The 57671-nt window shown below is 63.8% G+C and carries 51 protein-coding genes (1 of these 51 running past the window's edge); 29 read left to right on the top strand and 22 right to left on the bottom strand.

Going from position 1 to position 57671, the window contains the following annotated elements; translation table 11 throughout:
- From iscR to ACODS5_RS07540, 19 genes are all read left to right on the top strand, one after another.
- Positions 1 to 99, top strand: the final stretch of a protein-coding gene (gene iscR, locus ACODS5_RS07630; RefSeq protein WP_042111731.1) for a Fe-S cluster assembly transcriptional regulator IscR. The gene continues 393 nt to the left of window position 1, outside the view; only the last 99 of its 492 coding nucleotides appear in the window; its start codon lies beyond the left edge, outside the window; the stop codon is at positions 97 to 99.
- 42 nt (positions 100 to 141) lie between these two features.
- Positions 142 to 1356: an IscS subfamily cysteine desulfurase gene (locus tag ACODS5_RS07625; protein ID WP_134689989.1), complete on the top strand. Its 1215-nt coding sequence runs from the start codon at positions 142 to 144 to the stop codon at positions 1354 to 1356.
- Between the two features lie 46 nt (positions 1357 to 1402).
- Complete coding sequence (gene iscU, locus ACODS5_RS07620; RefSeq protein ID WP_010452756.1) at positions 1403 to 1789, top strand: Fe-S cluster assembly scaffold IscU; 387 nt, start codon at positions 1403 to 1405, stop codon at positions 1787 to 1789.
- 34 nt (positions 1790 to 1823) lie between these two features.
- On the top strand, positions 1824 to 2147 hold the full coding sequence (gene iscA / locus ACODS5_RS07615; RefSeq protein WP_023630636.1) for an iron-sulfur cluster assembly protein IscA: 324 nt from the start codon (positions 1824 to 1826) through the stop codon (positions 2145 to 2147).
- A gap of 8 nt (positions 2148 to 2155) precedes the next feature.
- Positions 2156 to 2677 (top strand): co-chaperone HscB, encoded by a 522-nt coding sequence (gene hscB, locus ACODS5_RS07610; protein ID WP_134689988.1) that lies wholly within the window; start codon positions 2156 to 2158, stop codon positions 2675 to 2677.
- Positions 2678 to 2720: 43 nt separating this feature from the next.
- Positions 2721 to 4583 (top strand): Fe-S protein assembly chaperone HscA, encoded by a 1863-nt coding sequence (gene hscA, locus ACODS5_RS07605; RefSeq protein ID WP_134689987.1) that lies wholly within the window; start codon positions 2721 to 2723, stop codon positions 4581 to 4583.
- Between the two features lie 3 nt (positions 4584 to 4586).
- Complete coding sequence (gene fdx / locus ACODS5_RS07600; RefSeq protein ID WP_134689986.1) at positions 4587 to 4928, top strand: ISC system 2Fe-2S type ferredoxin; 342 nt, start codon at positions 4587 to 4589, stop codon at positions 4926 to 4928.
- Between the two features lie 10 nt (positions 4929 to 4938).
- A complete protein-coding gene (gene iscX, locus ACODS5_RS07595; protein ID WP_003257859.1) occupies positions 4939 to 5139 on the top strand; it encodes a Fe-S cluster assembly protein IscX in 201 nt (66 codons plus the stop codon).
- Between the two features lie 90 nt (positions 5140 to 5229).
- Positions 5230 to 5655, top strand: coding sequence for a nucleoside-diphosphate kinase (gene ndk, locus ACODS5_RS07590; protein WP_023630072.1), 426 nt, complete (start codon positions 5230 to 5232; stop codon positions 5653 to 5655).
- Positions 5656 to 5683: 28 nt separating this feature from the next.
- Complete coding sequence (gene rlmN / locus ACODS5_RS07585; protein WP_134689985.1) at positions 5684 to 6826, top strand: dual-specificity RNA methyltransferase RlmN; 1143 nt, start codon at positions 5684 to 5686, stop codon at positions 6824 to 6826.
- A gap of 13 nt (positions 6827 to 6839) precedes the next feature.
- Positions 6840 to 7601, top strand: coding sequence for a type IV pilus biogenesis/stability protein PilW (gene pilW / locus ACODS5_RS07580; protein ID WP_489108326.1), 762 nt, complete (start codon positions 6840 to 6842; stop codon positions 7599 to 7601).
- Positions 7598 to 8620, top strand: coding sequence for a RodZ domain-containing protein (locus tag ACODS5_RS07575; RefSeq protein ID WP_489108325.1), 1023 nt, complete (start codon positions 7598 to 7600; stop codon positions 8618 to 8620). The genes pilW and ACODS5_RS07575 overlap by 4 nt, the downstream gene beginning before the upstream one ends.
- A 3-nt stretch (positions 8621 to 8623) precedes the next feature.
- Positions 8624 to 9733, top strand: a complete 1110-nt coding sequence (ispG, locus tag ACODS5_RS07570) for a flavodoxin-dependent (E)-4-hydroxy-3-methylbut-2-enyl-diphosphate synthase (protein WP_134689982.1) — start codon at positions 8624 to 8626, stop codon at positions 9731 to 9733.
- A 22-nt stretch (positions 9734 to 9755) separates the two neighbouring features.
- Complete coding sequence (gene hisS / locus ACODS5_RS07565; protein WP_134689981.1) at positions 9756 to 11045, top strand: histidine--tRNA ligase; 1290 nt, start codon at positions 9756 to 9758, stop codon at positions 11043 to 11045.
- Positions 11046 to 11084: 39 nt separating this feature from the next.
- Positions 11085 to 11726, top strand: a complete 642-nt coding sequence (locus tag ACODS5_RS07560; RefSeq protein WP_134689980.1) for a tetratricopeptide repeat protein — start codon at positions 11085 to 11087, stop codon at positions 11724 to 11726.
- The gene (gene bamB, locus ACODS5_RS07555; protein ID WP_134689979.1) at positions 11701 to 12870 is read left to right on the top strand and encodes an outer membrane protein assembly factor BamB; all 1170 of its coding nucleotides are present in this window, start codon (positions 11701 to 11703) and stop codon (positions 12868 to 12870) included. Before ACODS5_RS07560 ends, bamB begins: the two co-directional genes overlap by 26 nt.
- Before the next feature lie 116 nt (positions 12871 to 12986).
- The gene (gene der, locus ACODS5_RS07550; protein ID WP_134689978.1) at positions 12987 to 14450 is read left to right on the top strand and encodes a ribosome biogenesis GTPase Der; all 1464 of its coding nucleotides are present in this window, start codon (positions 12987 to 12989) and stop codon (positions 14448 to 14450) included.
- 142 nt (positions 14451 to 14592) lie between these two features.
- Positions 14593 to 15741, top strand: a complete 1149-nt coding sequence (locus tag ACODS5_RS07545; protein ID WP_489108324.1) for a pyridoxal phosphate-dependent aminotransferase — start codon at positions 14593 to 14595, stop codon at positions 15739 to 15741.
- On the top strand, positions 15729 to 16520 hold the full coding sequence (locus ACODS5_RS07540) for an amidohydrolase (protein ID WP_134689976.1): 792 nt from the start codon (positions 15729 to 15731) through the stop codon (positions 16518 to 16520). The genes ACODS5_RS07545 and ACODS5_RS07540 overlap by 13 nt, the downstream gene beginning before the upstream one ends.
- A gap of 160 nt (positions 16521 to 16680) precedes the next feature.
- On the opposite strand, the gene ACODS5_RS07535 is transcribed toward ACODS5_RS07540, so the two are convergent.
- Positions 16681 to 19236, bottom strand: coding sequence for a PepSY domain-containing protein (locus ACODS5_RS07535; protein WP_489108323.1), 2556 nt, complete (start codon positions 19234 to 19236; stop codon positions 16681 to 16683).
- Positions 19237 to 19338: 102 nt separating this feature from the next.
- Positions 19339 to 21576, bottom strand: a complete 2238-nt coding sequence (locus tag ACODS5_RS07530; RefSeq protein ID WP_134689974.1) for a TonB-dependent receptor — start codon at positions 21574 to 21576, stop codon at positions 19339 to 19341.
- 225 nt (positions 21577 to 21801) lie between these two features.
- On the opposite strand from ACODS5_RS07530, the gene ACODS5_RS07525 reads away from it, so the two are divergent.
- Both ACODS5_RS07525 and ACODS5_RS07520 read left to right on the top strand, forming a co-directional pair.
- Positions 21802 to 22482 carry a Fe2+-dependent dioxygenase gene (locus ACODS5_RS07525; RefSeq protein ID WP_489108322.1) on the top strand — a complete coding sequence of 227 codons (681 nt, stop codon included), beginning with the start codon at positions 21802 to 21804 and terminating at the stop codon, positions 22480 to 22482.
- A 3-nt stretch (positions 22483 to 22485) separates the two neighbouring features.
- Entirely contained in the window at positions 22486 to 23244 is a 759-nt protein-coding gene (locus ACODS5_RS07520) for a tetratricopeptide repeat protein (RefSeq protein ID WP_489108321.1), read from the top strand.
- Positions 23245 to 23405: 161 nt separating this feature from the next.
- Here ACODS5_RS07520 and ACODS5_RS07515 read toward each other — a convergent pair whose 3' ends face one another.
- A complete protein-coding gene (locus ACODS5_RS07515) occupies positions 23406 to 24569 on the bottom strand; it encodes a type III PLP-dependent enzyme (protein WP_025337787.1) in 1164 nt (387 codons plus the stop codon).
- 639 nt (positions 24570 to 25208) lie between these two features.
- On the opposite strand from ACODS5_RS07515, the gene ACODS5_RS07510 reads away from it, so the two are divergent.
- The 3 genes from ACODS5_RS07510 (at position 25209) to ACODS5_RS07500 (ending at position 29203) form a co-directional block, all read left to right on the top strand.
- Positions 25209 to 25697 carry a sigma-70 family RNA polymerase sigma factor gene (locus tag ACODS5_RS07510; RefSeq protein WP_134689971.1) on the top strand — a complete coding sequence of 163 codons (489 nt, stop codon included), beginning with the start codon at positions 25209 to 25211 and terminating at the stop codon, positions 25695 to 25697.
- Between the two features lie 17 nt (positions 25698 to 25714).
- Entirely contained in the window at positions 25715 to 26677 is a 963-nt protein-coding gene (locus ACODS5_RS07505; protein ID WP_134689970.1) for a FecR family protein, read from the top strand.
- A gap of 108 nt (positions 26678 to 26785) precedes the next feature.
- A complete protein-coding gene (locus tag ACODS5_RS07500; protein WP_489108320.1) occupies positions 26786 to 29203 on the top strand; it encodes a TonB-dependent siderophore receptor in 2418 nt (805 codons plus the stop codon).
- 115 nt (positions 29204 to 29318) lie between these two features.
- Here the strand turns inward: ACODS5_RS07500 and ACODS5_RS07495 are convergent, their stop codons facing one another.
- The 4 genes from ACODS5_RS07495 to ACODS5_RS07480 are packed head-to-tail and all read right to left on the bottom strand — an operon-like array spanning position 29319 to position 32761.
- Positions 29319 to 30476, bottom strand: coding sequence for an osmoprotectant ABC transporter ATP-binding protein OsmV (locus ACODS5_RS07495; RefSeq protein WP_134689968.1), 1158 nt, complete (start codon positions 30474 to 30476; stop codon positions 29319 to 29321).
- Positions 30473 to 31126, bottom strand: coding sequence for an ABC transporter permease (locus ACODS5_RS07490; protein ID WP_489108319.1), 654 nt, complete (start codon positions 31124 to 31126; stop codon positions 30473 to 30475). Before ACODS5_RS07490 ends, ACODS5_RS07495 begins: the two co-directional genes overlap by 4 nt.
- Positions 31123 to 32034 (bottom strand): glycine betaine ABC transporter substrate-binding protein, encoded by a 912-nt coding sequence (locus ACODS5_RS07485; protein WP_489108318.1) that lies wholly within the window; start codon positions 32032 to 32034, stop codon positions 31123 to 31125. The genes ACODS5_RS07490 and ACODS5_RS07485 overlap by 4 nt, the downstream gene beginning before the upstream one ends.
- Before the next feature lie 13 nt (positions 32035 to 32047).
- Positions 32048 to 32761, bottom strand: coding sequence for an ABC transporter permease (locus ACODS5_RS07480; protein ID WP_489108317.1), 714 nt, complete (start codon positions 32759 to 32761; stop codon positions 32048 to 32050).
- Positions 32762 to 33242: 481 nt separating this feature from the next.
- Between ACODS5_RS07480 and ACODS5_RS07475 the strand changes: the two genes are divergently transcribed.
- A complete protein-coding gene (locus ACODS5_RS07475; RefSeq protein ID WP_134689964.1) occupies positions 33243 to 34826 on the top strand; it encodes a peptide chain release factor 3 in 1584 nt (527 codons plus the stop codon).
- A 158-nt stretch (positions 34827 to 34984) separates the two neighbouring features.
- On the opposite strand, the gene ACODS5_RS07470 is transcribed toward ACODS5_RS07475, so the two are convergent.
- From ACODS5_RS07470 to ACODS5_RS07410, 13 genes are all read right to left on the bottom strand, one after another.
- Entirely contained in the window at positions 34985 to 36064 is a 1080-nt protein-coding gene (locus tag ACODS5_RS07470) for a polyamine ABC transporter substrate-binding protein (RefSeq protein WP_489108316.1), read from the bottom strand.
- A gap of 52 nt (positions 36065 to 36116) precedes the next feature.
- Positions 36117 to 36458, bottom strand: coding sequence for a cupin domain-containing protein (locus ACODS5_RS07465; RefSeq protein ID WP_134689962.1), 342 nt, complete (start codon positions 36456 to 36458; stop codon positions 36117 to 36119).
- A 33-nt stretch (positions 36459 to 36491) separates the two neighbouring features.
- On the bottom strand, positions 36492 to 37898 hold the full coding sequence (locus ACODS5_RS07460) for an NAD(P)/FAD-dependent oxidoreductase (RefSeq protein ID WP_489108315.1): 1407 nt from the start codon (positions 37896 to 37898) through the stop codon (positions 36492 to 36494).
- Between the two features lie 64 nt (positions 37899 to 37962).
- Positions 37963 to 38772 carry an AraC family transcriptional regulator gene (locus ACODS5_RS07455; protein WP_134689960.1) on the bottom strand — a complete coding sequence of 270 codons (810 nt, stop codon included), beginning with the start codon at positions 38770 to 38772 and terminating at the stop codon, positions 37963 to 37965.
- Between the two features lie 352 nt (positions 38773 to 39124).
- Positions 39125 to 40093 carry a peptide ABC transporter ATP-binding protein gene (locus ACODS5_RS07450; protein ID WP_134689959.1) on the bottom strand — a complete coding sequence of 323 codons (969 nt, stop codon included), beginning with the start codon at positions 40091 to 40093 and terminating at the stop codon, positions 39125 to 39127.
- Entirely contained in the window at positions 40093 to 41061 is a 969-nt protein-coding gene (locus ACODS5_RS07445) for an ABC transporter ATP-binding protein (RefSeq protein WP_134689958.1), read from the bottom strand. Before ACODS5_RS07445 ends, ACODS5_RS07450 begins: the two co-directional genes overlap by 1 nt.
- A gap of 10 nt (positions 41062 to 41071) precedes the next feature.
- A complete protein-coding gene (locus ACODS5_RS07440; RefSeq protein ID WP_134689957.1) occupies positions 41072 to 41998 on the bottom strand; it encodes an ABC transporter permease subunit in 927 nt (308 codons plus the stop codon).
- 10 nt (positions 41999 to 42008) lie between these two features.
- Positions 42009 to 43019, bottom strand: coding sequence for an ABC transporter permease subunit (locus tag ACODS5_RS07435; RefSeq protein WP_134689956.1), 1011 nt, complete (start codon positions 43017 to 43019; stop codon positions 42009 to 42011).
- Positions 43020 to 43098: 79 nt separating this feature from the next.
- Positions 43099 to 44694, bottom strand: coding sequence for an ABC transporter substrate-binding protein (locus tag ACODS5_RS07430; protein WP_134689955.1), 1596 nt, complete (start codon positions 44692 to 44694; stop codon positions 43099 to 43101).
- A 72-nt stretch (positions 44695 to 44766) separates the two neighbouring features.
- Positions 44767 to 46149 (bottom strand): OprD family porin, encoded by a 1383-nt coding sequence (locus ACODS5_RS07425; protein WP_134689954.1) that lies wholly within the window; start codon positions 46147 to 46149, stop codon positions 44767 to 44769.
- A 158-nt stretch (positions 46150 to 46307) separates the two neighbouring features.
- Positions 46308 to 47900 carry an ABC transporter substrate-binding protein gene (locus ACODS5_RS07420; RefSeq protein WP_134689953.1) on the bottom strand — a complete coding sequence of 531 codons (1593 nt, stop codon included), beginning with the start codon at positions 47898 to 47900 and terminating at the stop codon, positions 46308 to 46310.
- A gap of 219 nt (positions 47901 to 48119) precedes the next feature.
- Positions 48120 to 49745 carry an ABC transporter substrate-binding protein gene (locus tag ACODS5_RS07415; protein ID WP_489108314.1) on the bottom strand — a complete coding sequence of 542 codons (1626 nt, stop codon included), beginning with the start codon at positions 49743 to 49745 and terminating at the stop codon, positions 48120 to 48122.
- 312 nt (positions 49746 to 50057) lie between these two features.
- A complete protein-coding gene (locus tag ACODS5_RS07410; RefSeq protein WP_134689951.1) occupies positions 50058 to 50780 on the bottom strand; it encodes an SIMPL domain-containing protein in 723 nt (240 codons plus the stop codon).
- 196 nt (positions 50781 to 50976) lie between these two features.
- On the opposite strand from ACODS5_RS07410, the gene ACODS5_RS07405 reads away from it, so the two are divergent.
- Positions 50977 to 52236: an ATP-binding protein gene (locus tag ACODS5_RS07405; RefSeq protein ID WP_134689950.1), complete on the top strand. Its 1260-nt coding sequence runs from the start codon at positions 50977 to 50979 to the stop codon at positions 52234 to 52236.
- A complete protein-coding gene (locus ACODS5_RS07400) occupies positions 52233 to 52793 on the top strand; it encodes a response regulator transcription factor (RefSeq protein ID WP_023632665.1) in 561 nt (186 codons plus the stop codon). Before ACODS5_RS07405 ends, ACODS5_RS07400 begins: the two co-directional genes overlap by 4 nt.
- A 238-nt stretch (positions 52794 to 53031) precedes the next feature.
- Here ACODS5_RS07400 and ACODS5_RS07395 read toward each other — a convergent pair whose 3' ends face one another.
- Both ACODS5_RS07395 and ACODS5_RS07390 read right to left on the bottom strand, forming a co-directional pair.
- Positions 53032 to 53220, bottom strand: a complete 189-nt coding sequence (locus ACODS5_RS07395) for a hypothetical protein (RefSeq protein ID WP_134689949.1) — start codon at positions 53218 to 53220, stop codon at positions 53032 to 53034.
- 14 nt (positions 53221 to 53234) lie between these two features.
- A complete protein-coding gene (locus ACODS5_RS07390) occupies positions 53235 to 54869 on the bottom strand; it encodes a phospholipase (protein WP_489108313.1) in 1635 nt (544 codons plus the stop codon).
- 190 nt (positions 54870 to 55059) lie between these two features.
- Between ACODS5_RS07390 and ACODS5_RS07385 the strand changes: the two genes are divergently transcribed.
- Together ACODS5_RS07385 and ACODS5_RS07380 are read left to right on the top strand one after the other, a co-directional pair.
- Positions 55060 to 56001: an AEC family transporter gene (locus tag ACODS5_RS07385; protein ID WP_134689947.1), complete on the top strand. Its 942-nt coding sequence runs from the start codon at positions 55060 to 55062 to the stop codon at positions 55999 to 56001.
- 51 nt (positions 56002 to 56052) lie between these two features.
- Positions 56053 to 57408 carry an amino acid permease gene (locus tag ACODS5_RS07380; protein ID WP_253091629.1) on the top strand — a complete coding sequence of 452 codons (1356 nt, stop codon included), beginning with the start codon at positions 56053 to 56055 and terminating at the stop codon, positions 57406 to 57408.
- The last annotated feature ends 263 nt before the right edge of the window (positions 57409 to 57671 follow it).

Below are 57671 nucleotides of genomic sequence, written 5' to 3'. Positions count from 1 at the left end.
CGCCGCGAGGTGCAGGAAGTCGCCCAGCGTCAGGACCTGCGCCGCGTCGCAGGCCGTAGCGCCCAGCTGGACAAGATTGAGACGTCCGCCGTCGACTGATAGCAGCGACGAGCGACGCCACCGCCTGATAGGAGATACTCAATGAAGTTGCCGATCTACCTCGATTACTCCGCGACCACCCCGGTCGACCCGCGCGTTGCCCAGAAAATGGCCGAGTGCCTGCTGGTCGACGGGAACTTCGGTAACCCGGCCTCGCGTTCCCACGTGTTTGGCTGGAAAGCCGAGGAAGCGGTGGAAAACGGCCGCCGCCAAGTGGCCGAGCTGATCAACGCCGACCCGCGCGAGATCGTCTGGACCAGTGGTGCCACCGAGTCCGACAACCTCGCCCTGAAAGGCGTGGCGCACTTCTATCAGACCAAGGGCAAGCACATCATCACCTCCAAGATCGAGCACAAGGCGGTCCTGGATACCGCTCGCCAGCTCGAGCGTGAAGGGTTCGAAGTGACCTACCTGGAGCCGGGCGAAGACGGCATCGTCACCCCGGCCATGGTCGAGGCCGTCCTGCGTGACGACACCATCCTGGTCTCGCTGATGCACGTGAACAACGAAGTCGGCTCGATCAACGACATCGCCGCCATCGGTGAGCTGACCCGCTCGCGCGGCGTGCTGTTCCATGTCGACGCCGCCCAGTCGGCCGGCAAGGTCGAGATCGACGTGCAAAAGCTCAAGGTCGACCTGATGTCGTTCTCGGCGCACAAGGTCTACGGCCCCAAAGGCATCGGCGCGCTGTACGTCAGCCGCAAGCCGCGTGTACGCCTGGAAGCCATCATTCACGGCGGTGGCCATGAGCGCGGCATGCGTTCGGGCACCCTGCCGACCCACCAGATCGTCGGCATGGGCGAAGCCTTCGCCATCGCCAAGCAGGAAATGGCCGCGGAAAACGTGCGCATCAAGGCCCTGAGCGACCGCTTCTTCAAGCAGGTCTCCGACCTCGAGGAGCTGTACGTCAACGGCAGCCAGACCCAGCGCGTGCCGCACAACCTGAACCTGAGCTTCAACTACGTCGAAGGCGAGTCGCTGCTGATGTCGCTCAAGGACATCGCCGTTTCGTCCGGTTCGGCCTGCACCTCCGCTTCGCTCGAGCCGTCCTACGTCCTGCGCGCCCTGGGCCGCAACGACGAACTGGCGCACAGCTCGATCCGCTTCTCCTTCGGCCGCTTCACCACCGAGGAAGAAGTCGACTACGCCGCGCAGGAAGTCTGCAAGGCAGTCAACAAGCTGCGCGAACTCTCGCCGCTGTGGGACATGTACAAAGACGGCGTCGACATCTCCAAGATCGAGTGGGCCGCCCACTAAGCAGTCGCCGGCAAGAGCGGCTCCCTGATGAGGAAGGAATTGCACCATGGCATACAGTGAAAAGGTCATCGACCACTACGAAAACCCACGCAACGTCGGCAAGATGAACGCCGAGGACCCGGATGTCGGGACCGGCATGGTCGGCGCTCCGGCGTGTGGCGACGTGATGCGTCTGCAGATCAAGGTCAACGAGCAAGGCATCATCGAAGACGCCAAGTTCAAGACCTACGGCTGCGGTTCGGCCATCGCCTCCAGCTCCCTGGCCACCGAGTGGATGAAGGGCAAGACCCTGGACGAAGCCGAGACCATCAAGAACACCCAGCTGGCCGAAGAACTGGCGTTGCCGCCGGTCAAGATCCACTGCTCGGTACTCGCCGAAGATGCCATCAAGGCAGCCGTGCGCGATTACAAGCAGAAGAAAGGCTTGGTCTGAGTCGACTGACGCAAGGTAGAGGTAAGGAGTTCCGATGGCTATCAGCATGACAGAAGCCGCCGCCAACCACATTCGCCGCTCCCTCGACGGGCGTGGCAAGGGTGAGGGTATTCGCCTGGGCGTGCGCACCACCGGCTGCTCGGGCCTGGCCTACGTGCTGGAGTTCGTCGACGAGCTGGCCGCAGAGGACCAGGTGTTCGAGAACCACGGCGTGAAGGTCATCATCGACCCGAAAAGCCTGGTGTACCTCGATGGCACCGAGCTGGACTTCGTCAAGGAAGGGTTGAACGAAGGCTTCAAGTTCAACAACCCCAACGTGCGCGGTGAGTGTGGCTGCGGCGAAAGCTTCAACGTCTGAGGCTGGCTGTGGGTACTCTTTGTCATTTCGCCCTGTTTGACCTGCAGCCGGGCTTCCGCCTGGACCTCGACCAACTGGCCACGCGTTATCGCGAGCTGGCCCGCGAGGTCCATCCGGACCGCTTCGCCGATGCTTCCGAGCGCGAGCAACGCCTCGCCCTGGAAAAATCCGCGGCCCTCAACGACGCCTACCAGACCTTGCGCAGTGCGCCACGTCGGGCCCGCTACCTGCTGGCCATCGGTGGCCACGAAGTGCCCCAGGAAGTCACCGTGCACGATCCGGACTTCCTGCTGCAGCAGATGCAGTGGCGCGAAGAGCTCGAAGAGCTGCAGGACGAAGCCGACCTCGACGGCGTGGGGGTGTTCAAGAAGCGCCTCAAGGCCGCCCAGGACAAGCTCAACGAGGATTTCGCCGCCTGCTGGGACGTGGCTGCCGAGCGCGACCAGGCCGAGCGCCTGATGCGCCGCATGCAGTTCCTCGACAAGCTCGCCCAAGAAGTGCGCCAACTCGAAGAGCGCCTCGACGATTAACCCCGGCGTCGCCCGTGATGACGCCTAAGGTACTCAGATAAGCATGGCCCTACTGCAGATCGCCGAACCCGGTCAGAGCCCCCAGCCGCACCAGCGCCGCCTGGCGGTGGGTATCGACCTGGGCACCACCAATTCTCTCGTCGCCGCCGTGCGCAGCGGGCGCAGCGAACCGCTGCCCGATGCCCAGGGGCAGTTGATCCTGCCGTCGGCGGTGCGCTACCTCGAAGGCCGCAACGAAGTCGGCCAGGCCGCCCGCGACGCCGCCTCCAGCGACCCGCTGAACACCATCCTGTCGGTCAAGCGCCTGATGGGGCGTGGCCTGGCGGACGTCAAGCAACTGGGTGAGCAACTGCCGTACCGTTTCGTCGGTGGTGAATCGCACATGCCGTTCATCGACACCGTGCAGGGGCCGAAGAGCCCGGTGGAGGTATCCGCCGATATCCTCAAGGTGCTGCGCCAACGCGCCGAGGCCACCCTCGGTGGCGAGTTGGTCGGTGCCGTGATCACCGTGCCGGCCTATTTCGACGATGCCCAGCGCCAAGCCACCAAGGACGCTGCGCGCCTGGCCGGCCTGAACGTGCTGCGCCTGCTCAACGAGCCAACCGCGGCGGCCGTGGCCTATGGCCTGGACCAGAACGCCGAAGGCCTGGTGGCGATCTACGACCTGGGTGGCGGTACCTTCGATATTTCCATCCTGCGCCTGACCGGCGGTGTGTTCGAGGTGCTGGCCACCGGCGGCGATACCGCCCTGGGTGGTGATGACTTCGACCATGCCATTGCCGGCTGGATCATCGAGCAGGCCGGGTTGTCCTCGGACCTTGATCCGGCTACCCAGCGCCAGTTGCTGCAGGCCGCCTGCGCCGCCAAGGAAGCCCTGACCGATGCCGATGTGGTCGTCGTCAGCCATGGTGCCTGGCAGGGCGAGCTGAGCCGCGCAGCCTTCGAAGCGATGATCGAGCCTCTGCTGGCCCGCAGCCTCAAGGCCTGCCGCCGCGCGGTGCGCGACAGCGGCGTCGAGCTCGAAGAGGTCGGCGCGGTGGTGATGGTCGGTGGTTCGACCCGCGTGCCGCGTGTGCGCGAAGCGGTCGGCACGCTGTTCGGCCGCACCCCGTTGACCTCGATCGACCCAGACCAGGTGGTGGCCATCGGCGCCGCCATCCAGGCCGACACCCTGGCCGGCAACCGCCGCGAAGGGGGCGAATTGCTGCTGCTCGACGTCATCCCGCTGTCCCTGGGCCTTGAGACCATGGGCGGGCTGATGGAGAAGGTGATCCCGCGCAACACCACCATTCCGGTGGCTCGCGCCCAGGAGTTCACCACCTACAAGGATGGCCAGTCGGCCATGATGATCCACGTGCTGCAGGGCGAGCGCGAGTTGATCAGCGACTGCCGCTCGCTGGCGCGCTTCGAGCTGCGCGGCATTCCGGCGATGGTCGCCGGCGCGGCGAAGATCCGTGTCACCTTCCAGGTCGACGCCGACGGCCTGCTCAGCGTGGCCGCTCGCGAACTGGCCTCGGGGGTCGAGTCGAGCATCCAGGTCAAGCCGTCCTATGGCCTGACCGACGGCGAGATCGCGCGCATGCTCAAGGACTCCTTCGAGCACGCAGGTTCCGACAAGCAGGCCCGCCAGTTGCGCGAGCACCAGGTCGATGCCGAGCGTCTGCTCGAAGCGGTGCAGGGCGCCCTCGATGCCGACGGTGAGCGCCTGCTCAGCAGCGACGAACGCGAGGCCATTGCCTTCCAGATGCAAGAATTGCGTGATTTGCTCACCGGCACCGATGGCGCCGCCATCGAGCAGCAGACCAAGCGTCTGTCGCAGGTGACCGATGCATTTGCCGCCCGTCGCCTTGATTCGACGGTCAAAGCCGCACTGGCCGGGCGCAACCTGAATGAGATCGAGGAGTAACCGATGCCCCAGGTGATTTTCCTGCCGCACGAAAAGTTCTGCCCGGATGGGCTGGTGGTTGAAGTGGAGCCGGGCACCAATATCCTGGAGCTGGCCCACGAGCATCACATCGAGATGGAAAGCGCCTGTGGCGGTGTGTGCGCCTGCACCACCTGCCATTGCATCGTGCGCGAAGGCTTCGACTCGCTCGAGGAAGCCGACGAGCTCGAGGAAGACATGCTCGACAAGGCCTGGGGCCTGGAAGCGCAATCGCGCCTGGCCTGCCAGGTGATCGTCGGCGACGAGGACCTCACCATCGAGATCCCCAAGTATTCGCTCAATCACGCCGCCGAAGCGCCGCACTGAGGGTTGCCCCATGAGCCTGAAATGGATTGATGTACTTGAGATCGCTATACAGCTTGCGGAAAGCAAGCCTGAGGTCGATCCTCGTTACGTGAATTTCGTCGATCTGCACCGCTGGGTACTGGCCTTGCCAGAGTTCAGCGACGATCCGTCACGCGGCGGTGAGAAAGTGCTCGAGGCCATCCAGGCGGCCTGGATCGAAGAAGCCGACTAAGCGTGACGCTGCAGGTTAGGCAATCCCCTGGAACCCGCGTATAATTCGCGGGTTTAATTTTTCGCAACACTCAATATTCTGGAGTTTTCCATGGCTGTTCAACGTACTTTCTCCATCATCAAGCCTGACGCCGTTGCCAAGAACGTCATCGGCGAGATCACCACTCGCTTCGAGAAAGCCGGCCTGCGCGTCGTCGCTTCGAAAATGAAGCAGCTGTCCAAAGCCGAGGCCGAAGGTTTCTACGCCGAGCACAAAGAGCGCGGCTTCTTCGGTGACCTGGTTGCCTTCATGACTTCGGGCCCTGTCGTTGTACAGGTTCTGGAAGGCGAGAACGCCATTCTGGCCAACCGCGAGCTGATGGGCGCCACCAACCCTAAAGAAGCTGCTGCCGGCACCATCCGTGCTGACTTCGCCGAGTCGATCGACGCCAACGCCGTTCACGGTTCGGACTCCGAAGCCGCCGCTGCTCGCGAAATCGCTTACTTCTTCGCTGCTACCGAGGTAACCACTCGCTAAGCGAAAGCTTACGGGTGAGGGTGAATCCATGACGACATCGACTGACAAGATCAACCTGCTGGGGCTGACCCTGGCGGAAATGGAACAGTTCTTCGACTCAATCGGGGAGAAGCGTTTCCGTGCCGGTCAGGTGATGAAATGGATTCACCATTTTGGCGTCGATGATTTCGCCGCCATGACCAATGTCGGCAAGGTCTTGCGCGAAAAGCTCGAGGCCGTTGCCGAGATTCGTGGTCCGGAGGTGGTCAGTGAAGACATTTCCGCCGACGGTACCCGCAAGTGGGTGGTCCGCGTTGCCTCCGGCAGCTGCGTCGAGACCGTCTACATCCCCACCGACGATCGCGGCACCCTGTGCGTGTCGTCGCAAGCCGGCTGCGCCCTGGACTGCAGTTTCTGCTCCACCGGCAAGCAAGGCTTCAACAGCAACCTCACCGCCGCCGAAGTGATCGGCCAGGTGTGGCTTGCCAACAAATCCTTCGGGACCGTCCCGGCCAAGATCGACCGCGCGATTACCAACGTGGTCATGATGGGCATGGGCGAGCCCCTGCTGAATTTCGACAATGTCATCGCCGCCATGAAGATCATGATGGAAGATCTGGGCTATGGCATTTCCAAGCGTCGCGTGACCCTGTCCACCTCGGGCGTGGTACCGATGATCGACGAGCTGGCCAAGCACATCGACGTGTCGCTGGCCCTGTCGCTGCACGCCCCGAACGACGAACTGCGCAACAAGTTGGTACCGATCAACAAGAAGTACCCGCTGAAGATGCTGCTGGACTCGTGCATGGGCTACATGTCCACCCTGGGTGGCAAGCGTGTGCTGACCATCGAGTACACCCTGCTCAAGGACATCAACGACCAGCCAGAGCACGCGGCGCAAATGATCGAACTGCTGCGCGACGTGCCGTGCAAGATCAACCTGATCCCGTTCAACCCGTTCCCGCACTCGGGCTACGAGCGGCCGAGCAACAACGCCATTCGGCGTTTCCAGGACCTGCTGCACCACGGCGGTTTCAACGTCACCACCCGCACCACCCGCGGTGACGACATCGATGCCGCCTGTGGGCAGCTGGTGGGCCAGGTCAACGACCGCACCCGTCGCAGCGAGCGCTACATCGCCGTGCGCCAGCTGGCCGCCGACGAGCCGCAAGACAGCGCCGCGCGCCCCTGACGAGCACCTGCCCATGACCTTGCGCGCCGCGCTGTCGATCCTGACGCTTTCGCTGCTGGCCGGCTGCGTGTCCGGTGGCGCGGGCGATCCCCTGGCCAGCCGCCAGGGGCGCGAGGATGCGGGCAGGGCCTATGTGCAGCTGGGCCTGGGGTATTTGCAACAAGGTTTGACCGAACAGGCCAAGGCGCCACTGGGCAAGGCCCTGGCCCTCGATAGCCGAGATGCCGATGCCCACGCCGCCCTGGCGCTGGTGTTCCAGGCCGAAGGCGAACCGGCATTGGCTGACCAGCACTTTGCCAAGGCGCTGGCGACCCAGCCGAATGACACACGAATCCGTAACAATTACGGCAGTTTCCTATATGCTCAGGGCCGTTTCGGCGAAGCCCAGGCGAACTTTCGCCAGGCCGCCGCCGATACCCTGTATCCTGAGCGGTCCCGGGTGTACGAGAACCTGGGGCTGACCGCCCTGAAGCTGGGGCAGGCAGCGCAAGCGCGCGGCTATCTGGAAAAAGCCCTTCGGCTCAATCAGCGGCAACCGAAGGCTTTGCTCGAAATGGCTGAGTTGTCCTACGAAAACAGGCATTATGTGCCGGCCCGGGACTACTACGATCGATTCAGCCAACTGAGCGACCAGAGCGCCCGCAGCCTGCTGCTGGGCAGCCGCCTGGCCCGTGCCCTTGACGAACAGGGCGACGCGGCCCGGCTGGGCCGGCAACTACAACGACTTTATCCCGGTACGCCGGAATATCAGCAATACCTGTCGGAGCAACGATGAAAGCCGCGCACACCGAAGTAGCAGCAGCGACTGGCCAGAACCCCGGTGACGTCTTGCGCCAGGCCCGCGAAAAGCGGGACTGGAGCCAGGCCGAGGTCGCTCGAAAGCTCAACCTCACGGTATCTTCGCTGAACAACCTGGAAAACGGCGCCTTCGACAAGCTGCCGGGGCACACCTTCGCCCGTGGCTACATTCGCGCCTACGCCAAGCTGATGGACATGGACCAGGCGCCGCTGGTCGAGGCTTTCGACCAGATCACCGGGAGCCACGCCAAGGGCAGCGAAGTGCATGCGCTGGGCCGTATCGAAGAGCCGGTGCGCCTGTCCCACAACATCCTGCGGGTGGTCAGCCTGCTGCTGCTGGTGGCCGTGGTCGGTGGTGGTTTCTTCTGGTGGCAGGACCAGAGCAGCCAGCGTGGCAAGGACCTGGCCAAGATTGCCCTGGAGCACGTAGAGGTCGAGAGCGCCGACGGCACCACCCAGATCCACCCGCTGGACGAGCCGGAAGACCAGGCCGTGAGCGAGGGCCAGCAAGCCGAGGGCCAGGCCCTGCCGCTGGAGCCCGCCATCCCTGAAGCGGCACCTGCCGAGGCTGCGCAAGCCCCGGCGGCACCCGCCAGCACTACCGCGCCGGTCGCTCCTGTGGCGCCGAGCGCGCCGCTCGCCAGTGCCCCGGCCCAGGCTGTCGCCAGCACGCCGGCGGCTCCGGTCGTGCCCGTGGTGCCCGCTGCCCCCGTGGCCGCGGCGCCGGTCAGCGAGGCCACCCCGGCCGCCGCCGGCAGCGCTAATGTACACATCCAGTTCACCGCCGATTGCTGGACCCAGGTCACCGACGGCAACGGCAAGGTGCTGTTCAGCGCCATCAAGCGCAAGGGCGACAGCCTGGAACTGACCGGCAAGCCACCGTTCGCGGTGCGCCTGGGCTTCGCCCGCGGCGCCCAGGTGAGCTACAACGGCCAGGCGGTCGATGTCGCCCCGTTCACCAGTGGCGAAACCGCTCGCCTGAAGTTGGGACAGTAAGTCATGCACGGCGAATCTCCGATCAAACGTCGCGAATCCCGCAAAATCTGGGTCGGCAATGTGCCGGTGGGTGGCGATGCCCCCATCGCGGTGCAGAGCATGACCAACACCGACACCAACGACGTGGCCGCCACCGTGGCGCAGATCCAGCGCCTGGTCGATGCCGGCGTGGACATCGTCCGCGTGTCGGTGCCGGACATGGACGCCGCCGAGGCGTTCGGCCGTATCAAGCAGTTGGTCAGCGTGCCACTGGTCGCCGACATTCACTTCGACTACAAGATCGCCCTGCGCGTGGCTGAGCTGGGCGTCGACTGCCTGCGCATCAACCCGGGCAACATCGGCCGCGAAGACCGCGTGCGCGCGGTGGTCGATGCCGCTCGCGACCGTGGTATCCCGATTCGTATCGGGGTCAATGCCGGCTCCCTGGAAAAGGACCTGCAGAAGAAGTACGGCGAGCCGACCCCGGCCGCGCTGGTCGAGTCGGCGCTGCGCCATGTCGAGCACCTTGATCGCCTCGACTTCCAGGACTTCAAGGTCAGCGTCAAGGCCTCCGACGTGTTCATGGCCGTCGAGGCCTACCGCCTGCTGGCCAAGCAGATCATCCAGCCGCTGCACCTGGGGATCACCGAAGCCGGTGGCCTGCGCTCGGGGACGGTGAAATCCGCCGTTGGCCTCGGTATGCTGCTGGCCGAAGGCATCGGCGACACCATTCGCATTTCGCTGGCGGCCGACCCGGTCGAGGAAGTGAAGGTCGGCTACGACATCCTCAAGTCGCTGCACCTGCGTTCGCGTGGCATCAACTTCATCGCCTGCCCGAGCTGCTCGCGGCAGAACTTCGATGTGGTCAAGACCATGAACGAGCTGGAAGGGCGCCTGGAAGACCTGCTGGTGCCGCTGGACGTGGCGGTGATCGGCTGCGTGGTCAACGGCCCGGGCGAAGCCAAGGAGTCGCACGTGGGCCTGACCGGTGGCACGCCGAACCTGGTGTACATCGATGGCAAACCGTCGCAGAAGCTGAACAACGACAACCTGGTCGATGAGCTGGAAAAGCTCATCCGCCAGAAAGCGGCCGAGAAGGCCGAGGCCGACGCGGCGCTGATCGCCCGCGGCTGACACAGATTCGTAAGGACTATTCGTGAGCAAATCGCTGCAAGCCATTCGTGGCATGAACGACATCCTGCCCGACCAGTCGCCGCTGTGGCGCTACTTCGAGGGCACCGTGGCCGGCCTGCTGGACAGCTACGGCTACAGCCAGATCCGCACGCCGATCGTCGAGTTCACCGAGCTGTTCAAGCGCTCCATCGGTGAAGTCACCGACATCGTCGAAAAAGAGATGTACACCTTCGAGGACCGCAACGGCGATTCGTTGACCCTGCGCCCCGAGGGCACCGCCGCCTGTGTGCGCGCCGTGCTCGAGCATGGCATCACCGGCAACGGCCAGGTGCAGAAGCTCTGGTACATCGGCCAGATGTTCCGCCACGAGCGCCCGCAGAAAGGCCGCTACCGCCAGTTCCACCAGATCGGCGTGGAGGTGTTCAACCTCGACGGCCCGGACGTCGATGCCGAGCTGATCATGCTGACCTGGCGCCTGTGGGGCCTGCTCGGCATCCAGGATGCCGTCGAGTTGCAGCTCAACAGCCTGGGCACCAGTGAAGCCCGCGCGCGCTATCGCGACGCGCTGGTCGACTACCTCAGCGCCCGCCTCGAGCAGTTGGACGAAGACAGCCAGCGCCGCCTGAAGAGCAACCCGCTGCGCATCCTCGACAGCAAGGATGCGAACACCCAGGCGGTGCTGGTCGGCGCGCCTAAGCTGGAAGACTACCTGGACGAAGAATCCCGCGTGCACTTCGAGGGCCTCAAGGCCCGTCTCGACGCCGCCGGCATTCCGTTCGTGATCAACACCAAGCTGGTGCGCGGCCTGGACTACTACAGCAAGACCGTGTTCGAGTGGGTCACCGACAAGCTCGGCGCCCAAGGCACCGTCTGCGCCGGCGGCCGCTACGACGGCCTGGTCGAGCAGATGGGCGGCAAGCCGACCCCGGGCGTTGGCTTCGCCATGGGCATCGAGCGCCTGATCCTGCTGCTGGAGACCCTGGGCAAGGTGCCCGAGTCGCTCAGCCGTACCCTCGATGTCTACCTGTGCGCCTTCGGCGAGCCGGCTGAGCTGGCAGGCCTGCGCCTGAGCGAAAGCCTGCGCGACCGCCTGCCGGGCCTGCGCCTGGCGGTCAACGCTGGTGGTGGCAGCTTCAAGAGCCAGTTCAAGAAAGCCGACAAGAGCGGCGCCTTGTTCGCCCTTATCCTGGGTGACGACGAACTGGCCAAGCAAGAGATCGGCCTCAAGCCCCTGCGTGGCCAGGGCGAACAACAGAACATTGCCTGGGATGCTCTGGCAGAGCACCTGGAAACCGCGATCGCGCAAGCGTAACGCGGTTCAACAAGCGAATAGGCGAAAAGGAGTATTGGGGTGTCGAGTACCGATGATGATGATCTGGCAGGGATCAAGGACTGGTGGAACCGCAACGGCAAGCCGCTGCTGACCGGTGCCTTGCTGGCCGGCGTGGTGGTGATGGGCTGGCAGACCTGGCACAAGTACCAGGCCAACCAGTCGCAAGGTGCCTCGGCGCTGTACCAGGCTCTGCTGGAAACCTCGCTGACCCCTGACGGCAAGCCGGATGCGACCAAGGTCGCCGAGCTGTCGAGCAAGCTCAAGAGCGAGTTCGGCGGCAGCGCCTATGCCCAGTACGGCAGCCTGTTCGTGGCCAAGGTCGCGGTCGAGAGCGGCAAGCTGGACGATGCTGCCAGCGAGCTCAAGGGCGTGATGGAAAAACCGGCCGATGCCACCCTGGGCGAGATCGCCCGCCAGCGTCTGGCCCGCGTGCTCGCGGCCCAGGACAAGGCCGAGGATGCGCTCAAGCTGCTCGACGGTGATACCGACAAGGCCTTCCAGGCCAGCCGTGAAGAACTCAAGGGCGACCTGCTGGTACAGCTGGGTCGTGCCGACGATGCGCACAGCGCCTACGAGAAAGCCAAGGCCGCGCTGTCCGACGACGCCGCGATCGGTGGCCTGCAACTGAAGCTGGATGACCTGGCCAAAGGGGACGCCTGAAGTGAAGGGTTGGAAAACAGCAGCTGTGCTCACCCTCGCCGTACTGGCCGCGGGTTGCAGCAGCAACAGCAAGAAGGAACTGCCCCCGGCCGAGCTGACCAAGTTCACCGAGGAAGTGGTGCTCAAGAAGCAGTGGAGCCGTTCGATCGGTGATGGCCAGGGCGAAACCTACAACACCCTGGTACCGGCCATCGAGAACGAGCGCATCTACGCTGCCGACGTCACCGGCAAGGTGTTCGCCCTCAACCGTGTCAACGGCGACGTGGTGTGGAAGCAGGACCTGGAGCTGCCGGTATCCGGCGCGGTCGGTGTCGGCTACGGCCTGGTCATGCTCGGCACCCTCAAGGGTGAAGTGGTTGCCCTGGACGCCAGCACCGGTGAGGAACGTTGGCGTTCCCGCGTCACCAGCGAAGTGCTGGCACCGCCGGCCAACAACGGCGACGTGGTGGTGGTACAGACCCAGGACGACCGCCTGATCGGCCTGGACGCCGCCACTGGCGATCGTCGCTGGATCTACGAGAGCAGCCCGGCGGTATTGACCCTGCGTGGTACCGGTGCCCCGGTGGTGACCAACCGCCTGGCCATCGCCGGCCTGTCCACTGGCAAGGTGGTGGCGGTGGACATCAGCAACGGCGTGCCGGTATGGGAAAGCCGCGTGGCGATTCCGCAGGGCCGTTCCGAGCTGGACCGCGTGGTGGACATCGACGGCGGCCTGCTGCTGTCCGGTGGCACCCTGTACGTCAGCACTTATCAAGGCCGCGTCGCCGGTCTGGATCTGGACAGCGGCCGGGTACTCTGGCAGCGCGATGCCAGCAGCTATGTCGGCGTCGCCCAGGGCTTCGGCAACGTCTACGTGAGCCTGGCTTCGGGCACCGTCGAGGGTGTCGATGAACGTTCCTCCAGCGCATTGTGGAGCAACGACAGCATGGCCCGTCGTCAGCTGTCGGCGCCGGAAGTGTTCTCCAGCTACGTGGCGGTGGGTGACTTCGAGGGTTACCTGCACCTGCTCAGCCAGGTCGATGGCCGCTTCGTCGGCCGTGAGCGTATCGACAGCGATGGCCTGCGCGCCCGGCCCCTGGTGGTCGGCGACACCATCTACGTCTTCGGCAACAGCGGCAAGCTCGAGGCACTGACCATCCGCTGAAGCTAAGCTTGGGGCTCTGACCGGCCCCGGGCTGCGGCGCACGATGCGCCCCCGAATACCGGCCGCTGCCTTGCAGCGGCCTTTGCATTTTCAAGAATTCAAGAGTGGAGAGCCGCATGGTTCCCGTAATCGCCCTGGTGGGCCGGCCGAACGTCGGCAAATCCACCATGTTCAACCGCCTGACCAAGACCCGCGATGCCATCGTCGGCGACCTGTCGGGCCTGACCCGTGACCGCCAGTACGGCGATGCCAGCTGGCAGGGTCGTTCCTACATCCTGATCGACACCGGCGGTATCACCGGTGACGAAGTGGGCATGGACGAGAAGATGGCCGAGCAGTCGCTGATGGCCATCGAGGAAGCCGACTACGTGCTGTTCCTGGTCGATGCCCGCGCTGGCATGACCGCGGCTGACCAGATGATCGCCGACCATCTGCGCAAGCGGAACAAGGAAGCGGTGCTGGTCGCCAACAAGATCGACAACATCGACCCCGACATCGCCCGCGCCGAGTTCTCGCCGCTGGGCATGGGCAACGCCATCCCGGTGGCCGGTTCCCAGGGCCGTGGCATCAACGCCCTGATGGAGTCGTTGCTCGGCCACATTCCCCGTGATCCCGAGGAAGAAGCCCTCGACGAGGACGTCGCCGAAGGCGAGGAAGCCACGCGTATCCCTGGCCCGAGCGAAAAGGATGGCATCAAGATTGCCATCATCGGTCGCCCCAACGTCGGCAAGTCGACCCTGGTCAACCGCATGCTCGGCGAAGAGCGCGTGGTGGTGTACGACCAGCCGGGCACCACCCGCGACAGTATCTACATCCCGTTCGAGCGTGATGGCGAGAAGTACACCTTCATCGACACCGCCGGCGTGCGCAAGCGCGGCAAGATCCACGAGGAAGTCGAGAAGTTCTCGGTGGTCAAGACGCTGCAGGCGATCAAGGACGCCAACGTGGTGATCTTCGTCATGGACGCCCGCGAGGGCGTGGTCGACCATGACCTCAACCTGCTGGGCTTTGCCCTGGACGCCGGCCGCGCCGTGGTCATCGCCCTGAACAAGTGGGATGGCATGGAGTCGGGCGAGCGCGACTACGTGAAGACCGAGCTGGAGCGCCGGCTGTTCTTCGTCGACTTCGCCGACATCCACTTCATTTCTGCGCTACACGGCACCGGTGTGGGCCACCTGTACAAATCGGTGCAGGCCGCGTTCAAGTCGGCGGTCACCCGCTGGCCGACCAGCCGCCTGACGCAGATTCTCGAAGACGCCATCAGCGTGCACCAGCCGCCGTTGGTCAACGGTCGCCGGATCAAGCTGCGCTATGCCCACCTCGGTGGCGCCAACCCGCCGCTGATCGTGATCCACGGCAACCAGACCGACAAGATCCCCAACTCCTACTCGCGTTACCTGGAGAACACCTACCGCCGGGTGCTCAAGTTGGTCGGCACGCCGATCCGCATCGAGTACAAGGGCGGTGACAACCCGTACGAGGGCAAGAAGAACACCCTCACCGATCGCCAGGTCAACAAGAAGCGCCGCTTGATGTCGCACCACAAGAAGGCCGAGAAGAAGCGCCGCGACAAGCGCTGACCTTCATCGTGGGAGCGGGCAAGCCCGCTCCCACGTTGCTTTCCATGGCTTGACCCTATTGTTTCAACCTTTTTCCTGACTGCTCGATCCGCTATGCTCGGATTCCACCCCGTGCCGGACCAACCCCAGGAAAGAGGGCTCCATGATCCGCAGCAAACTGCCGAACGTCGGCACGACCATCTTCACCACCATGTCGCAACTGGCCATGCAAACCGGTGCGCTGAACCTTTCCCAGGGCTTCCCTGACTTCAATGGCCCCCAGGCCCTGCTCGATGCTGTTGGCCGTCATGTGGCCGCCGGGCACAACCAGTATTCGCCCATGACCGGCTTGCCGGCCCTGCGCCAGCAGGTGGCGGCGAAGATCGCCCGGTTGTATGGCGCGCAGGTGGACGCCGATCAGGAAGTGACCATCACCCCAGGTGCCACCGAGGCGATCTTCTGCGCCATCCAGGCGGTGATCCACCCCGGCGACGAGGTGATCGTCTTCGACCCCAGCTACGACAGCTACGAACCCTCGGTAGAGCTGGCCGGTGGGCGCTGCGTGCATGTACCGCTGCGCGACGGCAGCTTCAGCATCGACTGGCAGCGTTTCAGCGATGCGCTGAGCCCGCGCACGCGCATGGTCATCCTCAACTCGCCGCACAACCCCAGCGGCGCGCTGATCAGCCGCGACGACCTGGACCAGCTGGCGATGCTGATCGCCGACCGTGACATCTACCTGGTCAGCGACGAAGTGTACGAACACCTGGTCTACGACGGCGTGCGCCATGCCAGTGTGCTCGCCCACGCGCAGCTCTACGCACGGGCTTTCGTCATCAGCTCGTTCGGCAAGACCTACCACGTTACCGGCTGGAAGACCGGCTACGTGGTCGCCCCGCCGGCCCTGACCGCAGAACTGCGCAAGGTGCACCAGTACGTCAATTTCTGCGGTGTCACGCCGTTGCAGTGCGCCCTGGCCGACTTCATGGCTGAACACCCCGAGCACATCGATGAGCTGCCAGGCTTCTACCAGGCCAAGCGCGACTTGTTCTGCGACTTGCTGCAAGGCTCGCGTTTCACCTTCACCCGCACCCCGGGTACCTATTTCCAACTGGTCGACTATTCACAGATCCGCCCCGACCTCAACGATGTCGACATGGCCCTGTGGCTGACCCGAGAGCACGGCGTGGCCAGCATCCCGGTGTCGGTGTTCTACCAGCAACCCATCCCCGAGCAACGCCTGGTGCGCCTGTGCTTTGCCAAACGTGAGGAGACGCTGCGACAGGCGGCGGAACGACTATGCGCGATCTGAGCGAACTAGCGAACCTGAAAATCGCCCTGGTGCAGACCACCCTGGCCTGGCACGACCGCGAAGCGAACTACGCGCACTTCGAGGAAATGATCGGGCAGGCCGGCGAGGTTGACCTGGTGATCCTGCCGGAGATGTTCACCACCGGTTTTTCGATGGAGTCCGAGCGGCTCGCCGAGCCGGAGAACGGCCCCACCTACAAGTGGCTCAAGGCCCAGGCGAAAAAGGCCAACGCGGTGATTACCGGTAGCGTGATCATCCAGGCCGCCGATGGCAGCCACCGCAACCGCCTGTTGTGGGCACGCCCGGACGGCGAGGTCCTGCACTACGACAAGCGCCATCTGTTCCGCATGGCCGGCGAACACAAGCACTACACCCCAGGCGAGCGCCAGGTGCAGTTCGAGCTCAAGGGCTGGCGTATCCGTCCGCTGATCTGCTACGACCTGCGTTTCCCGGTGTGGAGCCGCGATGCCCAGGACACCGACCTGCTGCTGTATACCGCCAACTGGCCGGCGGCACGGCGTCTGCACTGGAACCGCCTGTTGCCGGCGCGCGGAATCGAGAACCTGTGCTTCGTGGCGGCGGTGAACCGGGTGGGCACCGATGGCAAGGGCTTCGCCTATTCAGGCGACAGCCAGGTGCTCGACTTCCAGGGCGAGAGCCTGTTGAGCGCGGGCGAGGCCGACGGTGTGTTCACCGTGGTGCTGCGCGCGGCGGAGCTGGCGGCGTACCGCGCGCGCTTCCCGGCCAACCTGGATGCCGATACCTTCGAGCTGCATTGAAGAGGTGATCGCCGTGGGTGCCAGCACCGCAGCGCATTTTGGGTAGGAGCCGGCTTGCCGGCGAACACCGGCGTAGCCGGTGCCAAGCACCGCGGTGTTTGCTTCGCCAGCAAGGCTGGCTCCTACAGTTCACGCTACGAGGGGATACCGCGCGATGTGCTCAATACACATCCCGCCGATACCGCCCATCCTCGATCAACTGCTGCACGACCGCGTCACCGAGGATCCCCTGCAACGCCGCATCCACCCCTGCGGCCATCCCTTGCAGGCTGCCGCAGACGTACACGCACGCGCCAGCGTCGATCCAGCGCTTGAGCTCGGCGGCCTGCTGCAACAGCACATCCTGCACATACACCTTCTCGGCCTGGTCGCGCGAGAACGCCAGGTCCAGCCGTTGCAGGTCGCCGCTTTGCACCCAGCCCTGCAGCTCCTTGCCGCACAGCAGGTCATACGCCCTGTTGCGTTCGCCGAACAGCAGCCAGTTGCCTTGCTCGCCCCCGGCAATACGGGCTTTGAGCAGGCTGCGCAGGCCGGCCAGGCCGGTGCCGTTGCCGATCAACACCATGGGCGCCGAATCGGCGGGCAGGTGGAAACTGCTGTTGCGCCGCAGGCGTGCGCTGACCGTGCCATCCAGCGGCAGGTACTCGGTCAGCCAGCCGGAGCCCAGGCCCAGGTTGCCATCGGCGTGACGCTCCTGGCGCACGATCAGCTCCAGCACGCCATCGCTGGCGAAGGAGGCAATCGAGTATTCACGGGCACTCAGCGGGACCAGGGCATCGACCAGGGCCTGGGCATGCAGGCCGATCAGGTGTTCGCGGCTGACCGGCAACTGACGGCTGGCCAGGGCCTGCGCCAGGGTTTCCTGCAGGCCGTCGAGTTGCACCGGGCTGCATGGATCAAGGCCCAGGCCGGCCAGGAAGGCATCGACGCGGGGCTGGCCGTTGCGTGGCAGGATTTCGATCAGGTCACCGGCATCCCACGCGCAGGGTGTTTCGGCTTGCAGGCCCAGCAGGTAGACCGCTGCGCCCTGACTGCCAGGGTTGAGCAGGTCACGGCTTGCCAGGCGCCAGTTGCCGAAGCTCGGCGGTTGCCAGGCGGCGACCGGGCGGGCGCCGGTCAGTTGCGCCAGTTCTTGTTGCCACAGTTGCAGCGCGGCGGGGTCGGCGTTGTCCACCTCCACCGGGCTGAAGGCGCTGCTGGCGCCACGTTCGCCGAGCCAGGCCTGGAGCCGGCGGGCGAAGCCGCAGAAGTGCGGGTACTGGCGGTCGCCCAGGGCCAGCAGGGCGTAGTTCAGGTGCTCCAGCGCCCAGGGTTGGCCCAGCACCTTGCGTTCAAAGCCACGGGCGCTGTCCGGCGCTTCGCCGTCGCCGAAGGTGCTGACCACGAACAAGGCGCGCTTGGCCTGGCGCAACTCGGGCTCGCCCAGTTCGGCCAGCGGGCGCACCTGGACCGGCACGCCTGCGGCCTGCAACTGGCCGGCGCTCTGCCAGGCCAGTTGCTCGGCCAGCCCGCTCTGGCTGGCGAAGCCGATCAGCCAGCTGTCGCCAGTGCTGGCCGTGCTACCCACCGCGCCGCGGGCGGCACGGACCTGGCGTTTCTTGCGGCGGCGGTCGAGGTACAGCAGCCAGCCGGTGACGAAGAACAACGGCATGGTCAGGCTGGCCAGGGTGACGATGATGCGCCCCGGCAGGCCGAAGTAGCTGCCCACGTGCAGGGCGTAGACACTCTGCAGCAGTTGGGCCTTGAACGATTTGTCGGCATAGCGCTCGTGGCGCTTGATCAGGCCGGTGGCCGGATCAAGGGTGAGGGTGTTGAAGGCCCGCTCATGCTCGGCGCCTTGCAGCAGGTAGAACAGGGTCGCCGGTTGGCCGCCAACCGGCGGCAGGCGCAGGTTATAGCTGGCAAGGTTCGGGCCGGCGGCCTCCTTGAGGTTGGCCCAGATGACGTCGTAGTCGACCACCAGCGGTGGCGCGTTCTTGTCCGCCTTGGGTGGGCCATGGCGTCCACCGCGGCCTTCACCGCGTTTCTGCGCGCCCGCAGCCGGTTTGTCGGCCAGCAGTGTATTCAAGCCCTCGCGGTACCACTCGTAGGACCAGAACAGCCCGGTCAAGGCGAACAGCAGGTAGAACAGCAGGCACCAGGTGCCGAATACCGCATGCAGGTCCCAGTTGAACGCGCGGCCTTTCTTGGCCCAGTCCAGGGTCAGCCAGGCGCGCCAGTTCAAGGCCTTGCGCGGCCAGCGCAGGTACAGGCCGGACAGGCAGAAGAAAATCAGCATCAGGGTGCAGGCGCCGGTGATCTGCCGGCCGCTGTCACCCATCGCCAGGAAGCGGTGCAGGTTGAGCATGAGGTTGAAGAAACCCAGCCCGGCGACTTCACCCTTGAGCTCGCCGGTGTAGGGATCGGCATAGCGCAGTTGGCCACGACGCTCGCCAGGCGCGGGCATGAAGAAGACCCGTGCGGCATTGCCTTCGCGGGTATCGACCCAGAGCATCGACACCTTGTCACCCTCGGCGGCCTCGACCCGGCGCACCAGTTCGGCCGGTGGCAGCACGCCTTCCTGGCTCACCTGGACCTTGAGCACTTCGGTGTTGAACGCGCGCAGCAGTTCTTCCTGGAACGACCAGATGGCCCCGGTGATGCCCATCAGCGCGAGCACCAGGCCGGCGCTGATGCCAAAGAACCAGTGCACTTGGAACAGCGTCTTCTTCACCACATCGATTACCTTGTCTGGCCGCCAACTACCGCGCGGCGTGCATTATGCCTTGATATGCGAAAGCCCCGTTCATGGGAATGAACGGGGCTTTTTGTCACACCATCAGAAGTGGAAGTTGGCGCTCATGAGTGCTGTACGACCCGCTGCGACGTGTGCGTAGTGGGTGGAAAACACTTGGTCGAAGTAGCGTTTGTCCGTGAGGTTCTGCAGGTTCAATTGCAGATCGACGTTCTTGGTCAGGCGATAGGTCGCCATTGCGTCATAACGCCAGTAGGACGGTACTTCGACAGAGTTGGCCTCATCTCCGAAGCGTGAGTCGACGAAGGTGGCGCCGGCCCCGACTGTCAGTTGCGGAACGATGTCGTATGTCGACCAGAAGGTGAAGTTGTTCCGCGGCGTGCTCGGCATATGGTTGCCTTCGTTTGCAGCGGTGGTGGTCTTGACGATCTCGCTTTCCATGTAGGTGTAGCCACCATAGACCTTCCATTTGCTGGTCAGATTACCGGCATAGGTCAGTTCCAAGCCTTGGACGCGTTGTTCTCCGTCGAGTACCTGATAGGTGGCATTGTCTGGGTCGGTTACCCGAGCGTTGGTCTTGTCGGTACGGAACAGCGCTGCTGTCAGCGAGAGGTTCTCATCGAAGAAGTCCCACTTGGTGCCGATCTCATAGTTGCGGTTGCGTTCTGGATCGAGGTTGCTGTTGTTGGCCGCGAGCTCTAAGCCGCCATTGCCGCTGGTTTCACCCGATGGGTTGCTGGAAGTCGACCAGGCTGCGTAGATGCTGCCATTGGGCAGTGGTTTGTAGACCACGCCCAGTTGGTAGTTCCACAGGTGCGCATTGTTCTCGCGAGAAAAATCACCCGCCACCGACCCACGTCCACCGGTGCTGTAACCGCTGGATTTGGTCTGGTAATCGTCATAGCGCAGTCCAAGGTTCAGCGACCACTGCTCATTGAATGTCAGCGTATCGAACACGTAAGCGGCGCTAGTCTTGGTGTCGGTGTCCGTATAGGCCGGGCTGTCGGTGATGGTGCCAGACCAACCGTCCTTTGGAGACGGATCGTACAGGCTGGTGCAATCACCTGAACCGAGCAGGGCAGGGTTGCAGGTTGTGCCTGTACCGGCACTGGAGGTGATTACATAGCCACGGTTGTGTGTGTCGCTGTAGGTGAACTCCAGGCCTGTAACCAAGCTGTGTTCGATGAATCCGGTGTTGAACTTGGCACTGAGGTCGGTCTGGTTGACCCAGCCCTTGGAGGTGGAGTTACGGTTCTTGGTGGACCGATAGACGGTGCCATTGGCAACGTTGCCCTTGCTGTCATCAGGGTTGGTAACGATGTAGTCGAGTGTCGAGCGCGACATCCGGAAGCTATTGGACAACGTCAAGTTTTCGTTCAGATCGTGCTCGATCCGGATGGTCCCGCTGTCGTTGCTGGTCTTGCGGTAGTCGCGGCTGTTGAGCCCGTAGAAATTGTCACGGTCGACATGGGCGGGCTTGTCCACGTTGTATTTGCTGCGCGTGGCGCTGCGCGTCAGGGGGATACCGTAGTCCGGCATATCGTCGGTCTTGAGGTGGTAGTAGCCTACAGTCACGCGGGTATCGGTACCCAGGCCAAAGGCGAAAGACGGGGCAACACCCCAACGGCTTACATCGACGCCATCGCGACCCGCGACGTTGGCTTCGTGCTTCATCAGGTTCAAGCGAAATGCCGAACTGTCGGTCAGTTGCTTGTTCAGATCCAGCGTGGTGCGCTTGGTTTGATCGCTACCCCAGGTGAACCCACCGTTATAAGCATCACCCAGCTTTGCTGTTTTGGTGACCAGGTTCAGGCTACCACCTGTGGAGCCCGCGCCAGTGAAGGCCGAGCCAGGACCTTTACTGACCTCGACCGATTCCACGTTGAAGATTTCCCGGCTTTGCGAGGCCACGTCTCGCATGCCGTCGACGAAAACGTCGCTCTCGGCGTTGAAGCCACGGATGATCGGGCGGTCGCCGGCTGGGTTGCCGCCTTCGCCAGCGCCGAAGGTGATGCCTGGCGTCGTACGCAGCGCATCTACCAAGGTCGTTGCGCCGGTATCACGAATCACTTGTTGCGGAATGACGGTGACACTCTTTGGGGTTTCGCGCAGAGGTGCCGTGTACTTTTTCGAACTGGCGGTGTCGGCTTTGTAGCTGGTAGCGTCCTGCGTCGCGTTCACACTGGTCGCATCCAGCGAAATGACGGCATCTTTGGCTTGTTCGGCGACGGCGACCTGGGCCGCAGCAGCAGTGGTGATGGCGACGCCAATGGCGGAAACGAGCAGGCGTGGTGAACTCACAGCGGTTGGCACGTGACGCATGGTGATGGACCTTCCCCAAGGTATGAAGGCCGCGGATGATAATGTAAGCGAATGTAAGGAACAATTGAGAAGCGTTACCATTCGCTATAAATTTACATTCTTTACAATTTCACCTTACGGTTTTTACGGGGTCATACGTCGTGGATCAATGCCGGGGGCTTGTCCTACGTAAAAGGTAATCAATATCATTGCGCCTTTACTCCTCGCCCATCAGGTGCCGTTGCCATGCTGCTTCATATTCCCGGGCTGTTCGATGCCGACGAAATCTTGCGTATCCGCCAGGCCCTGGAGCAGGCCGACTGGGCCGATGGCAAGGTCACCGCGGGCTATCAGTCGGCCAAGGCCAAGCACAACCTGCAACTGCCCGAGGGTCATGCACTGGCCAAGGAGATCGGTGGTGCGTTGATCGACCGCCTGTGGCGCAACCCGCTGTTCATGTCGGCGGCGCTGCCGCACAAGGTGTTCCCGCCGTTGATCAATTGCTACCGCGAGGGCGGCAGCTTCGATTTTCATATCGACAATGCCCTGCGCCAGCCCAAGGGCAGTGCCGAGCGGGTGCGCACCGACCTGTCCTCGACGCTGTTCCTGAGCGATCCGCACAGCTACGACGGCGGCGAACTGGTGATCCAGGACACCTATGGCGTGCGCGAGGTCAAGCTAGCCGCCGGCGACTTGGTGCTGTACCCCGGCACCAGCCTGCACAAGGTCAACCCGGTGACCCGGGGGGCGCGCTATGCCGCATTCTTCTGGACCCAGAGCCTGATCCGCGAGGACAGCCAGCGCACCTTGCTGTTCGAGATGGACAATGCCATTCGCCAGCTCGGCGCCGATGTGCCCGAGCACCCCTCGCTGCTGCAACTGACCGGCACCTACCACAACCTGCTGCGCCGCTGGGCCGAGGTCTGAATCGTGTCTTATCAATTGCGCCGTGAAGAGGTGGTGGACGCGGCCGGGCTGCGGGCAATGCTCGAGCACAGCCCGGGCCAGGCGGCCCAGGCGATCCTCGCCGCTGCCGGGCAGGGGGTGCTCGAGGCCCAGTTGTTGCTCGGGCAGATCCTGCTGGATGGGCAAGGTATCGAAGCCGATGAAGTGGTCGCCCGGCGCTGGTTTGGCATCGCCGCCCAGGGTGGCAGCGCCATGGCCCACAACATGCTCGGGCGTTGCCTGGAGCACGGCTGGGGCGGCGAGGTGAACCTGGCGCAGGCGGCTATTCATTACGCCCACGCGGCGGATGCCGGGCTGGACTGGGGCATGTACAACCTGGGCAACCTGCTGGCCACCGGGCGTGGCGTGCCGGCCAACCAGGCCCAGGCGCTGGGGTGCTACGAACAGGCCGCCCAGTTGGGGCATGCCAAGTCGATGAACCTGTATGGGCGTTATCTGGAGCAGGGCATTGCCACCACCGCGAGCCCGGCGCGGGCGGTACGTTGGTATCGGCGTTCAGCCGAGGCGGGGGATTTTCGCGGGATGTTCAGCCTGGCGCTGGTGCTGGTAGAGCGCGGCGAGCTTGCTGAGGCCGGGCCGTGGCTGGAACGGGCGCGGGTCGAGGGTAACCTGAATTTCCTGCGCAGTGCGCTGGTGACGTTGCAGGGCGCGGGTCCGGTGTTGGAAGCCCATGCGGCGCGGTATGCCGAGGAGATCGAACTAAGGTCGGCGCACCCCCTGTAGGAGCGGCCTTGTGCCGCGAAAGGGCCGCATCGCGTTCAGCATTGACGCATCAATCGCCGGGGCCGCTGCGCGGCCCTTTCGCGACACAAGGCCGCTCCTACAGGGGGCGAGGTAGTTTGAAACGGCAAAATGAAAACGGGGCCTCGCGGCCCCGTCTTGCATTACAGGTAGTAGGCCTTCAGCGGCGGGAAACCGTTGAACTCCACCGCGCTGTAGCTGGTGGTATAGGCACCGGTGGACAGCCAGTACAGGCGGTCGCCGATGGCCAGGTTCAGCGGCAGGCCATACTTGTAGTTCTCGTACATGATGTCGGCGCTGTCGCAGGTTGGTCCGGCGATCACCACTTCCTCGGCCTCGCCTTTCTTCTCGGTCCAGATCGGGAACTTGATCGCCTCGTCCATGGTTTCGATCAGGCCGGAGAACTTGCCCACGTCGGTGTAGATCCAGCGCTCGACGGCAGTGCGCGACTTGCGTGCCACCAGCACCACCTCACTGACCAGGATGCCGGCGTTGGCGATCAGCGAACGGCCAGGCTCGAGGATGATTTCCGGCAGGTCGTCGCCGAAGTCTTCCTTGAGGAAGCGGATGATCTCTTCGGCGTAGGTCTCTAGGCTGTTGGTGCGGGTGATGTAGTTGGCTGGGAAGCCGCCGCCCATGTTGATCAGCTTCAGCTCGATGCCGTCTTCTTCCTTCAGGCGCTCGAAGATCACCTTGACCTTGGCGATGGCCGCGTCCCACACGCTGATGTCGCGCTGCTGGGAGCCTACGTGGAAGGAGATGCCGTAGGGCACCAGGCCCAGGTCGCGGGCGAGGATCAGCAGGTCCATGGCCATGTCGGTCTGGCAGCCGAACTTGCGCGACAGTGGCCAGTCGGCAGTGGTGGAGCCTTCGGTGAGAATGCGCACATAGACTTTCGAGCCCGGCGCGGCCTTGGCGATGTTGCGCAGGTCGGCCTCGGAGTCGGTGGCGTACAGGCGCACGCCTTTCTCGTAGAAGTAGCGGATGTCCTTGGACTTCTTGATGGTGTTGCCGTAGCTGATCCGGTCGGCGCTGACGCCGCGGCCGAGCACCTTGTCCAGTTCATAGATCGAGGCGATGTCGAAGCTCGAGCCTTTTTCCTTCAGCAGGTCGATGATCTCGACCGCAGGGTTGGCCTTGACCGCGTAGTAGACCTTGGCGAACTCGAAACCGGCGCGCAGGTCGTCATAGGCCTGGCTGATCATCTGGGTATCGATGAGTACGAACGGGGTTTCCTGCTTGTCGGCGAACGCCTTCATTTTCTGGAAGGTGTCACGCGCAAAGTAGTCTTCGACCTGGATCGACATGCTCTGGGGCTCCATGGGCAAACTGAAAAGATAAGTGGCAGCAACTGAACGTCCTCCGTATCCCCACTTTGGTTCGCCTACTTCCCAAGGCATGTCGCCGAAAGCAAAAAGGTCAGCCGTGCCCGGAAAAGGTGGGTGACCTTGCTGTCTCGTCGTCAGTACTTGAGCCGGATGGATCGTTTCCAGCATGGACGTTCGGCGCGCACTTTAGGACGTGAAAACGGCAATATCAACAGGCAGGTCCGGGGTGTTCGTCCCCACCGCTGCAATAACCGACCGATGCGTCGAGTGGATGTTCCGGAAAAGGCCACAAGCGTTAAAAATTGTGGAATAGGTGGCGATCTGGTCGCGAACGGCTGATAGCTGGGTTCTTTGCATGTTGGCTGGCTTTCGCCGCGAAAGAGCCGAAGAATCGGCAGAAGACCGTTTGTCAGGTGTGTGTGCTGAACGGGAATTTTCTGCAGAGTGTTCATATTTATGGCCACGCCGCGACGCCCGTCTTTTTTTCGAAATCGCCATAAATTTTTTGTTACCGACACCGGAAATCACTCTTGGTCGGCTCAGGACTGGGCCGATTGCCGTCATTGATGAGAAGAATTACTATTCGCGACCTCATCTGCCTCCCTGACGACCCCGAACGTGTCCGGACACAAAGGCTTCCTCGACCACTACCATGAGCTGATCGGCACCTGGACACGCAAGTTGCGCAGTCGTCAGCAGGCCGAGGACCTCACTCACGACGCCTTTGTCCGGGTTCTGGAAAACCCGAACGAGCAGGTCGAGCAGCCGCGTGCCTACCTGCACCAGACTGCCCGCAACATCGCCGTCGATGGCTTTCGCCGCGAGGACCGTCGCCAGGCACTCGAACTGGAGGCGTTCGCCGACGGCGCGGCCAATGGCAGCGATCCGGAGGCGTACGTGCACGCCCTGGAACTGGCAGACAGCGTCGAGCGGGCGCTGGCCGAGCTGCCGCTCAATTGCCGCAGGGTGTTCATCTGGCAGAAGCTCGAAGGCCTGACCCAGGCCGAAATTGCCGAGCGCATGGGTTTGACCAAGAACATGGTCGAAAAGTATATGATCCGCACGCTCCGACATCTGCGTGAGCACCTGGATGTGTCGGCCAGATGAGTCAGGAGACCCCTTCGATGAAACAGCACGCGCCCGACTCCGTGGGCGAGCAGGCGGCCGCGTGGTTCGCCCGCACCCAGGACGCGCCGCGCGATGACGCCGCGCAGGCGGCATTGCAGGCGTGGCTGGCACAGCATCCCGCGCATCGGCAGGAGTACGAGCGCCTGGTACAGCTGTGGCGCGCCGCCGACTTCATCCCTCGGCAACGCCTCGAGGCGCTGTGCCAGCCCGAGCCGGTGCGCCAGCTTCCGCGCCGCCGCCTGCTGCGCCAGGCATTGGCGGCCGGCGTGGCGGTGGTCGCGCTGGGGCTGGGTTGGACAGGTTGGCAGTATCAGCAGCTCAACCATCAGGACAGGTTGAGCACGGCCCTGGGCGAGCGGCGTCAGGTCGAGTTGCCGGACGGCTCACGGTTGGAGCTCAACAGTGCCACACAGGTGCAGGTGATGTTCTCTTCGGGGCAACGTCATGTGCGCCTGGGCGCGGGCGAGGTGATGTTCATCGTCGCCCACGACAGTGGCCGGCCATTCGTGGTGAGCACCGCCCAAGGTGAAGTCACCGTCACCGGCACTCGCTTCGATGTACGCCAGGATCCGAACAGCACCCGCGTGGCGGTGGAGCAGGGTTCGGTCAAGGTGCAGGGCGCGGGCGAGTCGCTGGCGCTGCTCGGCGCCGGGCAGGGTTCGCATATCGACGCCCAGGGCAAGGTCGCCGCGCCCTATGCCATCGATGCCAACGCGGTGACCGCCTGGCGCCAGGGCAAGCTGGTATTCGACAACGCGCCACTGAGCGACGTCGTGGCGCAAGTCTCGCGCTACCGTGCCCGGCCACTGCATGTGGCGCCCGGCAAGGCCGCCGCGCTGCGCCTGTCGAGCACCTTCAGCACCGACGACCCAGACGCCTTGTTGCGGGCCTTGCCGAGCATCCTGCCGGTGCGGGTGAAGACCCTTGCAGACGGCTCCAGCGAAATTGTTCTGAAATAGATTCAGGTTTTTTTCCGTTCGTTCGTCTTCCCCGCCAGCTGCAACTGCCAAGCATTTCCATTTGCATGCGGTTGGCGTTTATCCCGACTCTCAGGACCCATCGAAGACGTGAACAACAATAATCCCCTTCTCCAGCTGCGCCGCCTGGCGCTGGCCCTGGCGGTCAGCGCAGCCGCCGGCAACAGCTACGCCGACAGCATCCAGATCCAGGCCCAGCCATTGGCGGGCGCGCTCAAGCAATTGGGCCAGCAGACCAACCTGCAACTGTTCTTCAGCCCCGAGTTGGTGGACGGCAAGCAGGCCCCGGCGGTTTCCGGCAACCTGGCGCCGGAGCAGGCCCTGCAGCAACTGCTGCAAGGCAGCGGGCTGACCTTCGAGCAGTCCGCCGACACCGTGGTGGTCAAGCCGGCCCAGGCCGCCGGTACCCTGACCAGCGGCAGCCTGGAGCTGGCGCCCACCGATATCAAGGTGGTCGGAGACTGGCTGGGCGATGCCGACCAGAGCGTGGTGCAGAACCACCCGGGCGCGCGCACCGTGGTGCGCCGCGAAGCGATGGTGGAAAAGGGCACGATGAACGTGCGTGACGCCCTGCGCGGTATCCCGGGCGTGCAGGTGCAGGATTCCAACGGCACCGGTGGCAGCGACCTGTCGCTGAACGTCGGCGTGCGTGGCCTGACGTCGCGCCTGTCGCCGCGTTCCACTGTGCTGATCGATGGCATTCCGGCGGCCTTCGCCCCCTACGGTCAGCCACAGCTGTCGATGGCGCCGATCTCCTCGGGCAACCTCGACAGCATCGACGTGGTCCGTGGTGCAGGCTCGGTGCGCTATGGCCCGCAGAACGTCGGTGGAGTGATCAACTTCGTCACTCGGGCGATTCCCGAGAAGGCCACCGGCGAGTTGTCGACCAGCGTGGAAACCTCGCGCCATGGTGGCTGGAAGCACACCGAGTCAGCCTTCGTCGGTGGCACCGCCGATAACGGCATGGGCGTGGCGTTGCTATACACCGGGGTCAACGGCAATGGCTATCGCGAGCGCAACAACGACAACGACATCGATGATGTGATGCTCAAGACCCACTGGGCACCGACCGATGTCGACGAGTTCTGGCTCAACTTCCACTACTACGATGGCCGCGCCGACATGCCTGGCGGCCTGACCCAGGCCCAGTACGACCACAACCCCTACCAGTCGCTGCGCGACTACGACTACTTCAGTGGCCGGCGCAAGGATGTGTCGTTCAAGTGGCTGCGGCAGATCGACGACGCCACCCAGTTCGAGGTGCTGACCTACTACACCGACAGCTTCCGCGGCAGCGCCATCGCCGCGCGCGACATGAAGACCCTGTCGGCGTATCCGCGCAACTACCACACCTTCGCCATCGAGCCGCGGTTGTCGCGGATCTTCTTCCTCGGCCCGACCACCCAGGAAGTCAGCGTCGGCTATCGCTACTTGAAGGAAGCGATGCGCGAGCAGTCCACCCGCCTGGCGCTGATCGACAATGTGCCGACCGCGACCCCGACCTCCGATGGCCATGTGTTCCAGGACCGCAGCGGCGGCACCGAGGCCAGCGCCTATTACATCGACGACAAGATCGACGTGGGCAACTGGACCATCACCCCGGGTATCCGCTTCGAGCACATCAACACCGATTGGCGCGATCGCCCGGTGCTGGACGCCAACCAGCGCCCGGTGCCGGAGAAGAACCGCAGCATCACCAGCAACGAGCCGCTGCCGGCCTTGAGCGTGATGTATCACTTGTCGGACGCCTGGAAGCTGTTCGCCAACTACGAGACTTCGTTCGGCAGCTTGCAGTATTTCCAGCTCGGCCAGGGCGGCAGCGGCGACAGCACCGCCAACGGCCTGGAGCCGGAGAAGGCCAAGACCTACGAGATCGGCACGCGCTATGACAACGGCCATTGGGCGGGTGAACTGACCGCGTTCTACATCGACTTCGACGATGAATTGCAGTACATCAGCAATGATGTCGGCTGGACCAACCTCGGCGCCACCAAGCACCAGGGCATCGAGGCCTCGGCGCGCTACGACCTGTCTGGCCTGGACCCGCGTCTGCAAGGGCTTTCGGTGAATGCCGGGTACACCTATACCCGTGCCACCTACGAAGGTGAAATCCCCGGGTTCAAGGGTCGTGACCTGCCGTTCTACTCGCGCCAGGTGGCCACCGCCGGGTTGCGCTACCAGGTCAACCGCTGGACCTGGAACCTGGATGCCTACGCCCAGTCGAAACAGCGCGCGCCGGGCACTGGGATGAACGCCAATGGCAGCTTCAACGGCAACTACATCACCGAGCCGAGCGCCGACGGGCAGTATGGCGATATTCCGGGGTACGTGACCTGGCATGCCCGTGGCGGGTATGACTTCGGTCCGCGGTTGTCGAACCTGAAGCTGGCGGCTGGGGTGAAGAACCTGTTCGACAAGCAGTACTTCACCCGTTCCAGCGACAACAATGCCGGCATTTATGTGGGTGAGCCGCGCACGTTCTATGTGCAGGCCAGTGTAGGGTTCTGAATGGGACCGCTTTGCGGTCCTTTCGCGGCACAAAGGCCGCTCCTACAGGAGATCGCATTCCTCTGTAGGAGCGGCCTTGTGTCGCGATGGGCCGCACAGCGGCCCCGGCTTTCTATCAGGAGATCACTGCCTCGGCCGGCGACACAATACTGGTCTTGGCCCCCCGTGATCTGCCCGAACTCAGGTAAGCCGCAATCGACTCCTGCGTCACCTCGCCCAGGAACACCTGTTCGGCATCCAGCACCGGCAACCACGCCCGATTGAACTCGTACATGCGCGACAGCAGGATGCGCAGGTGCTCATCGTGCGCCGCCGTGGCATTGAACGATCGCAGGAAATCCCCGCACGTGCCCTGCTGGCGGTGCATGTCGCGCCGGCGCACATAGCCCAGCGCGCGATTCTGCGCATCGGTCACCACCACATAACGGCGGTCATGCTCGTCCAGCAGCTCCAGCGCGTCGCCCACCGGTGTTTCCGGGCTCAGCGACGGCGCGTTGTCCGCCGCATCCTCGGCGCGCACCAGCAGCAGGCGCTTGAGCGTGCTGTCCTGGCCGACGAAGTTGCTGACGAACTCGTCCACCGGGTGTGCCAGCAGGGTGTCCGGGTGATCCAGCTGCAACAGCTTGCCGGCGCGGAAGATGGCGATCTTGTCGCCCAGCTTGATGGCCTCGTCGATGTCATGGCTGACCATGATCACCGTCTTGTTCAGCGCCCGCTGCATCTCGAAGAACTCGTTCTGGATCATCTCGCGGTTGATCGGGTCGACCGCGCCGAACGGCTCGTCCATCAGCAGCACCGGGGCCTCGGCGGCCAGGGCGCGGATCACGCCGATGCGTTGCTGCTGGCCACCGGACAGTTCGCGCGGGTAGCGCTGCAGGTACTGCTTGGGCTCGAGCTTGATCATGTGCATCAGCTCGCGGGCACGCTCGTGGCATTTCTGCTTGTCCCAGCCGAGCAGGCGCGGCACCACGGTGATGTTCTCCTCGATGGTCATGTTGGGGAACAGGCCGATCTGCTGGATCACATAGCCGATGTGCCGGCGCAGGGTCACCTCGTCGAGGCCGGTGGTGTCCTCGCCATTGATGAACACTTGCCCTGAGGTCGGGGTGATCAGGCGGTTGATCATCTTCAGCGTGGTGCTCTTGCCGCAGCCGGAGGGGCCGAGGAACACGCAGATCTCACCTTCGTTGACGGTGAGGCTTACCGAGTCGACGGCTTTGACGTCCTTGCCGTTGACGTTGAAGGTCTTGCTGAGGTTCTTCAATTCGATCATGAGCGCAGTCCTTCTGGAGTCAGGGCACGTTGCAGGGTTTGCAGGAGCAGGTCGGCGATGATCGCCAGCAGGCTGACCAGCACCGCGCCGACCAGCAACATCGACATGTCGCTGCGGCTGATGGCGGTGAGGATGAGCACGCCCAGGCCACCGGCACCGATGGTGGCGGCGATGGTCATCACGCCGATGTTCATCACCACGGCGGTGCGCACCCCGGCGAGGATCACCGGCACCGCGATGGGCAGCTCGACCATGCGCAGGCGCTGGCCGAAGGTCATGCCGATGCCGCGGGCGGCTTCGCGGATACCGGGTTCGACGTTGGTCAGGGCCAGGTAGGTGTTGCGCAGGATCGGCAGCAGTGAGTAAAGGAACACCGCGGTGATCGCCGGTAGCGGGCCGAGGCCTTGGCCGAACTTGGAGTAGAACGGCAGCAGCAGGCCGAACAGGGCGATGGAGGGGATGGTCAGCAGCACCGTGGCGCTGGCCTGCAGCGGGCCGGCAAAGACTGGGAAGCGGGTCATCAGGATGCCCAGCGGCACGCCGACGACGATGGCCAGGCCCACGGCGATGCCGACCAGGGTGATGTGCTGGCTGGTCAATTGCAGGACCTGGACCCAGTCGAGGTGGGCGAAGGTATCGAGCAGGTTCATGGCTGCACCTCGCTGAGTGAGTGCTCGCGCAAGAAGGCGGCGGCTACACGGCTTGGGCTCTGGTGCTCGACATCGACCTTGGCGTTGAGCTGGCGCATGGTCTGGTCGTCCAGTCGCTCGGCCAACGGCTTGAGCAGCCCTGCCAGTTGCGGGTGGGCGTCGAGCACGGCTTTGCGCACGACCGGGGCGGCGGTGTAGTCGGGGAAGTAGTGCTTGTCGTCTTCCAGCAGCTTGAGGTCGAAGGCGTTCAGGCGGCCGTCGGTGGTGTACACCAGCCCGGCGAACACCTGGTTGTTGCGCATGGCGGTGTACACCAGGCCACCGTCCATCTGGCGGATGTTGCGCCGGTCCAGCGGCAGGCCGTACAGCTCGCGCAGGCCGACCAGGCCATCGGGGCGGTTGGCGAACTCGGTGTCCAGCGCGACCAGGTGGGTGCGCTGGTGTTCGTCACGCAGCACCTGGTTGAGGTCGCTGATCGAGTTGATCTGCGGGTAGGCGGCGGCGACCGCTTTCGGCAGGCCCAGGGCATAGGTGTTGCTGAAGCGCGACGGAGCCAGCCAGACGAGGCCCTTCTGCGCATCCAGGGCCTTGACCCGGGCATAGGTGGCTGCGGCGTCGGGCATGCGCTCGTCGATATGGTTGTACGACACCAGCGAGACGCCGGTGTATTCCCACATCAGGTCGAGCTGGCCGGTTTCCTGGGCCTGGCGCGCGATGTTGCTACCAAGGCCGCTGGTCACGCGCACGTCGAAGCCGTTGGCGCGCAGGTACTGGGCGGTGATTTCGGCGAGCACGGTCTGTTCGGTGAACACCCGCGCGCCGATGCGCACCAGCGGTTTTTCCGCTGCCTGGGCAAATCCTGCGTATAGCAGGGCCGCGCCCAGCAGCAAGGCGATGATTCTTTTCATGGGTTCCCTCTTGTTATCCGGCCAGGCCGCGTTCCAGCCAGCGTTTGCTGGAGAAACTCACCAGGGCATCCAGCACCAGGGCAAGCAGCGCTGTACACGCGGCGCCGAGCAGCAGTTGCGGCTGGTTGTTCAGGGCGATGCCGGGGAAGATCAGGCTGCCCAGGCTGTTGGCGCCGATCAGGAACGCCAGGGGCGCGGTGCCGACGTTCAGCGCCAGGGCCACGCGCACGCCGCCGACGATGATCGGCACGGCATTGGGCAGTTCCACTTGCCACAGCTGCTGGCGCGCGGTCATGCCGATACCGGTGGCTGCTTCCTTGAGCGAGGCGGGGACGTTCTTCAGGCCTTCGTAGGTGTTGCGCACGATGGGCAGCAGGGAGGCGAGGAACAGCGCGAAGATCGCAGGACCTGCGCCGATGCCCAGGATACTCAGGGCGATGGCCAGGACGGCCAGGGGAGGGATGGTGTTGCCTACGTTGAAAAACTGCATGAAGCGTTCGGCTTTGTCGACCCGGTGCGGTCGACTCAAGGCAATGCCGGCGGGGATGCCCACGGCCAGCGCCGCCGCCATCGAAGCCAGCACCAGGACCAGGTGCGCTTGCAGGTAGAACCCAAGATCGTCGCGGTAGCGGGCGATCGTGTCGATGCCGATCCAGTGGACCAGCAGGGCCAGGATGACGAGCACGGCGGCCCATCCCAACAGCCCTTTTCCGTAGCGTGCAGCCACAGGCGGACTCCTTTTTTTATAGTCGGCGATCACACCCCCGTGCGGCCGGCCATTCCTGGCGGCGGGTGGTGTGCTCGCGAGTAGCAGCCGATGCGTGGCATCAGGCCATGAGCCGAACCCCGTCGGGCTCGTGAAGCAGGTGAAACCAGCCCTGAAGCGAAGCGGCTTGCAGGGGAGTGGACGTCTCCGTGGGCGTAAAGGTTCCCATCTGGGGCGGCATTTGGCCAGTGTTAATCACTGGGCTCTAGGAATTTTCACGCGAAAAAAAAGCGCGGATATTACGTGGAGGCGTTGAAGTACCTGCTATCGAGGCGTTTGCCGACGCGACGTTGGATGGCCCTGGGCTAGGCGATGTATGCGTGGCTGTCGTGATTCCTCGAATGCCATGTTCGGGCCGCCTTTCGTATCTTCGGTTTTGGCCCGCGCCCCGACTTCAGGTATGATATCGCCCCTTTTTGAATCCCCAGTCAGGCGATTTCCCATGACCAACCAGGCCGCCGAAGTCGCGAAGCGCCGCACTTTCGCCATCATTTCCCACCCCGACGCCGGTAAGACCACCATCACCGAGAAGCTCCTGCTGATGGGCAAGGCCATTGCCGTCGCCGGTACCGTGAAGTCGCGCAAGTCCGACCGCCACGCCACCTCCGACTGGATGGAAATGGAGAAACAGCGCGGCATCTCCATCACCACCTCGGTGATGCAGTTCCCCTACCGCGAGCACATGATCAACCTGCTCGACACCCCCGGCCACGAGGACTTCTCGGAAGACACCTACCGCACCCTGACCGCGGTGGACTCGGCGCTGATGGTGCTCGACGGCGGTAAGGGCGTAGAGCCGCGGACCATCGCCCTGATGGACGTGTGCCGCCTGCGTGACACGCCGATCGTCAGCTTCATCAACAAACTCGACCGTGACATCCGCGACCCGATCGAACTGCTCGACGAAATCGAGGCGGTGTTGAAGATCAAGGCCGCGCCGATCACCTGGCCGATCGGCTGCTACCGCGACTTCAAGGGCGTGTACCACCTCACTGGCGACTACATCATCGTCTACACCCCGGGCCACGGCCACGAGCGTACCGAAGCCAAGATCATCCAGAAGCTGGATTCCGACGAGGCCCGCGCGCATCTGGGCGACCAGTACGACAGCTTCGTCGAGCAGCTGGAACTGGTACAGGGCGCCTGCCATGAGTTCAACCAGGACGAGTTCATCAACGGCCAGCTGACCCCGGTGTTCTTCGGTACCGCGCTGGGCAACTTCGGTGTCGACCATGTGCTCGACGCGGTCGTCGACTGGGCACCGCGCCCGCTGGGCCGGGTCGCCCACGAGCGCACCGTGGAACCGGTGGAAGAGAAATTCACCGGCTTCGTGTTCAAGATCCAGGCGAACATGGACCCGAAACACCGCGACCGCATCGCCTTCATGCGTATCTGCTCGGGCAAGTACGAGAAGGGCATGAAGATGCGCCATGTGCGCCTGAACAAGGACCTGCGCATCGGTGATGCGCTGACGTTCTTCTCCTCCGAGCGTGAGCAACTGGAAGAGGCCTTTGCCGGTGACATCATCGGCTTGCACAACCACGGCACCATCCAGATTGGCGACACCTTCACCGAAGGCGAGGCGCTGGGCTTCACCGGTATCCCGCACTTCGCCCCAGAGCTGTTCCGCCGCGTGCGCCTGAAGGACCCGCTGAAATCCAAGCAGCTGCGCCAGGGCCTGCAGCAGCTGGCCGAAGAGGGCGCCACCCAGGTGTTCTTCCCCGAGCGCAGTAACGACATCATCCTCGGCGCGGTCGGCGTGCTGCAGTTCGATGTGGTCGCCAGCCGCCTGAAGGAAGAGTACAAGGTCGAGTGCGCCTATGAGCCGATCACCGTCTGGTCGGCGCGCTGGATCGCCTGCGACGACAAGAAGAAGCTCGAGGAATTCCAGAACAAGGCCATGGAGAACCTGGCCATCGACGGTGGCGGTCACCTGACCTACCTGGCCCCGACCCGGGTCAACCTGTCGCTGATGGAAGAGCGCTGGCCGGACATCAAGTTCCGCGCGACCCGCGAGCATCACTGATCCAGCAGGCCTGCACTCGACCCTGTAGGAGCGGCCTCGTGTCGCGAAAGGGCCGCAAAGCGGCCCCAGAATCTTTCTCTAACACTGAACCCTGGGGCCGCTACGCGGCCCTTTCGCGGCACAAGGCCGCTCCTACAGGGGCCGCGTAATGCCTGCAATCAATTCCCGGCCTTGATACTGGTCCAGATGCGTGTGCGAATGCGGTCGATCTTCGCCGGCATCGCCTCCAGCGCATATAGCTTGTCCATCACATCCGCGCTCGGATAGATCATCGTGTTGCCCTTCAGCGCCGGGTCCACCAACGCATCGGCCTGCTGGTTGCCGTTGGCGTACTGCACGAAGTTGCTGATCTGCGCCATCACCTCGGGCTGCAGCAGATAGTTCATGTAGGCATAGCCGGCCTTCTCGTTGGGCGCATCGGCTGGCATGGCGACCATGTCGAACCACATCGGCGCGCCTTCCTTGGGGATCGAATAACCCACCTTCACGCCGTTATTCGCCTCTTCGGCACGGTTCTTCGCCTGCAGCACATCGCCCGAGAAGCCCACCACCAGGCACACATCGCCATTGGCCAGGTCGCCGGTGTACTTCGAGGAGTGGAAGTAGCTGATGTACGGGCGCACCTTCATCAGCAACTCTTTGGCCTTGTCGTAGTCCGCCGGGTTCTGGCTGTGGTGCGGCAGGCCCAGGTAGTGCAGGGCGATCGGTAGCAGTTCGGGGCCATTGTCGAGCACCGCCACGCCACAACCCTTGAGCTTGGACAGGTACTCGGGCTTGAAGAACAGGTCCCATGAGTCGATGGGCGCATGGTCGCCGAGCACCGCCTTGACCTTGTCGATGTTGTAGCCAATGCCGGTGCTGCCCCACAGGTAGGGGAAACCATACTGGTTGCCCGGGTCGTTGACCTCCAGCGCCTTGAGCAGCACCGGGTTGAGGTGCTTCCAGTTCGGCAACTGCGACTTGTCGAGTTTCTTCAGGGCCTTGCCCTGGATCTGCCGGGCCATGAAGTGGTTGGACGGAAACACCACGTCATAGCCAGAGTTGCCAGTCATCAGCTTGCCGTCGAGGGTTTCGTTGCTGTCGAACACATCGTAGGTGGGCACGATGCCCGTGGCTTGCTGGAACTGCTTGAGGGTGTCGGGGGCGATATAGCTCGACCAGTTGTAGATCTTCACCGAGTCGGCGGCGCTGGCAACGCTTGCGGCCAGCATCAAGGGGGCGAGAAGGTAGGTGCGCATGTCGGGGTTACCTTGCTTTGTCTGTTGTTATCGAAGGCAGGCGATCAGCGGATCAGAAAATCAGGACGTAGGTCTTGCGCACCGTCTCCTGGATGTCCCAGGTGCCGAGGCTGTTGGCCGGTAGCATCAGGGCATCTCCGGCTTCTATGGTCAGCGGCTCGCCGCCATCGGGGGTGAAAGTGCAGCGGCCCTTGATGAAATGGCAGAATTCCTGTTGCACGATCTGTCGCCGCCAGCGCCCGGGGGTGCACTCCCAGATGCCGGTTTCGACGCCGTCACCGCGTTCGACGCAGGTGACCGAGGTGACCGCGACCGGTGCGCCGAGCGGCACGGCGACCGGGGTGGAACTGTCCAGGATGGCGCTGTCGGTGCGCTTGAACTGGGTGATGCTCATGGCCGGTGGATCCTGTGTGGTGATGAAGGGAAGTCAGTGCATGAAGCCTTCCATGAAATCGGCCAAGCCGCTGGCCAGGCGCCGCCGCCAGCGGGCGCTGGCCGGGTTGGCGAGGGTCCGGTCCTCGTGGACGAAACTCTGGATGATCGCGTTGTAACCCACCCAGCGGCAGGGTTCGGGCGGCCAGCTGGCCAGGCTCGACAGCGGGCGGTTGTCGTGTACCCAGGGCTGGGCGGTCAGGACGTTGTGCTGGTCGAGAATCAACGCCGCCAAGGTGCGTCCACCCAGGTTGCTGGCGCCGACACCTTCCCCGCCGTAGCCGCCGGACAGGGCGATGCCGCGCTGGCGATCGCACAGCATGTGCGGGCGAAAGCGCCGGGCCATGCCCAGGTTGCCACCCCACGAGTGGGTGATGCGCACGTGCTTGAGCTGCGGGAACAGCTCGCCGAACAGGTAGCGGCGCAGTTCGACTTCGTTGCCGGTGAGGGTGAAGTCCTCGCGCAAGCGACCGCCAAAGCGATAGCCACCGCGTGCGCCGAACACCAGGCGATTGTCGGCGCTGCGCTGGCCGTAGGTGACCTGGCGGCTGCTTTCGCTGAAGGCCTGGCCCTGGCCCAGGCCGATCTGTTCCCAGGTCGATTCCGGCAGGGGTTCGGTGGCCACCAGCAGGCTCTGCACCGGTAACTGGTGCCGCCCAAGTGGCGGCAGGCTGGCGGCATAGCCTTCGACGGCGGGCACCACCCAGTGGCTGCGGATGCGTGCCAGTGGGGTGCGCACTTCGCCGGCCTGCCAGTCGATGGCCGGGGTGTTTTCGTAGATCGGCACGCCCATGGCCTCGACCGTTCGCGCCAGGCCGCGTACCAGTTTGGCCGGCTGGACCGTGGCGACATGCGGATTGAAGATGGCGCCATAGGGCGTGCTGATCTTCAGCTGGGTCTCTAGCTGTTCGGGACGCAGCCAGCGATAGTCGTCCTCGGTCATGCCCAGTCGATAGAGGTCATCGAGCCAGGCGCGTAGGCTGCGCTCCTGTTCCGGGTAGCGCGCGGCGCAATACAGCACGCCGCCCTTGCGGTAATCGCAGGCGATGCCTTCACGCAGCAGCACCTCATGGACTTCGTCGGGGATGGCGTGCAGCAGGTCGATGCTTTCACGCCGTTGCTGTGGCGAGAGGGTGGCGAGCAGGCGGTCCTCGCCGAGCAGGTTGCCCATCAGCCAGCCGCCGTTGCGCCCGGAGGCGCCGAAACCGGCAATGTTGGCCTCGATCACCGCGATGTTCAGCTGGGGCGCCTGGCGCTTGAGGTAATAGGCGGTCCACAGGCCGGTGTAGCCGGCGCCGATGATGCACACATCGGCGTCCAGGTCCTGGCGCAGGGACGGGCGCGCGCACAGCGGCTCGTTGAGCTGGTCCATCCACAGGCTGATCGTGCGCGGGGGTTGCATTGGGTTTTGCTCCACATCCGTCTAGGTCTGTGGGCGATGCTAGTGGTGTCGGTCCGCGCCTGTCTTACGTGCGTGCACGCAGGGAAATTTGTTTGAGATAGGCCTTGGGGGTAAGGCCGGTGTGCTCGCGGAAGCACTTGTAGAACGCCGAGAGCGAGTTGAAGCCGGCGTTGAACGCCAGGTCGTCGATCGGCGTCTCGACGCTGACGTCGTCGAGGCTCGCCATCAGGTGTTGCAGGCGCGCCTGGTTGACGTAGCGGTAGAAGCTTTGCCCGAGCACCTGGTTGAGCAGGTAGGAAATCTGGTTGCGGCTGTAGCCGCTGGCGTTGGCCACCTGCTGCAGGTCCAGTTCCGGGTCGAGGTAGGGACGCTGGCGCTGGAAGTAATGCTCCAGGTCCTGGGCCATGCTCGACAACTGCCGTGGTGACAAGCCGAGGCGGCTGGTGGCCGGGCGTGGGCCGTCGCTGATCCGGCCGATGTCGTTCTGGCGAACCAGGGTGGCGTATTCGTTGACCCGCCAGATCAGGTTGTCCCTGACCGTGATCGCTTCGCTGGACTGGAACGCCACCAGCCCGTCGCCGCCCTGCACCGTGACCTGGTACTGGATGAACGCGGTACAGCCATCGATGCGGATACGATCGCTGTGGACGATGTCCTCGCCGGCCTCATGGGGCAGGCAGGCGCGCACGTAGTCGCGCAGCTCGTCGAAGCCGAGCACGCGGTTCTGGAAGAAGTCGTGGTACTGGATGTGCGGGTGGTACAGCGCCATGACCCCGTCGAGGTCGCGATGCTTCCAGCACAGGTGGTAGCGCATGACCGTGGCGGCGGTGAGCGGGGTTTGCTCAGGGCTGTCGGGGAGGGTGGTGGAGGTCATGGGGGCGATAGTGCCTTGGCGTGGTTCAGGGTGACAAGGCCAGGCATTGCAGAACGCCTCGGGGGTGGGCGGTGATCCTGCATTTTGCACGGTGGTTCAACGCGGCTTAATGGCTAAGGCCTTGTTTCATATGGATGTCATTTTTTGACACAACTGGCATGGGCGCTGCACGGACTTTGGTAGACCACGAACGAGGAGAAGCATCATGCGCTCGATATTGCTGTGGATGATTGGGGTGCCGATTCCGGTGATCATCCTGATCTGGTTCTTCATGCACTGAGATCCCCGGGGCCGCTTTGCGCCCCTTTCCGGCCGGTCCGGCCGGTAAGGGGCGCAAAGCGCCCCCAACGATCTACAGGAACTGCTCGGCGTAATGGCAGGCCACCTGCCGTGTACTGACCTGCCTCAGCGCCGGCACTTCCTTGGCGCAGCGCTCGGTGGCATACGGGCAGCGCTTGTGGAACGCGCAACCATCTGGCGGATTCAACGGGTTGGGCAGCTCACCGGCAATGCGGATCTTCGGCTTGAGTGGGTCCGGGTGGATCGCTGGGGTCGCCGAGAGCAATGCTTGCGTATACGGATGCAGCGGCTTCTCGTAGATATCTTCCTTCGGCCCCATCTCCGCCGGCCGGCCCAGGTACATCACCAGCACCTGGTCCGCCACATGGCGCACCACCGCCAGGTTGTGCGAGATGAACACGTAGGCGGTGTTGAACTCCTTCTGCAGGTCCATGAACAGGTTCAGCACCTGGGCCTGGATCGACACGTCCAGCGCCGAGGTCGGTTCGTCCGCCACCAGCACCTTGGGTTGCAGCATCATCGCCCGGGCCAGGGCGATCCGCTGGCGCTGCCCGCCAGAGAACATGTGCGGATAGCGCTGGTAGTGCTCGGGGCGCAGGCCCACCTGCTCCATCATCTTCTGCACTTTTTCGCGGCGCTCGGCCTTGCTCAGCGAGGTGTTGATCAGCAGCGGCTCGGCCAGTTGGTCGCCGATCTTCTGCCGTGGATTGAGCGAGGCATAGGGGCTCTGGAACACCATCTGCACGTCGCGACGCAATTGCTTGCGCTGCTCCTTGCTGGCGCCTTTGACCTCATGGCCAGCGATCTGCAGCGAACCGGAGGAGGGGTCTTCGATCAGGGTCAGGGCGCGGGCCAGGGTGGACTTGCCACAACCGGACTCGCCAACCACGGCCAGGGTCTTGCCGGCCTCCAGCTCGAACGACACGCCATTGAGCGCGCGCACCAGCGCGTGGCCCTTGAACAGGCCGCGGGAGACTTCGTAGTGGCGGGTCAATTCGCGGGCGGACAGTACGACGGCCATCACGCCACCTCCTGGTTAAGCGGATAGAAGCAACGCACCAGGCTATGGGCCTGGGGATCGAGGGCCGGGCGCTGCCGGCGGCAGTTTTCCTGCACGTAGGGGCAGCGCGGCGACAGCAGGCAACCTTGCGGCCGGTCATAGCGGCCGGGGACGATGCCGGGCAGGGTGGCCAGGCGCTCGGCGCCGATACTGTGCTCGGGGATCGCCGCCAGCAGCGCTTCACTGTAGGGGTGGGCGGGGATGTCGAACAGCTCCGGCACCTGGCCGACCTCGACCGCTTGGCCCGCGTACATCACGCACACGCGCTTGGCGGTTTCGGCGACCACGGCCAGGTCGTGGGTGATCAGGATGAGCGCCATGTTGCGCTCCTTCTGCAGGTTGACCAGCAGTTCCATGATCTGCGCCTGGATGGTCACGTCCAGCGCGGTGGTCGGTTCGTCGGCGATCAGCAGCTTCGGCTCGCCGGCGATGGCCATGGCGATGGCCACGCGCTGGCTCATGCCGCCGGACAGCTGGTGCGGGTAGGCATCCAGGCGGCTTTCGGCGGCGGGGATCTCGACCTTCTTCAGCAGCTCCAGGGCGCGTTGGCGCGCCGCTTTACCTTTGAGGCCCAGGTGCTGGCGCAGCACTTCCTCGATCTGGTAGCCGACGGTATAGCTGGGGTTGAGCGCGGTCATCGGGTCCTGGAAGACCATGGCGATGTCCTTGCCCACCACCTTGCGCCGTTGCCGGCTGCTGAGCTTGAGCATGTCGATGCCGTCGAAGTTGAGCACGTCGGCGGTGATGCGCCCGGGGGCGTCGATCAGGCCCATCAGGGCCATCATGGTGACCGACTTGCCGGAGCCGGATTCGCCGACGATGGCGAGGATCTCGCCGGCGTCCACCGCAAGCTCCAGGCCGTCGACCACGGGCACGGCGTTGGCGTCGCCGAAGCGCACGTTCAGGTTGTTGATCTGCAACAGTGACATGGCGGTCTCCTCAGGCGGCATTCTTGAGTTTCGGGTCCAGCGCGTCGCGCAGCCCGTCGCCCATCAGGTTGATTGCCAGCACACTGAGCAAAATGGTCAGGCCTGGCAGGCTCACTACCCACCAGGCGCGTTCGATGTAGTCGCGGGCCGAGGCCAGCATGGTGCCCCACTCGGGGGTTGGCGGCTGCACGCCGAGGCCGAGGAAGCCCAGGGCGGCGGCGTCGAGGATGGCCGAGGAGAAGCTCAAGGTGGCCTGGACGATCAGCGGCGCCATGCAGTTGGGCAGCACGGTGACGAACATCAGCCGCGGCAGGCCGGCGCCGGCCAGGCGCGCGGCGGTGACGTAGTCGCGGTTCAGCTCGCCCATCACCGCGGCGCGGGTCAGGCGCACGTAGGAGGGCAGCGAGACGATGGCGATGGCGATCACGGTGTTGATCAGGCCTGGGCCGAGGATGGCGACGATGGCCACGGCCAGCAGCAGCGAGGGCAGGGCCAGCATCACGTCCATCAGGCGCATGATCGACGGGCCGAGAATCTGCGGGAAGAAACCGGCCAGCAGGCCGAGCAGGATGCCTGGAATCAGCGACATCACCACCGACGACAGGCCGATCAGCAGCGACAGGCGCGAGCCCTGGATCAGGCGTGACAGCAGGTCGCGGCCCAGCTCGTCGGTGCCGAGGATGAATTGCCAGGTGCCGCCTTCGAGCCACACCGGCGGGGTCAGCAGGAAGTCGCGGTACTGCTCGCTGGGGTTGTGCGGTGCCACCCAGGGGGCGAACAGCGCGCAGAACACGATCAGGCACATGAAGGCCAGGCCGGCCACCGCGCCTTTGTTGCGCGAGAAGGCCTGCCAGAACTCTTTGTACGGCGAGGGGTAGAGCAAGCTTTGGTCAACCGCGCTGGTCGGTGTGACGGATTTCGGAATGGGGCTGGTCATGATGGAATCCTCAGCGCTGGTGACGGATGCGTGGGTTGGCCAGGCCGTAGAGAATGTCCACGACGAAGTTGACCAGGATCACCAGGCAGGCGATCAACAGGATGCCGTTTTGCACCACGGGGTAGTCACGGGCGCCGATGGCTTCGATGAGCCATTTGCCGATGCCCGGCCAGGAGAAGATGGTCTCGGTGAGCACGGCGCCAGCCAGCAGCGTGCCGACCTGCAGGCCGAACACGGTGAGCACCGGGATCAGCGCGTTGCGCAGGCCATGGATGAATACCACGCGCGACGGCGACAGGCCTTTGGCGCGAGCGGTGCGGATGTAGTCCTCGCGCAGCACCTCGAGCATCGACGAGCGGGTCATGCGGGCGATCACCGCCAGCGGGATGGTGCCCAGCACGATGGCCGGCAGGATCAAGTGCATGACCGCGTCCTTGAAGGCGCCTTCCTCGTCGCTGAGCAGGGTGTCGATGAGCATGAAGCCGGTCTTCGGCTCGATGTCGTAGAGCAGGTCGATACGTCCGGAAACCGGGGTCCAGCCCAGGCTCACGGAGAAGAACATGATCAGGATCAGGCCCCACCAGAAAATCGGCATCGAGTAGCCCGCCAGGGAGATACCCATCACCCCGTGGTCGAACAGCGAACCGCGCTTGAGCGCGGCGATCACCCCGGCCAGCAGGCCGATCACCCCGGCGAACAGCAGGGCGGCCATGGCCAGCTCCAGCGTGGCGGGGAACAGGGTGAGGAATTCGTTCCAGACGCTTTCGCGGGTGCGCAGGGACTCGCCGAGGTCACCCTGGGCAAGCTTGCCGACGTAGTCCAGGTACTGGACCGGCAGGGGCTTGTTCAGGCCCAGGCGCTCCATGGCCTGGGCGTGCATCTCGGGGTCGACCCTGCGCTCGCCCATCATCACTTCCACCGGGTCGCCGGGGATCAGGCGTATGAGCGCGAAGGTCAGCAGGGTGATACCGAAGAAGGTCGGGATCAGCAGGCCCAGGCGCCGGGCAATAAAACTCAACATGTTCGTGGGTACCTCATCCAGCCGGTAAAGGCAGTGCCGCCGGCTCCCGTACAGGCTGCCGGCGGTCGTTGTTGTTGTTCTACTTCACCTTGGTGGTGGCGAAGTTATTGTTGGTCAGTGGATTGATGACATAGCCTTCGACGTTCTCGCGCATGGCGGTGAACATTTTCGGGTGGGCCATGCTGATCCACGGTTGGTCTTCATCGTACACCGCCAAGGCCTCGTTATAGAGCTTGGCGCGTTCGTCGTTGTCGATGACCTCGCGGGCGCGGGTGATCAGTTCCTGGAACTTAGGGTTGCACCAGCGCGCATAGTTCTCGCCGCTTTTCGCCGCGTCGCAACTGAGCATCGGCGTGAGGAAGTTGTCCGGGTCGCCGTTGTCGCCGGCCCAGCCCGCCGAAACCAGGTCGGCCTCGCCTTTCTTGGCGCGGCGCAACATCTCGGCCCATTCCAGCACACGGATATCGAGCTTGATGCCGATCTTGGCCAGGTCGGCTTGCAGCATTTCGGCGGACAACCGTGGGTTGGGGTTGGTCGGGCCGCCGCCGTTGCGGGTGAACAGGGTGATCACCGTGCCTTCCGGGACGCCGGCTTCCTTGAGCAGGGCGCGGGCCTTGTCCAGGTCGTGGGGCGGGTTCTTGTTGTCGGTGTTGTAGCCGATCATGGTCGGCGGGTAGGGGTTGACCCCGACCAGCGCGTTGCCTTTGCCGAACAGCTGGTCGACGTGGGTCTGGCGGTCGAAGGCCATGTTGATCGCCTTGCGCACGCGCACGTCGCTCAGGTACTTGTGCTGGGTGTTCATGGAGATATAGCCGGTGACCAGGGCCTCGATCTCGGCCACCTTGAGCTTGGCATCGGTCTTGATGCCCGGCACGTCGTCAGGCTTGGGGTACAGGGCGATCTGGCATTCGTTGGCGCGCAGTTTCTGCAGGCGCACGTTGCTGTCGGTGGCAATGGCGAAGATCAGCGCATCGGCCGGTGGCTTGCCACGGAAGTAGTCCGGGTTGGGCTTGTAGCGAACCTGGGCGTCCTTGTTGTAGCGCTGGAAGATGAACGCCCCGGTGCCGACCGGCTTGCTGTTGAGGTCGCCGGTCTTGCCCGCCTTGAGCAACTGATCGCCGTATTCGGCGGAGTAGATCGAGGTGAAGGCCATGGCCATGTCGCGCAGGAACGGGGCTTCCGGGCGGGTCAGGGTGATCACCACGGTATGGTCGTCGGTTTTTTCAACCGACTTGAGCAAGTCCTTGAAGGCCATGCTCTCGAAATAGGGGTAGCCGACACTGGTCTTGTCGTGCCAGGGGTGGTCCTTGCGCAGCTGTCGGTTCAGGCTCCACAGCACGTCATCGGCGTTGAAGTCGCGGGTGGGGGTGAAATAGTCGGTGGTGTGGAACTTGACGCCTTCGCGCAGGTGGAAGGTGTAGACCAGGCCATCGGGGCTGATGTCCCAGCTCTTGGCCAGCGCCGGCTGGATCTCGGTGGTGCCGGGCTTGAAGTCGACCAGGCGGTTGAAGATGGCCTCGGCCGTGGCATCGGCGGTGACGGCGGTGGTGTACTGGACGATATCGAAGCCTTCCGGGCTGGCCTCGGTGCATACCACCAGCGGCTTGGCCGCCAGGTTCGACGCGGCGCCCAGGATGACCGCCGCCAGGGCAGCGCGTAACGGTAGCGATTTCATGGAACCTCCCTGCAGTGTTCGTTCCAGCGTAGCCGCCACGGCCCGTGGGGAGTCGGGCCATGGCGGCAACGGTCAGAGGATGTTGAATGGAATGGTGGTCACGATCCGCAGCTCGTCCAGGCTGCCGTCGGCCTGGGCCTTGCTGGCGCGGTGCGCGGTGTAGGTGGCGCGGATGGTGGTGTCCTTGAGCATGCCGCTCTGCACCGCATAGCTGGTGCCGATACCCCACTCGTAGTGAGTTTCGCCGTCCATGCCACGCACCTCATAGGCGGTGCCCTTGTAGTGGGTACCGTCGATGCCCCAGCCGCGGGCGTTGTACAGGTTGAACTTGAGACCCGGCACGCCGTATGGGGCCATGTTCAACACATAGCTGATCTGCAGCGACTTCTCGTTCGGGCCGTTGAAGTCCGACAGCAGGGAGTTGGCCAGGTAGATGCCGTTGGTCTCGTGCAGGTAGTCGAAGTACTCGTTGCCGTTGACCTGCTGCCAGGAGGCGGTGAGGGTATGGGCCTGGTGGGTCAGGCCGAACGACAGGCTGTAGGTGTCGTTGTCGATCTCGCCCATTTTCTTGCTGCCGGCGTCGACTGTCTTGTAGTAGTTCAGGCCGGTGGTCAGGCTCAGCACCGCGCTGTCGCCCAGCACATGGTTGGCACCGAAGTAGTACTGGTTCCAGAAGTCATCGACCTTGGTCGCGTAGAGGCTGGTGGTCAGGCTCTTGAACGGCTGGTAGTTGATGCCGGCGGTGCTGGCGCGGTCGGTCTCGACCCCCTCGGCGCCATATTCGCTGCGGAACTTGCTCAGGCTCTGCTCGGTACGCGGCGAGACGCGGTCGAAGGTGCCCAGGTCGAACGACAGGTTGTCGAACTCGGCGCTGTGCAGGAACGCGCCCTGGAAGCTCGACGGCAACGCACGGTTGCCAATGTAGGCGATCATCGGTGTGTCCACCGACTGGCGGCCCAGGGTCAGGGTGGTGTTGGACATCCGCGCCTTGACGTTGCCCAGGCCCATCTTGCTCCACTGGCCGATCGGGTCACCGTCGCTATGGGTCAGTGTCCGGTTGTTCGGCCCGGCCACTGCGGCGCGCCCGCGCTCCAGGGCGATGGCGTTGTAGGCCGCGGCCTCGACGGCAAAGCCCACGGTGCCTTCGGTGAAGCCCGAGCTGTAGTTGAGGATGGTGCCCTGCACCCAGTTGTCACGGCTGTGGGTGGGACGGCGCGTGCCGTCGCTCTTGGTGTAATTCCACAGCGGCGCGCGGGTGGCGCGTTCGCGGGCATACCAGTTGCGGGTGCTGCCGGACAGGCTCTGGCCGTCGATGAAGCCTTTGGCCTCGGCCTGTTCACTGCTGGACTTGAGCGTGATCGGCATATAGTCCTGGCTGGCGGGTTCGGCCTGGGCGAGGGCGCAGAAGGCGCCCACGGACAAGGCCAATGCGGTGGTTGCGGTACGTCTCGACATGAAAGCTCCCTTTCTTTTTTTTAGTTATCACCCGGCTTCGTGGGCCGGGCTTGTCACGGTGACGCGGTACTGCGGGTGTCTGCCTGGGGGTTGCCAGGCAAATTCGGGCTGCACGCGGTCGCGGGAGTGGGTTGCACCCCCGGCCTGACGTTGCAGGGTCAATCGATACTGACGCCGGAGAAAACGTTGCGTCCGAAGGGGCTGACCTTGAAGTCTTTCACGCTGATGCTCAGTGGCTGGTTGACTGTCGAGTGCGCCACTGGGGTGATCGGTACCTGTTGCTTGAGGCGTTGTTGGGCTTGCTGGTAAAGGCTGGTGCGTTGTTCGCGGTCGGTGACTTGCTTGGCTTTTTTCACCAGCGCGTCGTATTGCTTATCGCACCACAAGGAGTAGTTGTTGCTGCCGATGGCATCGCAGCTGAACAGGGTGCCGAGCCAGTTGTCCGGGTCACCGTTGTCGCCGGTCCAGCCGATCAGGGCGATGTCATGTTCGCCGTTCTTCATGCGCTTGAGGTACTCGCCCCATTCGTAGCTGACGATGCGTACCTTGAAGCCGAGCTTGCTCCAGTCGGCCTGGAGCATTTCGGCCATCAACTTGGCGTTGGGGTTGTAGGGGCGCTGGACCGGCATGGCCCAGAGGGTGATCTCGGTGCCGTCCTTGACTCCGGCCTGCTTGAGCAGTTGCTTGGCCTTTTCCGGGTCGAAGGGGGCGTCCTTGAGTGACTTGTCGTAGGACCATTGGGTCGGCGGCATGGCGTTGACCGCCGGCTGCCCTGCGTCCTGGTACACAGCCTGGATGATCGCCTGCTTGTTCACCGCCATGTCCATGGCCTGGCGCACTTCGAGGCGGTCGAACGGCGGGTGCTGGGTGTTGTAGGCGATGTAGCCGAGGTTGAAGCCCGGTTGGGTCATGACCTGCAGCTTGTCATCCTGCTTGAGCGCCGGCAGGTCGGCAGGGCGGGGGTGCAAGGTGACCTGGCATTCGTTCTTGCGCAGTTTCTGGATGCGTACCGATGGGTCGACGTTGATGGAGAAGATCAGGTTGTCGATCTTCACTCGCTCCGGCGCCCAGTAGTCCTTGTTGCCCTTGAAGCGGATCTGCGAGTCCTTCTGGTAGCGCTGGAACACGAACGGCCCGGTGCCGATAGGCTTCTGGTTGATGTCGCTGGGCTTGCCACTGGCCAGCAGGTGTTCGGCGTATTCGGCGGAGAGGATCGAGGCGAAGGCCATGGCGATGTTCTGGATGAACGCGGCATCGACGCTGTTGAGGGTGAAGACCACGGTCAGTGGGTCGGTCTTCTCGACCTTGGCGATGTTCTTGTCCAGGCCCATGCTGACGAAGTAGGGGAACTCGGTGGGATAGGCCTGGCGGAACGGCTGTTGCTTGTCGAGCATGCGATTGAAGGTGAACAGCACGTCGTCGGCGTTGAAGTCGCGGCTGGGCTTGAAGTCCTTGTTGCTGTGGAACTTCACTCCGGGGCGTAGGTGGAAGGTGTATGTCAGGCCGTCGGCGGACACCTGCCAGTCGGTGGCCAGGCCCGCTTGCACGGCAGTACCGCCCTGCTCGAACTCGACCAGGCGGTTATAGATGGGTTCGGCGGCGTCGTTGTCGGTGGCCGCGGTGTACTGGGCGGTGTCGAAGCCCGCCGGGCTGCCCTCGGAGCAGAACACCAGGTTGTTGGCCAGGCTGGTCGATGCCTGGCCCAGCAGGCCGAGGGCGATCAGGGTAGAGCTCAGCGTGGTGAAGCGCATGGCATATCCTTTGTCCGTGTTGTCGAAACGGGCCACGTGGGCAACACGCGGCTGTGGCGTCCCAGTCCCGACGATAGAGGCGTCAGGATGCGGGAACCATGGGTTGAGTACTGGTATGGGGGCGCGAAAATTCTGGCGAGCGTGAGAGATTTTCCCTACGTATCGCCCGATCGTGTCATCGTCCTGCCGCCAACCATGGCGACAGGACGATCACGGCCGTTACTTGTCCACGCTGACCCCGTAGAAGGAGTTCAGGCCGAACGGGCTGATCTTGAAATCCTTCACTTTCGCGCTCATGGGCTGATACACGGTGGAGTGGGCGATCGGGGTGATCGGCACCTGTTCCTTGAGGATATGTTGCGCCTGCTTGTACAGCTCGGTGCGCTTGGCCTGGTCGGAGGTCGCCTTGGCTTGTTTGATCAGGTCGTCGTAGGGCTTGTAGCACCACTTGGAGAAGTTGTTGCCGTCCATGGCATCGCAGCCATAGAGCGTGCCCAGCCAGTTGTCCGGGTCACCATTGTCGCCGCTCCAGCCAATCAGCATAGCGCCCTGCTCGCCGCCCTTGGAACGTTTGATGTACTCGCCCCATTCGTAACTGACGATCTTGGCCTTGATGCCGATCTTGGCCCAGTCGGACTGGAGCATTTCGGCCATCAGCTTGGCGTTGGGGTTGTAGGGGCGCTGCACCGGCATGGCCCACAGGGTGATCTCGGTGCCTTCCTTGATGCCGGCTTCCTTGAGCAGTTGCCTGGCCTTCTGCGGGTCGTACGCGGCGTCCTTGATGGTGTCGTCATAGGACCATTGGGTCGGTGGCATGGCATTGACCGCCAGCTGGCCGGCACCCTGATACACCGATTCGATGATCTGCTTTTTGTTGACCGCCATGTCCAGGGCCTGGCGGACCTTGAGTTGGGACAGGGGGTTCGCTTGGTTGCTGCCCTTGACCTTGTCCATCACGTTGTAGGCGATGTAGCCGAGGTTGAAACCGGCCTGGTCGGGCATCTGCAGCTTCGGATCTTCTTTCAGCGGCTTGATGTCGGCAGGACGTGGGAACAAGGTGACCTGGCACTCGTTCTTCTTGAGTTTCTGCATGCGCACCGAGGCGTCGGTGCTGATGGCGAAGATCAGGTTGTCGATCTTCACGTCCTCAGGATTCCAGTAGCTCTTGTTGCCGGTAAAGCGAATGTTGGAGTCTTTCTGGTAGCTCTTGAACACGAACGGCCCGGTGCCGATCGGCTTCTGGTTGATGTCGGCGGGCTTGCCTTGCTTGAGCAGCTGGTCGGCGTATTCGGCCGACTGGATCGAGGCGAAGTGCATGGCCATGTTCTGGATGAACGCGGCGTCGACTTGCGCGAGGGTGAACTTCACCGTGTGGTCGTCGAGCTTCTCCACCTTGGTGATGTTCTTGTCCATGCCCATGTCGGTGAAGTACGGGAACTCGGTGGGGTAGGCCTTGCGGAAGGGTTGGTCCTTGTCGAGCATGCGGTTGAAGGTGAACAGCACGTCGTCGGCGTTGAAGTCGCGGGTCGGCTTGAAGTAATCGGTGGTGTGGAACTTGACGCCTTCACGCAGGTGGAAGGTGTAGGTCTTGCCGTCCTCGGAGACGTCCCAGCTGGTGGCCAGGCCGGGGATGACCTTGGTGCCGCCGCGTTCGAATTGCGTCAGGCGGTTGAAGATGGTCTCGGCGGAGGCGTCGAAGTCGGTTCCGGTGGTGTATTGCCCCGGGTCGAAACCGGCCGGGCTGCCTTCGGAGCAGAACACCAGGTTGGACGCGGCGTGGGCGATCGGTGCGCCGGCTAGCAAGCCTGCGCCTACCAGGAACGGAATGACTGCGTGTTTAAGCATGGTGGCCTCATTGTTGTCATTTTTCGAATTGAGGCGGCCTCGTGAGCCGACCTGCGGATACTTATGCAGGGGGTATTCCCAATGCAACACTCAGCAGGATGGTTGACGGCAAAAACGTGGTACGGACGTACATGGATGTCGCATCCGTATAACTTTGGCGAATGTTGATCGTTTGCGTAGTCAAACGGAGCGAATTTTTCAGGATATTTCGCACTTTATGTGACAAGCGGATGCACCCGTTTGGTGCGTAGGAAGGGTCTGAAACAGTTATCCGAGACGGTTTTGACCGCCTCGGATATTCAAGTGGAGGGGTCAGGGTACCTGGACTTCGATCAGGCCATCGGCGCTCATGCTGACTTCGCTGGTGCCGGCTTCGATATCCGGTGCTGGCGCGGCTTCGTCGGCGGCGCCCTTGGCCATCATCGCCATCGGCGCGTTGCGCAGGTACGGGCGCGGGTAGCCGCTGCTGTTGAGGTTCAGGCTGACTACTTTGTAGCCCTTGCCGCCGAGGGCTTCGGTGGCCAGTTGGGCGCGGGCCTTGAAGGCCGCGACGGCGTCCTTGAGCAGTGCGTCTTCGCTGCTCTTGCGCGTGCTCGGGGCGATGGAGAAGTCCATGCCGCCCATTTTCAGGTCCTGCAGCAGCTCGCCGGTGAGCTTGGACAGGGCCGGGAAGTCGGCGCTTTCCAGGCGCAGTTCGGCGCGTTCGCGCCAACCGGTGATCTTCTGGCCCTTGGTGTCGTAGATCGGATAGCTGTTGCGGCTGCCCTGGCTGATCTTCACGTCCTTGACCTGGCGGGCCTGCTGCACGGCCTTGTTCATGGCCTCGGTGATCTCTTTGGCCAGTTTGCCCGGGTCGCTGTTCTGCGCTTCGCTGTACAGGGTCACGACCATCAGGTCGCGGGCCACTTCCTTGCTCACTTCGGCGCGCAGTGAAACCTGGTTGTAGCGCGGCTCGTCGGCGGCCAGGGCGGGCAGGCTGGCGAGCAGACCGCAGGACAAGGCAACGGCGGCGGCGCCGCGACGGGGAATATGCATGTGGAGCTCCTTGGCAAGATAAGGCGTGGCAACGAGACCACGCATGGCCGATCAGACCGTGAAACAGTGTAGTGGGTTCAAAAGTGCCATCATGTACCTGTGACAAAGTGTGGCGCTTTGCCGCATTGCTGCAGCGAGGCGCCCGGCTTCGGTATACTCCAGCCGATGTTTCCTGGAGCACTCATCGGGAGAGCTCATGCTCGCCGCCGCACATCCGCTGTCCGCTACACGCCAGAACCTCTGGCGCCTGACCTTCATTCGCATCCTCGTCCTGGCCGCCCAGGCCGGCTCGGTGGGCGTGGCCTACTGGACCGAGCTGCTGCCGCTGCCGTGGTTCTCGTTGGCGGTGACCCTGGCCCTGTCGTCGCTGCTGTGCGCCTTCACCGCCTTGCGCCTGCGCCTGTCGCTGCCGGTCACCGAGCTTGAGTATGCCCTGCAGCTGGCCTGCGACCTGTTGATCCACAGTGCCCTGCTTTATTACTCGGGCGGTTCGACCAACCCCTTCGTTTCCTATTACCTGGTGCCGCTGGCGATCGCTGCGGTGACCTTGCCGTGGCTCTATTCGCTGGTGCTCTCGGGCATCGCCCTGGTGGCCTACAGCTTGTTGCTGGTGCAGTACTACCCGCTGGAAACGCTGCCGCTGGCCCGTGACACCATGCAGGTCTACGGCATGTGGCTGAGCATCGCCCTGGCCGCTGGGGTGATCACCTTCTTCGCCGCGCGCATGGCCGAGGAGCTGCGTCGGCAGGAGAACCTGCGTGCCGAGCGGCGCGAGGAGAGCCTGCGCGACGAGCAGTTGCTGGCCGTGGCCACCCAGGCTGCTGGCGCCGCCCATGAGCTGGGCACGCCGCTGGCGACCATGAGCGTGCTGCTCAACGAAATGCGCCAGGACCACGCCGACCCGCAGTTGCAGGAAGACCTGCAGATCCTTCAGGACCAGGTCAAGCTGTGCAAGGAGACCCTGCAGCAGCTGGTACGCGCCGCCGAGGCCAATCGCCGCCTGGCGATCATCGAGCAGGATGTCACCGCCTGGCTCGACGAGGCGCTCAACCGCTGGCACCTGATGCGCCCCGAGGCCAGCTACCGCTTCCAGCGCCTGCGCGATGGCGCGGTGCCGCGCCTGACACCGCCGCCGGACCTGACCCAGGCTCTGCTGAACCTGTTGAACAATGCCGCCGATGCCTGCCCGGATGACCTGGAGGTACGCCTGGACTGGGACGCCCAGGACATCGTCATCAGCATCCGTGACCATGGCCCTGGCGTGCCGGCGGCCATCGCCGAGGCGATCGGCAAACCCTTCATTACCACCAAAGGCAAAGGCTTCGGCCTGGGCCTGTTCTTGAGCAAGGCCAGCGTGACCCGTGCGGGCGGTTCGGTGAAACTCTATAGTCATGAGCAGGGTGGCACCCTGACCGAATTGCGCCTGCCCCATGGCAAGCGAGGAGATGAACGATGAGCGAAGAAAACCAGGTCGAAGGCGAAGAACTGCCGCACCTGTTGCTGGTGGACGACGACGCCACCTTTACCCGGGTCATGGCCCGTGCCATGAGCCGCCGGGGTTTCCGTGTGAGTACCGCAGGTTCCGCCGAGGAAGGCCTGAAGCTGGCCGAGCAGGACCTGCCGGACTACGCCACGCTGGACCTGAAGATGGAAGGTGACTCGGGCCTGGTGTTGCTGCCCAAGCTGCTGGAGCTGGACCCGGAGATGCGGGTGGTGATCCTGACCGGCTACTCGAGCATCGCCACGGCGGTCGAAGCGGTCAAGCGCGGCGCTTGCAACTACCTGTGCAAGCCGGCCGACGCCGATGACGTGCTGGCGGCGCTGCTCTCGGAGCACACCGACCTGGATACCCTGGTGCCAGAAAACCCGATGTCGGTGGATCGCCTGCAATGGGAGCATATTCAGCGCGTGCTGGGCGAACACGAAGGCAACATCTCCGCCACCGCGCGGGCGCTGGGCATGCATCGGCGCACCTTGCAGCGCAAGCTGCAGAAGCGTCCGGTTCGACGCTGAGATCCTTCCCAGCGGCACGCTGTCTTGTCTGCTGAGCAGGTGACACGCATCCCTGTAGGAGCGGCCTTGTGCCGCGAAAGGGCCGCAAAGCGGCCCCTGCGGTTTCAGCGCTTTACCGGGCCTGGGGCTGCTGCGCAGCCCTTTCGCGACACAAGGCCGCTCCTACAGAGAGCGCGCATGGCTTGATGAGAGGCTCGGCATGTGGGGCGAAAGGGCCGCGCAGCGGCCCCGCCGGCTATCAGGCTTTCCCTCCCGAGCGGTCAACCCGCACCGCCAGCTGTCCAGATCCTGATGGCGCCTCGAACGCCACCAGCCCGCCCGCCGGCACCATGGCCCGGCCGATCACCTTGCCATCACGCAGCAACTCCAGCGGTAGCCCTGCCATCGACTGGCCCGACGCCAGTTCCAGCTTGATCTTGATTGTCATGAGTGACCTCCCTGTCACGCGTTGCGATCGATGTAAGTGGTTGCCACGCCATCCAGGCTGGCGATCAGTTCCGGCGAGCCCCCACGGAACTGACGGAACAGGTTGCGCCCGCGCTGCTTGCCATCCACTGGCACCTGCACGCTGGGGTGGAACTGATCGGTCAGCTCGGCATAGGCGCTCCAGGGGCCGATGTATGACTCGTTGAGCACATCGGTGATGCTGTAGGCATAACGCACCGCATTGCCCGGTTGCCAATTCAGGCCGTCTGGATCGCGGCGCTGCCAGCCGGTGATCGCCGGCGACCCGGCGGGTGGCTCGATGAAGCCGGCAGGCGTGTTCGGCTTGTAGTCCTTGAGCAGCAGGTAGGTGCTCCACCCCCACCAGTCGGCAATGCGCTTGCGGTCGTTGAGGTCGTTGACATCCTTGCGTCGCAGCACGGCCTTGCCGTCGAGGAAGTACAGCGGGGCGAAGTTGCCCGGCACCAGGTCCTGTTCGGCGGCGCGCAGGTCCGGGGCCAGGCGCAGGGCGCCATAGTCCTTGGCCAGTGGCACGTGGCCATCGACAAAGGCCTGGAACACCTCGTCGGCCGAGCGCTGCACGGCGCGGCCCACCTGGCGGCGGTTGGCCACATCCACCGTGTCGAAGTAGCGCTTGTCGCCGTAGGCGCGCCATTGCTCGCCCTCGGCGTTGCGCACTGCCAGGCCGTACTTGCTGTCCTCGTCGTGCATGAAGCGCGAGATCAGCGAGCCAACGTCGCTGGGGGTGACGGTGTCGGCCAGGGCCTTGCGCGGCACCCGCAGGTGGCCGGCGGAGAACAGGTCGGTCAGGAAGTGGTCGGCGAAGGCGTTCATCGCATAGGCCAGTTGCAGGTCGCGCTCGTTGCCACTGGCGCGGGCCTTCACGGCTTGCTGCAGGGCGGCGGCATGACCTGCCTGGTAGGCCAGCAGCGCCCAGGGGCCGAAGTGGTCCCAGTTGCTGGCGGCCAGCTTCAGGTAGCGTCCCAGGGGGAACAGGTCGGAGGCGAAACTGCCGCCGCCGGTGATGCGGTTCCAGCGCGCCGACAGGCTGTCGCCCAGCGTATCGTAGGCTTCGTGGGGCTGGCGCCCGTCCTTGATGGCCTGGTTGGCGGCGCGGATTTCTTCCTGCATCACCGCGAGGATCTGCTCGGCTTCGGCCTTGGCCGCCGGTAGGCGGGCCAGGGAGTCGAACGCCTGGGTGAAGCGTTCGAGGCGTTCGGCTTCAGTGCTGCCATCGGCGATGGGGCGCTCGGGCAGGCCGAAGAAGTCGCCACCCAGGGCGATTACCTGGCCATAGGTGAGGGTCAGGCCATTAGGCAGCGGCAGTGGCGCCTCATGAGCGACGATGGGCGCCTTGCCTGCCTCGAAGCGCAGCAAGGTGTTGTCACCGATCGCTGTGTGCTCGGCGCCTTCGAAGTATTGCTCGGCGTCGTGCTGACCGGCCTTGCCGCTGTTCGGCGGCACGGCGAAGCGGTGGTACTTGAGGGTGTGGTGGCCATGCATGACCAGCACCAGGTGGCTATCTGGGCCGGGGAGGGCGACGCCTTGCGGCTCGAACAGCTGGTCGAGGTCGGCGACCACCAGGGTGGCCTGGGCTTTGGCGGCCGCAGGCGCAGTGTGTGTTCCTGACATGATTTGCTCCTTGCAATGTCGGGATAATCCATTTTTATACTGTATACATATACAGTAATTGCTATCATATTCAGGAAATTTCCTACGTCAAGGTCTGTTTGTGCGGGCAACTGGCAGCTACGGCGGGCGCAAGCCCCCGGCACTGGCGTATGATTGCCCCCCTCAACGCCCAGCCTCAGGATCGCGCTGCATGCTCGCCCTTCTTATCCAGACACTGAACATCACGGCCCCTGTGTTCGCCATGCTGTTCATGGGCGTGTTGCTCAAGCGCGTTGGCTTGATCGACGACAATTTCAACCGGGTCGCCTCCAAGCTGGTGTTCAACGTGTGCATGCCGGCGCTGTTGTTCCTCGGCATCTACCACGCTGACCTGGCGACGGCGGTGCAACCTGGGGTGATGCTCTATTTCGTCATCGCCACCCTGGCGGGCTTCGCCCTGGCCTGGGGGCTGGCCATCTGGCGCTGCCCGCGGGCTGACCGCGGCATCTATACCCAGGGCGCGTTTCGCGGCAACAACGGGGTTATCGGCCTGGCCCTGGCGGCCAGCCTGTATGGCGACTACGGTATCTCCCTGGGCGCCGTGCTCGCGGGTCTGGTGATCCTCATGTACAACTCGCTGTCGGCGGTGGTGCTGGCGGTGTACAGCCCGGACCTGAAGTCCGACCCCTGGAGCATCGGCAAGAACATCCTCAGCAACCCGTTGATCCTCAGCGTGCTGCTGGCCACGCCCATGGCCTATGCCCAGGTGCCGCTGCCCAACTGGCTGCTGACCTCCGGCGACTACCTGGCGCAGATGACCCTGCCGCTGGCGCTGATCTGCATTGGCGGTACCTTATCGCTTGCGGCCCTGCGCGACAGTGGCCGGCTAGCCGTGGACGCCAGCCTGGTGAAGATGGTCTGGCTGCCGCTCCTGGGTACCCTGGGAGCCTGGCTGTGCGGCTTTCGCGGCGCCGAGTTGGGCATCCTGTTCCTCTACATCGGCAGCCCGACCGCCGCGGCCAGCTATGTGATGGCACGCGAGGCCAACGGCAACCACGAACTGGCGGCATCGATCATCGTGATCACTACACTGATGGCGGCCATCACCACCAACATCGGTATTTTCGTCTTGCAGTGGGGCGCCTGGATCTAGACCCTCACTGCACACAAAACCAACAATACAGCCTCACCTAAAGGACACTTCATGCAAGACCAGAGCACGCCCGAGCGCTTGCAGCGCGGGCTGAAGAATCGCCATATCCAGCTGATCGCGCTGGGCGGTGCCATCGGCACCGGGCTGTTCCTGGGCATCGCCCAGACCATCCAGCTGGCCGGCCCCTCGGTGTTGCTGGGCTACGCCATCGCCGGCCTGATGGCCTTCCTGATCATGCGCCAGCTGGGCGAGATGGTGGTCGAGGAGCCGGTCGCCGGCAGTTTCAGCCACTTCGCCCACCAGTACTGGAGCGAGTTCGCCGGGTTCGTCTCGGGCTGGAACTACTGGGTGGTGTACGTGCTGGTCGGCATGGCCGAGCTCACCGCGGTGGGCATCTACGTGCAGTACTGGTGGCCGGACTTCCCTACCTGGGCCACGGCGGCGATCTTCTTCGTGGTGATCAACGCCATCAACCTGACCCAGGTGAAGGTCTACGGGGAGATGGAGTTCTGGTTCGCCCTGGTCAAGGTGGTGGCGATCGTCAGCATGATCGCCTTCGGCGCCTGGCTGCTGGCCAGCGGTGATGGCGGGCCGGATGCCAGCGTTGCCAACCTCTGGCAGTACGGCGGTTTCTTCCCCAATGGCGTGGTCGGGCTGGTCATGGCGCTGGCGGTGATCATGTTCTCGTTCGGCGGCCTGGAGCTGGTGGGCATCACCGCCGCCGAAGCGGCCAACCCGCGCGAGAGCATTCCCAAGGCCACCAACCAGGTGGTCTACCGCATCCTGATTTTCTACATCGGTGCGCTGGCGGTGCTGTTGTCGCTGTACCCTTGGCAGAAGGTGGTGCAGGGCGGCAGTCCGTTCGTGATGATTTTCCACAACCTCGACAGTGACCTGGTGGCGACCATCCTCAACATCGTGGTGCTGACGGCGGCGCTGTCGGTGTACAACAGCTGTGTGTATGCCAACAGTCGCATGCTGTTCGGCCTGGCTGCTCAGGGCGACGCGCCGCGCCAGTTGCTCAAGGTCAGCCGTCGTGGCGTGCCGCTGACGGCGCTTGGGGTATCGGCGTTCGCCACTGGCCTGTGCGTGCTGATCAACTACCTGATGCCGGGTGAAGCGTTTGGCCTGCTGATGGCGCTGGCGGTGTCGGCGCTGGTGATCAACTGGGCGAGCATCAGTATCACCCATCTCAAGTTCCGCAAGGCCAAGCTGGCGGCGGGGATCACGCCGTTCTACCAGAGCCTGTGGCACCCGCTGAGCAACTACCTGTGCCTGGCGTTCATTGTGCTGATCCTGGTGGTTATGTACCTGACACCGCCGATTCGCATTTCGGTGATGTTGATTCCGGCGTGGATTGCCGTGTTGTGGGTGGCGTTTCGGATGAAGAAGGCGCGGCAGGCCTGATTTGATCTAGTTCGGTTTCGGGATATTACCGTGTCCTGAAACCGAGTTGGCTTGGATGGCGTATTATTGTTATTCAAGCCTGTTTTCAATCTCACGGTTGCCATTACAGGCAGTCAATACATCGCCAACTGTCTAACCACCAACTTCGTATCTCTTGGTCTTTGATCTTGATCTTGATCTTGCTGTTGCTTCTAGGTGCGCGATAGTGCAGGCGCCGCCAATTGCGACTTCAGGAGGCCGAGCGGAGTTCTTGCGTAGTGGGG

The sequence above is a fragment of the Pseudomonas sp. FG47 genome (genome assembly GCF_057809115.1).
Note: the sequence above shows the minus strand (reverse complement) of the source record. Positions and strands in the feature narration are given on the sequence as shown.

Coding starts and splice junctions, on each gene's coding strand:
- ACODS5_RS07470 (WP_489108316.1), bottom strand. CDS start 36,064: ATGCGCACCTACCTTCTCGCCCCCTTGATGCTGGCCGCAAGCGTTGCC.
- ACODS5_RS07505 (WP_134689970.1), top strand. CDS start 25,715: ATGAAACAGCACGCGCCCGACTCCGTGGGCGAGCAGGCGGCCGCGTGG.
- ACODS5_RS07540 (WP_134689976.1), top strand. CDS start 15,729: ATGCGCGATCTGAGCGAACTAGCGAACCTGAAAATCGCCCTGGTGCAG.
- ACODS5_RS07395 (WP_134689949.1), bottom strand. CDS start 53,220: ATGACAATCAAGATCAAGCTGGAACTGGCGTCGGGCCAGTCGATGGCA.
- ACODS5_RS07450 (WP_134689959.1), bottom strand. CDS start 40,093: ATGGCCGTCGTACTGTCCGCCCGCGAATTGACCCGCCACTACGAAGTC.
- ACODS5_RS07575 (WP_489108325.1), top strand. CDS start 7,598: ATGAAAGCCGCGCACACCGAAGTAGCAGCAGCGACTGGCCAGAACCCC.
- ACODS5_RS07490 (WP_489108319.1), bottom strand. CDS start 31,126: ATGAACCTGCTCGATACCTTCGCCCACCTCGACTGGGTCCAGGTCCTG.
- bamB (WP_134689979.1), top strand. CDS start 11,701: ATGACCTGGCCAAAGGGGACGCCTGAAGTGAAGGGTTGGAAAACAGCA.
- iscA (WP_023630636.1), top strand. CDS start 1,824: ATGGCTATCAGCATGACAGAAGCCGCCGCCAACCACATTCGCCGCTCC.
- ACODS5_RS07455 (WP_134689960.1), bottom strand. CDS start 38,772: ATGACCTCCACCACCCTCCCCGACAGCCCTGAGCAAACCCCGCTCACC.
- ACODS5_RS07485 (WP_489108318.1), bottom strand. CDS start 32,034: ATGAAAAGAATCATCGCCTTGCTGCTGGGCGCGGCCCTGCTATACGCA.
- der (WP_134689978.1), top strand. CDS start 12,987: ATGGTTCCCGTAATCGCCCTGGTGGGCCGGCCGAACGTCGGCAAATCC.
- ACODS5_RS07545 (WP_489108324.1), top strand. CDS start 14,593: ATGATCCGCAGCAAACTGCCGAACGTCGGCACGACCATCTTCACCACC.
- pilW (WP_489108326.1), top strand. CDS start 6,840: ATGACCTTGCGCGCCGCGCTGTCGATCCTGACGCTTTCGCTGCTGGCC.
- ndk (WP_023630072.1), top strand. CDS start 5,230: ATGGCTGTTCAACGTACTTTCTCCATCATCAAGCCTGACGCCGTTGCC.
- ACODS5_RS07525 (WP_489108322.1), top strand. CDS start 21,802: ATGCTGCTTCATATTCCCGGGCTGTTCGATGCCGACGAAATCTTGCGT.
- ispG (WP_134689982.1), top strand. CDS start 8,624: ATGCACGGCGAATCTCCGATCAAACGTCGCGAATCCCGCAAAATCTGG.
- ACODS5_RS07625 (WP_134689989.1), top strand. CDS start 142: ATGAAGTTGCCGATCTACCTCGATTACTCCGCGACCACCCCGGTCGAC.
- iscX (WP_003257859.1), top strand. CDS start 4,939: ATGAGCCTGAAATGGATTGATGTACTTGAGATCGCTATACAGCTTGCG.
- ACODS5_RS07385 (WP_134689947.1), top strand. CDS start 55,060: ATGCTCGCCCTTCTTATCCAGACACTGAACATCACGGCCCCTGTGTTC.
- ACODS5_RS07495 (WP_134689968.1), bottom strand. CDS start 30,476: ATGATCGAATTGAAGAACCTCAGCAAGACCTTCAACGTCAACGGCAAG.
- ACODS5_RS07530 (WP_134689974.1), bottom strand. CDS start 21,576: ATGCGTCACGTGCCAACCGCTGTGAGTTCACCACGCCTGCTCGTTTCC.
- ACODS5_RS07380 (WP_253091629.1), top strand. CDS start 56,053: ATGCAAGACCAGAGCACGCCCGAGCGCTTGCAGCGCGGGCTGAAGAAT.
- ACODS5_RS07430 (WP_134689955.1), bottom strand. CDS start 44,694: ATGAAATCGCTACCGTTACGCGCTGCCCTGGCGGCGGTCATCCTGGGC.
- ACODS5_RS07390 (WP_489108313.1), bottom strand. CDS start 54,869: ATGTCAGGAACACACACTGCGCCTGCGGCCGCCAAAGCCCAGGCCACC.
- ACODS5_RS07420 (WP_134689953.1), bottom strand. CDS start 47,900: ATGCGCTTCACCACGCTGAGCTCTACCCTGATCGCCCTCGGCCTGCTG.
- ACODS5_RS07415 (WP_489108314.1), bottom strand. CDS start 49,745: ATGCTTAAACACGCAGTCATTCCGTTCCTGGTAGGCGCAGGCTTGCTA.
- ACODS5_RS07435 (WP_134689956.1), bottom strand. CDS start 43,019: ATGTTGAGTTTTATTGCCCGGCGCCTGGGCCTGCTGATCCCGACCTTC.
- ACODS5_RS07425 (WP_134689954.1), bottom strand. CDS start 46,149: ATGTCGAGACGTACCGCAACCACCGCATTGGCCTTGTCCGTGGGCGCC.
- ACODS5_RS07515 (WP_025337787.1), bottom strand. CDS start 24,569: ATGTCGATCCAGGTCGAAGACTACTTTGCGCGTGACACCTTCCAGAAA.
- ACODS5_RS07460 (WP_489108315.1), bottom strand. CDS start 37,898: ATGCAACCCCCGCGCACGATCAGCCTGTGGATGGACCAGCTCAACGAG.
- ACODS5_RS07440 (WP_134689957.1), bottom strand. CDS start 41,998: ATGACCAGCCCCATTCCGAAATCCGTCACACCGACCAGCGCGGTTGAC.
- ACODS5_RS07465 (WP_134689962.1), bottom strand. CDS start 36,458: ATGAGCATCACCCAGTTCAAGCGCACCGACAGCGCCATCCTGGACAGT.
- ACODS5_RS07475 (WP_134689964.1), top strand. CDS start 33,243: ATGACCAACCAGGCCGCCGAAGTCGCGAAGCGCCGCACTTTCGCCATC.
- rlmN (WP_134689985.1), top strand. CDS start 5,684: ATGACGACATCGACTGACAAGATCAACCTGCTGGGGCTGACCCTGGCG.
- ACODS5_RS07410 (WP_134689951.1), bottom strand. CDS start 50,780: ATGCATATTCCCCGTCGCGGCGCCGCCGCCGTTGCCTTGTCCTGCGGT.
- ACODS5_RS07445 (WP_134689958.1), bottom strand. CDS start 41,061: ATGTCACTGTTGCAGATCAACAACCTGAACGTGCGCTTCGGCGACGCC.
- iscU (WP_010452756.1), top strand. CDS start 1,403: ATGGCATACAGTGAAAAGGTCATCGACCACTACGAAAACCCACGCAAC.
- fdx (WP_134689986.1), top strand. CDS start 4,587: ATGCCCCAGGTGATTTTCCTGCCGCACGAAAAGTTCTGCCCGGATGGG.
- hscA (WP_134689987.1), top strand. CDS start 2,721: ATGGCCCTACTGCAGATCGCCGAACCCGGTCAGAGCCCCCAGCCGCAC.
- ACODS5_RS07400 (WP_023632665.1), top strand. CDS start 52,233: ATGAGCGAAGAAAACCAGGTCGAAGGCGAAGAACTGCCGCACCTGTTG.
- ACODS5_RS07405 (WP_134689950.1), top strand. CDS start 50,977: ATGCTCGCCGCCGCACATCCGCTGTCCGCTACACGCCAGAACCTCTGG.